General features: G+C 70.1%; 60 protein-coding genes, 1 tRNA gene and 1 riboswitch (1 of these 62 only partly in view). Of the genes, 35 read left to right on the top strand and 26 right to left on the bottom strand.

The window, feature by feature from the left end:
- Positions 1–169 precede the first annotated feature (169 nt).
- Both ABFX54_RS05945 and ABFX54_RS05950 read left to right on the top strand, forming a co-directional pair.
- Positions 170–766, top strand: a complete 597-nt coding sequence (locus ABFX54_RS05945) for a hypothetical protein (protein ID WP_346102067.1) — start codon at positions 170–172, stop codon at positions 764–766.
- Between the two features lie 56 nt (positions 767–822).
- On the top strand, positions 823–1,782 hold the full coding sequence (locus tag ABFX54_RS05950) for a TAXI family TRAP transporter solute-binding subunit (protein ID WP_346102069.1): 960 nt from the start codon (positions 823–825) through the stop codon (positions 1,780–1,782).
- Between the two features lie 81 nt (positions 1,783–1,863).
- Here the strand turns inward: ABFX54_RS05950 and ABFX54_RS05955 are convergent, their stop codons facing one another.
- Together ABFX54_RS05955 and ABFX54_RS05960 are read right to left on the bottom strand one after the other, a co-directional pair.
- Positions 1,864–3,285 (bottom strand): sensor histidine kinase, encoded by a 1,422-nt coding sequence (locus tag ABFX54_RS05955; RefSeq protein WP_346102071.1) that lies wholly within the window; start codon positions 3,283–3,285, stop codon positions 1,864–1,866.
- Between the two features lie 6 nt (positions 3,286–3,291).
- On the bottom strand, positions 3,292–3,975 hold the full coding sequence (locus tag ABFX54_RS05960) for a response regulator transcription factor (protein WP_346102073.1): 684 nt from the start codon (positions 3,973–3,975) through the stop codon (positions 3,292–3,294).
- 173 nt (positions 3,976–4,148) lie between these two features.
- On the opposite strand from ABFX54_RS05960, the gene ABFX54_RS05965 reads away from it, so the two are divergent.
- Genes ABFX54_RS05965 through ABFX54_RS05975 form a run of 3 tightly spaced genes read left to right on the top strand, consistent with a single transcriptional unit; the run spans position 4,149 to position 7,171 of the window.
- Positions 4,149–5,180, top strand: a complete 1,032-nt coding sequence (locus ABFX54_RS05965) for a tripartite tricarboxylate transporter substrate-binding protein (RefSeq protein WP_346102075.1) — start codon at positions 4,149–4,151, stop codon at positions 5,178–5,180.
- Entirely contained in the window at positions 5,181–5,642 is a 462-nt protein-coding gene (locus ABFX54_RS05970) for a tripartite tricarboxylate transporter TctB family protein (RefSeq protein WP_346102077.1), read from the top strand. It begins immediately after the preceding gene.
- Positions 5,643–5,662: 20 nt separating this feature from the next.
- Entirely contained in the window at positions 5,663–7,171 is a 1,509-nt protein-coding gene (locus ABFX54_RS05975; protein ID WP_346102079.1) for a tripartite tricarboxylate transporter permease, read from the top strand.
- 3 nt (positions 7,172–7,174) lie between these two features.
- Here ABFX54_RS05975 and ABFX54_RS05980 read toward each other — a convergent pair whose 3' ends face one another.
- Positions 7,175–7,960, bottom strand: a complete 786-nt coding sequence (locus tag ABFX54_RS05980) for a class I SAM-dependent methyltransferase (protein WP_346102081.1) — start codon at positions 7,958–7,960, stop codon at positions 7,175–7,177.
- 483 nt (positions 7,961–8,443) lie between these two features.
- Between ABFX54_RS05980 and ABFX54_RS05985 the strand changes: the two genes are divergently transcribed.
- From ABFX54_RS05985 to ABFX54_RS05995, 3 genes are all read left to right on the top strand, one after another.
- Entirely contained in the window at positions 8,444–9,319 is an 876-nt protein-coding gene (locus ABFX54_RS05985; RefSeq protein WP_346102083.1) for an alpha/beta hydrolase fold domain-containing protein, read from the top strand.
- 223 nt (positions 9,320–9,542) lie between these two features.
- A complete protein-coding gene (locus ABFX54_RS05990; protein ID WP_346102085.1) occupies positions 9,543–9,686 on the top strand; it encodes a hypothetical protein in 144 nt (47 codons plus the stop codon).
- A gap of 261 nt (positions 9,687–9,947) precedes the next feature.
- Positions 9,948–10,310 carry a protein-tyrosine phosphatase family protein gene (locus ABFX54_RS05995; RefSeq protein ID WP_346102368.1) on the top strand — a complete coding sequence of 121 codons (363 nt, stop codon included), beginning with the start codon at positions 9,948–9,950 and terminating at the stop codon, positions 10,308–10,310.
- A 15-nt stretch (positions 10,311–10,325) separates the two neighbouring features.
- On the opposite strand, the gene ABFX54_RS06000 is transcribed toward ABFX54_RS05995, so the two are convergent.
- The 3 genes from ABFX54_RS06000 to ABFX54_RS06010 form a co-directional block, all read right to left on the bottom strand.
- The gene (locus ABFX54_RS06000) at positions 10,326–10,592 is read right to left on the bottom strand and encodes a hypothetical protein (RefSeq protein ID WP_346102087.1); all 267 of its coding nucleotides are present in this window, start codon (positions 10,590–10,592) and stop codon (positions 10,326–10,328) included.
- A gap of 11 nt (positions 10,593–10,603) precedes the next feature.
- Positions 10,604–10,942: an ArsR/SmtB family transcription factor gene (locus ABFX54_RS06005; RefSeq protein ID WP_346102089.1), complete on the bottom strand. Its 339-nt coding sequence runs from the start codon at positions 10,940–10,942 to the stop codon at positions 10,604–10,606.
- A gap of 89 nt (positions 10,943–11,031) precedes the next feature.
- Entirely contained in the window at positions 11,032–12,378 is a 1,347-nt protein-coding gene (locus ABFX54_RS06010) for a hypothetical protein (RefSeq protein WP_346102091.1), read from the bottom strand.
- A gap of 271 nt (positions 12,379–12,649) precedes the next feature.
- On the opposite strand from ABFX54_RS06010, the gene ABFX54_RS06015 reads away from it, so the two are divergent.
- From ABFX54_RS06015 to ABFX54_RS06045, 7 genes are all read left to right on the top strand, one after another.
- On the top strand, positions 12,650–14,449 hold the full coding sequence (locus ABFX54_RS06015) for a flavin-containing monooxygenase (protein WP_346102092.1): 1,800 nt from the start codon (positions 12,650–12,652) through the stop codon (positions 14,447–14,449).
- 35 nt (positions 14,450–14,484) lie between these two features.
- Complete coding sequence (locus ABFX54_RS06020) at positions 14,485–14,937, top strand: hypothetical protein (RefSeq protein ID WP_346102094.1); 453 nt, start codon at positions 14,485–14,487, stop codon at positions 14,935–14,937.
- A gap of 137 nt (positions 14,938–15,074) precedes the next feature.
- Positions 15,075–16,241: a sensor histidine kinase gene (locus tag ABFX54_RS06025; RefSeq protein WP_346102096.1), complete on the top strand. Its 1,167-nt coding sequence runs from the start codon at positions 15,075–15,077 to the stop codon at positions 16,239–16,241.
- A gap of 77 nt (positions 16,242–16,318) precedes the next feature.
- Positions 16,319–16,954 (top strand): response regulator, encoded by a 636-nt coding sequence (locus ABFX54_RS06030; RefSeq protein WP_346102097.1) that lies wholly within the window; start codon positions 16,319–16,321, stop codon positions 16,952–16,954.
- A 59-nt stretch (positions 16,955–17,013) separates the two neighbouring features.
- The gene (locus ABFX54_RS06035) at positions 17,014–17,808 is read left to right on the top strand and encodes an MBL fold metallo-hydrolase (RefSeq protein WP_346102099.1); all 795 of its coding nucleotides are present in this window, start codon (positions 17,014–17,016) and stop codon (positions 17,806–17,808) included.
- A gap of 106 nt (positions 17,809–17,914) precedes the next feature.
- A complete protein-coding gene (locus ABFX54_RS06040; protein ID WP_346102101.1) occupies positions 17,915–18,292 on the top strand; it encodes an SgcJ/EcaC family oxidoreductase in 378 nt (125 codons plus the stop codon).
- A 61-nt stretch (positions 18,293–18,353) separates the two neighbouring features.
- Complete coding sequence (locus ABFX54_RS06045; protein WP_346102103.1) at positions 18,354–19,352, top strand: GNAT family N-acetyltransferase; 999 nt, start codon at positions 18,354–18,356, stop codon at positions 19,350–19,352.
- Here the strand turns inward: ABFX54_RS06045 and ABFX54_RS06050 are convergent.
- Positions 19,296–20,786, bottom strand: a complete 1,491-nt coding sequence (locus ABFX54_RS06050; protein ID WP_346102105.1) for a sensor histidine kinase — start codon at positions 20,784–20,786, stop codon at positions 19,296–19,298. The two genes, ABFX54_RS06045 and ABFX54_RS06050, sit on opposite strands and share 57 nt — an antisense overlap.
- Positions 20,787–20,845: 59 nt before the next feature.
- Positions 20,846–21,517 carry a response regulator transcription factor gene (locus ABFX54_RS06055; protein WP_346102107.1) on the bottom strand — a complete coding sequence of 224 codons (672 nt, stop codon included), beginning with the start codon at positions 21,515–21,517 and terminating at the stop codon, positions 20,846–20,848.
- 125 nt (positions 21,518–21,642) lie between these two features.
- On the opposite strand from ABFX54_RS06055, the gene ABFX54_RS06060 reads away from it, so the two are divergent.
- Entirely contained in the window at positions 21,643–22,104 is a 462-nt protein-coding gene (locus tag ABFX54_RS06060) for a hypothetical protein (protein WP_346102109.1), read from the top strand.
- A gap of 4 nt (positions 22,105–22,108) precedes the next feature.
- Here the strand turns inward: ABFX54_RS06060 and ABFX54_RS06065 are convergent, their stop codons facing one another.
- Both ABFX54_RS06065 and ABFX54_RS06070 read right to left on the bottom strand, forming a co-directional pair.
- Positions 22,109–23,188: an Rv3169 family protein gene (locus ABFX54_RS06065; protein WP_346102111.1), complete on the bottom strand. Its 1,080-nt coding sequence runs from the start codon at positions 23,186–23,188 to the stop codon at positions 22,109–22,111.
- A gap of 172 nt (positions 23,189–23,360) precedes the next feature.
- Positions 23,361–23,783, bottom strand: coding sequence for a hypothetical protein (locus ABFX54_RS06070; RefSeq protein WP_346102113.1), 423 nt, complete (start codon positions 23,781–23,783; stop codon positions 23,361–23,363).
- A 237-nt stretch (positions 23,784–24,020) separates the two neighbouring features.
- Here ABFX54_RS06070 and ABFX54_RS06075 point away from each other — a divergent pair, with 237 nt between their 5' ends.
- Both ABFX54_RS06075 and ABFX54_RS06080 read left to right on the top strand, forming a co-directional pair.
- Positions 24,021–24,557: a peptidylprolyl isomerase gene (locus ABFX54_RS06075; RefSeq protein ID WP_346102115.1), complete on the top strand. Its 537-nt coding sequence runs from the start codon at positions 24,021–24,023 to the stop codon at positions 24,555–24,557.
- Positions 24,558–24,657: 100 nt separating this feature from the next.
- Positions 24,658–25,524, top strand: a complete 867-nt coding sequence (locus ABFX54_RS06080; protein WP_346102116.1) for a rhomboid family intramembrane serine protease — start codon at positions 24,658–24,660, stop codon at positions 25,522–25,524.
- A 34-nt stretch (positions 25,525–25,558) separates the two neighbouring features.
- Here the strand turns inward: ABFX54_RS06080 and ABFX54_RS06085 are convergent, their stop codons facing one another.
- Positions 25,559–25,804 carry a cell division protein CrgA gene (locus ABFX54_RS06085; RefSeq protein WP_106247376.1) on the bottom strand — a complete coding sequence of 82 codons (246 nt, stop codon included), beginning with the start codon at positions 25,802–25,804 and terminating at the stop codon, positions 25,559–25,561.
- Between the two features lie 99 nt (positions 25,805–25,903).
- On the opposite strand from ABFX54_RS06085, the gene ABFX54_RS06090 reads away from it, so the two are divergent.
- From ABFX54_RS06090 to ABFX54_RS06100, 3 genes are read left to right on the top strand one after another with little or no spacing between them, the layout of a single operon-like run.
- Positions 25,904–26,569, top strand: a complete 666-nt coding sequence (locus ABFX54_RS06090) for a class E sortase (protein ID WP_346102118.1) — start codon at positions 25,904–25,906, stop codon at positions 26,567–26,569.
- A gap of 1 nt (position 26,570) precedes the next feature.
- Complete coding sequence (locus ABFX54_RS06095) at positions 26,571–26,729, top strand: hypothetical protein (protein ID WP_346102119.1); 159 nt, start codon at positions 26,571–26,573, stop codon at positions 26,727–26,729.
- The gene (locus ABFX54_RS06100; protein ID WP_346102121.1) at positions 26,726–27,298 is read left to right on the top strand and encodes an anthranilate synthase component II; all 573 of its coding nucleotides are present in this window, start codon (positions 26,726–26,728) and stop codon (positions 27,296–27,298) included. The genes ABFX54_RS06095 and ABFX54_RS06100 overlap by 4 nt, the downstream gene beginning before the upstream one ends.
- A 242-nt stretch (positions 27,299–27,540) precedes the next feature.
- Here the strand turns inward: ABFX54_RS06100 and pknB are convergent, their stop codons facing one another.
- The 7 genes from pknB to ABFX54_RS06135 all read right to left on the bottom strand — a co-directional run bounded on the left by pknB (position 27,541) and on the right by ABFX54_RS06135 (position 36,278).
- Positions 27,541–29,406: a Stk1 family PASTA domain-containing Ser/Thr kinase gene (gene pknB, locus ABFX54_RS06105; protein ID WP_346102123.1), complete on the bottom strand. Its 1,866-nt coding sequence runs from the start codon at positions 29,404–29,406 to the stop codon at positions 27,541–27,543.
- Positions 29,407–29,489: 83 nt separating this feature from the next.
- The gene (locus tag ABFX54_RS06110) at positions 29,490–30,854 is read right to left on the bottom strand and encodes a serine/threonine-protein kinase (protein ID WP_346102124.1); all 1,365 of its coding nucleotides are present in this window, start codon (positions 30,852–30,854) and stop codon (positions 29,490–29,492) included.
- A 21-nt stretch (positions 30,855–30,875) separates the two neighbouring features.
- Positions 30,876–32,336 carry a peptidoglycan D,D-transpeptidase FtsI family protein gene (locus ABFX54_RS06115; protein WP_346102126.1) on the bottom strand — a complete coding sequence of 487 codons (1,461 nt, stop codon included), beginning with the start codon at positions 32,334–32,336 and terminating at the stop codon, positions 30,876–30,878.
- A complete protein-coding gene (locus ABFX54_RS06120; RefSeq protein WP_346102128.1) occupies positions 32,333–33,751 on the bottom strand; it encodes an FtsW/RodA/SpoVE family cell cycle protein in 1,419 nt (472 codons plus the stop codon). Before ABFX54_RS06120 ends, ABFX54_RS06115 begins: the two co-directional genes overlap by 4 nt.
- Positions 33,752–35,053, bottom strand: coding sequence for a Stp1/IreP family PP2C-type Ser/Thr phosphatase (locus ABFX54_RS06125; protein ID WP_346102130.1), 1,302 nt, complete (start codon positions 35,051–35,053; stop codon positions 33,752–33,754).
- Complete coding sequence (locus ABFX54_RS06130; protein WP_346102131.1) at positions 35,050–35,520, bottom strand: FHA domain-containing protein FhaB/FipA; 471 nt, start codon at positions 35,518–35,520, stop codon at positions 35,050–35,052. The genes ABFX54_RS06125 and ABFX54_RS06130 overlap by 4 nt, the downstream gene beginning before the upstream one ends.
- A 17-nt stretch (positions 35,521–35,537) precedes the next feature.
- Positions 35,538–36,278 (bottom strand): FHA domain-containing protein, encoded by a 741-nt coding sequence (locus ABFX54_RS06135; RefSeq protein ID WP_106247387.1) that lies wholly within the window; start codon positions 36,276–36,278, stop codon positions 35,538–35,540.
- A 199-nt stretch (positions 36,279–36,477) separates the two neighbouring features.
- Between ABFX54_RS06135 and ABFX54_RS06140 the strand changes: the two genes are divergently transcribed.
- Positions 36,478–36,560 (top strand) — tRNA-Leu (locus ABFX54_RS06140).
- Between the two features lie 468 nt (positions 36,561–37,028).
- On the opposite strand, the gene ABFX54_RS06145 is transcribed toward ABFX54_RS06140, so the two are convergent.
- Positions 37,029–38,039, bottom strand: a complete 1,011-nt coding sequence (locus ABFX54_RS06145) for a hemolysin family protein (protein WP_346102133.1) — start codon at positions 38,037–38,039, stop codon at positions 37,029–37,031.
- Entirely contained in the window at positions 38,036–39,388 is a 1,353-nt protein-coding gene (locus ABFX54_RS06150; protein ID WP_346102135.1) for a hemolysin family protein, read from the bottom strand. The genes ABFX54_RS06145 and ABFX54_RS06150 overlap by 4 nt, the downstream gene beginning before the upstream one ends.
- Positions 39,389–40,025: 637 nt before the next feature.
- On the opposite strand from ABFX54_RS06150, the gene ABFX54_RS06155 reads away from it, so the two are divergent.
- Genes ABFX54_RS06155 through ABFX54_RS06165 form a run of 3 tightly spaced genes read left to right on the top strand, consistent with a single transcriptional unit; the run spans position 40,026 to position 42,513 of the window.
- Entirely contained in the window at positions 40,026–40,955 is a 930-nt protein-coding gene (locus ABFX54_RS06155) for an LCP family protein (RefSeq protein ID WP_346102137.1), read from the top strand.
- 42 nt (positions 40,956–40,997) lie between these two features.
- Positions 40,998–41,603, top strand: a complete 606-nt coding sequence (locus ABFX54_RS06160; protein WP_346102139.1) for a TenA family protein — start codon at positions 40,998–41,000, stop codon at positions 41,601–41,603.
- A 31-nt stretch (positions 41,604–41,634) separates the two neighbouring features.
- Positions 41,635–42,513 carry an Fpg/Nei family DNA glycosylase gene (locus ABFX54_RS06165; protein ID WP_346102140.1) on the top strand — a complete coding sequence of 293 codons (879 nt, stop codon included), beginning with the start codon at positions 41,635–41,637 and terminating at the stop codon, positions 42,511–42,513.
- 55 nt (positions 42,514–42,568) lie between these two features.
- On the opposite strand, the gene ABFX54_RS06170 is transcribed toward ABFX54_RS06165, so the two are convergent.
- On the bottom strand, positions 42,569–43,972 hold the full coding sequence (locus ABFX54_RS06170; RefSeq protein ID WP_346102142.1) for an MFS transporter: 1,404 nt from the start codon (positions 43,970–43,972) through the stop codon (positions 42,569–42,571).
- Between the two features lie 77 nt (positions 43,973–44,049).
- Between ABFX54_RS06170 and ABFX54_RS06175 the strand changes: the two genes are divergently transcribed.
- From ABFX54_RS06175 to ABFX54_RS06185, 3 genes are all read left to right on the top strand, one after another.
- On the top strand, positions 44,050–44,481 hold the full coding sequence (locus ABFX54_RS06175; RefSeq protein WP_346102144.1) for a winged helix-turn-helix transcriptional regulator: 432 nt from the start codon (positions 44,050–44,052) through the stop codon (positions 44,479–44,481).
- A complete protein-coding gene (locus ABFX54_RS06180; RefSeq protein WP_346102146.1) occupies positions 44,478–44,801 on the top strand; it encodes a rhodanese-like domain-containing protein in 324 nt (107 codons plus the stop codon). The genes ABFX54_RS06175 and ABFX54_RS06180 overlap by 4 nt, the downstream gene beginning before the upstream one ends.
- A gap of 64 nt (positions 44,802–44,865) precedes the next feature.
- Positions 44,866–44,979: riboswitch (TPP riboswitch) on the top strand.
- Positions 44,970–46,307 carry a purine-cytosine permease family protein gene (locus ABFX54_RS06185; RefSeq protein WP_346102148.1) on the top strand — a complete coding sequence of 446 codons (1,338 nt, stop codon included), beginning with the start codon at positions 44,970–44,972 and terminating at the stop codon, positions 46,305–46,307. Its footprint overlaps the riboswitch before it by 10 nt.
- Here the strand turns inward: ABFX54_RS06185 and ABFX54_RS06190 are convergent.
- On the bottom strand, positions 46,267–46,845 hold the full coding sequence (locus tag ABFX54_RS06190) for a methylated-DNA--[protein]-cysteine S-methyltransferase (RefSeq protein ID WP_346102150.1): 579 nt from the start codon (positions 46,843–46,845) through the stop codon (positions 46,267–46,269). The two genes, ABFX54_RS06185 and ABFX54_RS06190, sit on opposite strands and share 41 nt — an antisense overlap.
- Positions 46,846–46,937: 92 nt before the next feature.
- On the opposite strand from ABFX54_RS06190, the gene ABFX54_RS06195 reads away from it, so the two are divergent.
- Together ABFX54_RS06195 and ABFX54_RS06200 are read left to right on the top strand one after the other, a co-directional pair.
- Complete coding sequence (locus tag ABFX54_RS06195; RefSeq protein WP_346102151.1) at positions 46,938–48,806, top strand: sensor histidine kinase; 1,869 nt, start codon at positions 46,938–46,940, stop codon at positions 48,804–48,806.
- Positions 48,807–48,948: 142 nt separating this feature from the next.
- Positions 48,949–49,380 (top strand): ATP-binding protein, encoded by a 432-nt coding sequence (locus tag ABFX54_RS06200; protein ID WP_346102153.1) that lies wholly within the window; start codon positions 48,949–48,951, stop codon positions 49,378–49,380.
- On the opposite strand, the gene ABFX54_RS06205 is transcribed toward ABFX54_RS06200, so the two are convergent.
- From ABFX54_RS06205 to ABFX54_RS06215, 3 genes are all read right to left on the bottom strand, one after another.
- A complete protein-coding gene (locus ABFX54_RS06205; RefSeq protein ID WP_346102155.1) occupies positions 49,364–50,029 on the bottom strand; it encodes a YidC/Oxa1 family membrane protein insertase in 666 nt (221 codons plus the stop codon). The genes ABFX54_RS06200 and ABFX54_RS06205 overlap by 17 nt on opposite strands.
- 94 nt (positions 50,030–50,123) lie before the next feature.
- The gene (locus tag ABFX54_RS06210) at positions 50,124–50,321 is read right to left on the bottom strand and encodes a DUF6412 domain-containing protein (RefSeq protein ID WP_346102157.1); all 198 of its coding nucleotides are present in this window, start codon (positions 50,319–50,321) and stop codon (positions 50,124–50,126) included.
- The gene (locus tag ABFX54_RS06215; protein ID WP_181308202.1) at positions 50,321–50,494 is read right to left on the bottom strand and encodes a hypothetical protein; all 174 of its coding nucleotides are present in this window, start codon (positions 50,492–50,494) and stop codon (positions 50,321–50,323) included. Before ABFX54_RS06215 ends, ABFX54_RS06210 begins: the two co-directional genes overlap by 1 nt.
- 94 nt (positions 50,495–50,588) lie before the next feature.
- On the opposite strand from ABFX54_RS06215, the gene ABFX54_RS06220 reads away from it, so the two are divergent.
- On the top strand, positions 50,589–51,284 hold the full coding sequence (locus ABFX54_RS06220) for a response regulator transcription factor (protein WP_346102159.1): 696 nt from the start codon (positions 50,589–50,591) through the stop codon (positions 51,282–51,284).
- Positions 51,284–52,417, top strand: coding sequence for a sensor histidine kinase (locus ABFX54_RS06225; protein WP_346102160.1), 1,134 nt, complete (start codon positions 51,284–51,286; stop codon positions 52,415–52,417). The genes ABFX54_RS06220 and ABFX54_RS06225 overlap by 1 nt, the downstream gene beginning before the upstream one ends.
- A gap of 7 nt (positions 52,418–52,424) precedes the next feature.
- Here the strand turns inward: ABFX54_RS06225 and ABFX54_RS06230 are convergent, their stop codons facing one another.
- Entirely contained in the window at positions 52,425–52,820 is a 396-nt protein-coding gene (locus ABFX54_RS06230; RefSeq protein ID WP_346102162.1) for a hypothetical protein, read from the bottom strand.
- 187 nt (positions 52,821–53,007) lie between these two features.
- Here ABFX54_RS06230 and ABFX54_RS06235 point away from each other — a divergent pair, with 187 nt between their 5' ends.
- The 3 genes from ABFX54_RS06235 to ABFX54_RS06245 all read left to right on the top strand — a co-directional run.
- Positions 53,008–53,355: an STAS domain-containing protein gene (locus tag ABFX54_RS06235; protein ID WP_106247413.1), complete on the top strand. Its 348-nt coding sequence runs from the start codon at positions 53,008–53,010 to the stop codon at positions 53,353–53,355.
- Between the two features lie 160 nt (positions 53,356–53,515).
- Positions 53,516–54,247, top strand: coding sequence for a glycosyltransferase family 2 protein (locus tag ABFX54_RS06240; RefSeq protein WP_346102164.1), 732 nt, complete (start codon positions 53,516–53,518; stop codon positions 54,245–54,247).
- A 41-nt stretch (positions 54,248–54,288) separates the two neighbouring features.
- Positions 54,289–54,532, top strand: the 5' portion of a protein-coding gene (locus tag ABFX54_RS06245; protein ID WP_346102166.1) for a DinB family protein. Its footprint extends 299 nt past the window's final position; 244 of the gene's 543 nt are visible here — the first part of the coding sequence; the start codon lies at positions 54,289–54,291; its stop codon lies beyond the right edge, outside the window.

Genomic DNA, 54,532 nt, shown 5'->3' on the forward strand with positions numbered 1-54,532 from the left:
TCGCGCCCCGCTCCTGGCTGTGTTCGGCCGGCGCGTCGGCGAGTGGGCTGGTGGTGCCGTCCGGCTCGCTGCCCGGCCTGATGCGGGCCGCCTTGTCGCCGCTCGCCCCGGCACTCGACGCCGCCGCCCCGGCGAGTCCGGCCCCTGAACAGAGCGAAGGTGATCAGGAATGAACAGGATCGAGCCTCTGGCGCTCGCCGGGGTCCTTGTGCTGGTGGCGGCGGGGTGCGGCGGTCAGGAGCCTGTGAGCGTACGGGCGACGCCCGCCGCGACGACCCCCTCCGCGCCGGCCACCTCCGCACCGCCCGCCGATGTCGGGCTGCGCAAGAGCGACATTCGCTGGAACGGCGAAGGCGATCCGTACAACGCCATGGCCGAGTTGGACGACGGCCGGCGGGTGGCCATGCACTATCGGCGCGGCAAGGGCCTCTACGAGCAGCACTCCAGCGGCCCGACCGGCACGTGGACGCGGCCGCGCCTGATCTACGGCACGAGGACCGAGGCGTGCCAGGGCATCGAGCTCCGGGCCTTCGGAAAGACCGTCGCGGCCATCGCGGACTTCGGCGTCTACTGCTCGGACGGCGAGCCGCCGATGGAGTCGATCGCCGCCGTGGGCGTGGGGGACCTGCGCACGTGGGCGCACCATCTGACGCGGAGCTTCGACGGCTGGGAGCGGATCTCGGCGGGCGATGGCGGGAACCAGATCACCTTCAAGCGCGGATCGTCCGTGTTGCGGTGGAGCAGGTCCGGCGGGTTCACGAAGTGAGCGCGAAGATGTCCGTCCGTAGGACAGGCGGAGCGAGCGCGAAGGCGGCCGTCCGTATGGCGGGCGAAGGGTCGCGGCTCAGCCGGCGGGCGGTGCTGCTGGCCGCCGGAGGCGTGCTCGCGGGCTGCTCCTCCCCGCGCTCCACCGCCGGCGTGACCGACTTACGCCTCGCCACCGGACCGGCGGGCGCGGTGTACCGGCGCATCGGCGGGGCGCTGGCCGCGCACATCTCCGAGCAGGTGCCCGGCACCACGGTGGTCACCGTCCCGAGCGGGGCGTCCACCGACAACATCCAGATGTTACGGGCGGGCGAGGTGCACCTGGGCCTGACCAGCCTCGACGCCCTGATCACGGCCGACGGCAGCGCGCCGCGCGGGCTCTCGGCGATCTGCCGTCTGTACGACAGCCACCTGCACCTGGTGGTGATGGCCGGGTCGAAGATCGAGAAGTTTCGTGACCTTCAGGGCAAGCGCATTTCCCTCGGTGCCCGCGACTCGGGCACGGAGTTCACCTCGCTGCGGCTGCTGCGGCTCGGCCGGGTGGAGACGGACAGCCGCTACCTCAGCCAGGCCGAGTCGGCGGCGGCGCTGCGCGACGGCGCGATCGACGCGATGTTCTCCCTGACCGGCGTCCCGACGCCGGCCATCACGGAGCTGGCGCAGCGGCACGCGATCCGGCTGATCCCGATGGACGCGCAGGCGGACGGGCTGTTCACGGCGTTCCCCGGCCCGTACGCGCCCGCCATGATCCCGGCGACCGCCTACACGGGCGTGCCTGCCACCCGTACCGTGGCGGTGCCGAACGTGCTGCTCGCCCGCGACGATCTGCCCGCCGGCCTGGTGTACGCCATCACCGACACCATCTTCACGCACACCCGCACGATCACCTCGGCCAGCCGCGACGAGGCCGAGGCCGTTCCGGAGGCTTGGCAGATCAACGTGCGCACCGGGATCGCCACCGCCTCGGCCCCGCTGCACCCGGGCGCGGCCGCCTGGTTCAGAGAACGCAAACGCTGACCGTTCAGTGCTGAACGCAGACGCTGACCATCACCGTTGAACGCGAACGCTGAGGCCAGCGCGAGCCATGAGCCACCAGCCTCAGCCCGTTTCGGTCACGACCGGCAGCGCGACGACCGCCGCGAAGCCGTGCCCGTCCCCGCCGGGCCGAGGCAGGCCGTCCTCCAGCCGCAGCTCACCCCCGGCAGCCCCCACCAGATCGGCACAGATCGCCAGCCCCAGCCCGGTCCCCGGCACGTTCTGATGCCGCGGCGACCGCCAGAACCGCCGCACCGCCTGGGCCCGTTCTGACACGTCGATCCCCTGGCCGTCGTCCCGGACGGCGATCTCCACGCGCCCACCAGAGTCCGACCCGCCGGTGACGCGGGCGCTCACCGCAACCAGCCGCGCGTCCGACAACCGCAACGCGTTGCTGATCAGCTCGTCCAGGATGCTGCCCAGCCCCCCGGGCGGCTCCAGCAGCCGCAACCCGGCCGGCACCTCGACCGTCAAGGTCTGCCCCGCCGTCGCCGTCAACGCCCGCCACCGCTCCACCCGGGTCGCCAGCACCGCGTCCAAATCGACGGGTGACGCCGTCCTGATGCTCTCCATCCGGGCGCTGGCCTGCAGTGAGTTCAGCATCCGCTGCATCGCCTTGAGCTCGTCCACGGCGACGTCGTACACCTGACGCCCATCGCCGTTCCGCCGCAGGTGGGGCTCCAGGCTCTCGACGGCGAGCCGGAGGCTGGTCAGCGGGTTGCGCAACTGGTGCGAGGCGTCCGAGACGAACGCCCGCTGCCGCTGCACGGCGTTCTCGACCGCGTCCATCATGGTGTTGAACGACTCCGCCAGCCGCCGCAGCTCGACCGGGCCCGCCTCGGCGTCGGCCCTGGTGGTGAGGTCGCCCTGGGAGATGCGTGAGCTGGCCGCGTCCAGTTCGCGCACAGGCCGCAGCACCCACGCCGACACCGGCCAGGCCACGGCCGTCAGTGCGATCAGGGGGAGCAGGCCGAGCGCGGCGAGCTGGGCCCACTGGAGGAGGATGCCCTGCCGGGTCTTCGACAGGTCGGAGATGGTCACGACGGCGCCGACGACCTCGCTGTCGCGGCCCACGGGCTCGGCGACCACGAGCGCGGAGTCGTCCCACGGCGTCCAGTCGCCTGACGGCTCCGGCCGCGTCCCGGCCAGCGCCGCGGTCACGATGCGGGGCAGCGCGGGCTCGTTCCTGGCCGCCTTCTGGTACGCGCCGACCGGCCCGATCAGCACCGTGCCCGAGGTGTCGATGACCGCGACGGGGATGCCGTAAAGCTCGTGGTAGCGAGCCAGCTCCCGGTGCAGCGCCTCGGTGCGGCCGGTGGAAAGCGCGGTCTCTGCCAGGGAGGCGAACCTGCCGACGTCGTTGAGCCGGTCGACGTACGTCTCCTGGATCTCCCGCTCGGCCACGCTGACGCTGAGCGGCACCCCGAGCGCGGCGACGAGCAGCACCGCGAGGGGCACGAGGACGACCAGCAGGCGACGATGCACGGGAGGTCAGCCGATCAGCTCCGGATGGTCGGCCAGGAGCCGATATCCGACCCCGTGGATCGTCCGGATGATGACGGCGGGCCCGACCTTGTGGCGTAACGCGGCGATGTGGGTGTCGAGGGTGCGGCTGGAGGACTCCCAGGTCGCGCCCCAGATCTGGTCGAGGATGACGTCGCGGCTCACCACGTTGGGCGCCCGGCGGGCCAGCAGCAGGAGCAGCTCGAACTCCTTGCGGGTCAGCGTCACGGGCGTGTCCTCGACGGTGACCTCGCGCGTGCCGACGCCGATCCGCATGGGGCCGAGGACGAGCGGCTCGTCGGGATGGCTCAGGGCGCGGGCCACGCGGGTGCGCCGCAGGACGGCGTCGATCCTGGCCAGCAGCTCGGGGATGCCGAACGGCTTGACGATGTAGTCGTCGGCGCCGGCGCGCAGGCCGCGGACCCGCTCGTGCTCCTCCGAGCGGGCGGTCACGGCGATGACGGCGGTCTCGGGGCGGTCGCGCAGCTTGCGGATCACGTCGAGCCCGTCGCCGTCGGGCAGGCCCAGATCGACGAGGACCACGTCGGACGGTGCGGCGCGCACGGCCTCGGCCGCGGTGGCCAGGCGATGGACCTCGAAACCCGCCTGAGCCAGGACCGTGACCAGGCCCCGCGCCACGCGGTCGTCATCCTCGATGATGGTGATCCGCATACCGGATTGTACGACCCGCGTCGTCACCGGCGTTAGCCCCTGAGTTCTTGGGATTTCTCTGACATCTCGCACATTCCTTGGGATTCCTCTGACACCATCCGCGCCCCCGCCATTCGACACTGAGTCGGCGCACTCACCGACAAATGCGCATGCGCTGACGAGGAGGCCGCGACATGAGAACGTTCAGCAGGTACAGGACCGCCACGCGGATGATCACCGCGATCGGTGTGGTCACGCTCGTCGCGGCCTGCTCCGGCAACGGCGGCACGGGCGGGGGCACGACGGCCGCGACCGGCGCCGGCTACCCGGAGCAGAACATCACGATCGTGGTGCCGTTCAGCGCGGGCGGCCCGACCGACACCGTCACCCGCCTGATCGCCACCCCGATGGCGGCCAAGCTCGGCGGCAAGATCGTCGTGCAGAACGTCGAGGGCGCGGGCGGCACCGTCGGCGCCGGCGAGGTCTCGCGCGCGGACCCCGACGGCTACACCGTGCTGATGCACCACATCGGCATGTCCACGGCGCCCGCGCTCTACCAGAACCTCGGCTACAAGCCGGTCGAGAGCTTCGAGACGATCGGCCTCGTCACCGAGGTGCCGATGACGATCGTCGCCCGCAAGGACTTCGAGCCCAAGACCCTGCAGGAGCTGGTCACCTACGTGAAGGCGAACTCCGGCAAGGTCACGCTGGCCAACGCCGGCATCGGCGCCGCCTCCCACCTGTGCGGCCTGCTCTTCCAGAGCGCCTCCGGCGTCAAACTGCAGGAGGTCCCGTACGAGGGCACCGGGCCCGCGCTGACCGACCTCGTCGGCGGCCAGGTCGACTTCATGTGCGACCAGACCACCAACACCAGCGGCCAGATCACGGCGGGCGAGGTCAAGGCGTACGCGGTCACCACGCCTGAGCGGGTCAAGAGCCTGCCCGACCTGCCCACCACGACCGAGGGCGGGCTGCCCGATCTCAAGGTCAGCGTCTGGCACGGTCTCTACGCGCCGAAGGGCACGCCGAAGGAGGTCGTCCAGAAGCTGTCCGAGGCGCTGCAGGCGGCGCTGACCGACCAGAAGGTCATCGACCAGATGGCCAAGCTCGGCACCGCCCCGGTCCCGGCCGCGGACGCGACGCCGCAGGCGCACCTGACCAAGCTCCAGGAGCAGCTCGGCACCTGGGCGAAGGTCATCGCCGACGCCGGCGTGAAGGCCTCCTGAGTGGAGCGCCGCCGGTCTCTCCCCGACGTCCTCGCCGGGGGGATCTTCGTCCTGATCGGTGGCGCGTTCGTCGCGGGGTCGCTCGGCTACGAGCTGGGCACCCCGCTGCGGATGGGCCCCGGAGCCTTCCCGCTGCTGGTCGGTCTGATCGTGGCCGGGCTCGGCCTCGCCATCGTGGTCAAGGGCCTCGTCGCCGGAGAGGTGATCACGTTCGGGCCGGTCCCGTGGCGGGCGGTCGCCGCCATCACGGTCGCGGTCGTGTTCTTCGGCTTCACCGTACGCGGCCTCGGGTTCGTGCCGACGTCGGCGGTGACGGCCCTGCTCACCACGCTGGCCAGCACGCGCGTACGTCCGCTCATGGCCGTGGCCGTGGCGGCCGGGCTGACCGCGGCCAGCACGCTCATCTTCGTCGTCGGACTCCAGTTGCGGATCCCGCTCGTGGGCCCGTGGCTGGGATTCTGACGCGGCTTCCGGATTGAGGCATGGAACTCCTCGACAACCTCGCCCTGGGCTTCTCCACCGCCCTCCTGGTCCAGAACGTCCTCTACTGCTTCGTGGGAGTGCTGCTCGGCACGGCGGTCGGCGTACTGCCCGGCATCGGTCCGACGGCGACGGTGGCGATGCTGCTGCCGATCACGTTCAGCTTCGAGCCGGTCACCGCGCTGATCATGCTGGCCGGCATCTACTACGGCGCCCAGTACGGCGGCTCGACGACCGCCATCCTGATCAACCTGCCCGGCGAGTCGTCGGCGGCCGTCACCGCGCTCGACGGGCACGAGATGGCCAGGCAGGGCCGGGCCGGCGCGGCGCTGGCCGCCGCCGCGGTCGGGTCGTTCATCGCGGGCACGATCGCCACCGTCGCGCTCGCCGTCGCCGCCCCGCCGCTGGCCCGCGTCGCGCTGCAGTTCGGGCCGGCCGAGTATTTCGCGCTGGTGCTGCTCGGCCTGATCGTCTCGATCGCGCTGGCCCGCGGCACGGCGCTCAAGGCGCTGGCCATGATCGCGCTCGGCGTCCTGCTCGGCACCGTCGGCCAGGACATCTACACCGGCACCCCCCGCTTCGTGTTCGACCAGCGCGAACTGTACGGCGGCATCGACTTCGTCTCCGTCGCCGTCGGCATGTTCGGGCTGGCCGAGATCCTGCGCAACCTGGAGAACGAGCAGACCCGCACGGCGATCGTCGGCCGGGTGAAGAACCTCTGGCCCACCCGCGAGGACCGGCGCAGGATCATCGGCCCCATCCTGCGCGGCACCGGGCTCGGCGCCGCGCTCGGCGTCCTGCCCGGTGGCGGCCACGTGCTGGCCTCGTTCACCTCGTACGCCGTCGAGAAGCGGATCTCGAAGCGGCGGCACGAGTTCGGCAGCGGCGCGATCGAAGGCGTGGCAGGCCCCGAGTCGGCCAACAACGCCGCCGCGCAGACCTCGTTCATCCCGCTGCTCACCCTGGGCCTGCCCGCCCACCCGGTGATGGCGCTGATGGTCGGCGCGTTCATCGTGCACGGCATCACCCCGGGACCGAACGTCATCACGGACGAGCCCGCGCTGTTCTGGGGCCTGATCGCGTCGATGTGGATCGGGAACGTGCTGCTCGTGCTGCTGAACCTGCCGCTGATCGGCATCTGGGTGCGCATGCTGCACATCCCGTACCAGGTGCTGTTCCCGATGATCATCCTGTTCGCGTCGATCGGCACGTACTCGCTGAGCTTCAACGCCTACGACGTCTACGCGATCGTCTTCTTCGGGCTCCTCGGCTACGTCCTGATCAAGTGCGGCTGCGAGCCGGCGCCGCTGCTGCTCGGCTTCGTCCTCGGGCCGCTGCTGGAGGAGAACCTGCGCCGGGCGCTGATCATCTCCCGCGGCGACGCGTCGGTCTTCCTGACCCGGCCGATCTCCGCGGTGCTCCTGGCCCTGACCGTGGCGGCGCTCGTCGTCGCCGTGCTGCCCGCGATCCGCCGGCGCCGCGAGGTCGTCTTCACCGAGGAGGAGTCGTAGTGCTCAACGCCGCCAGACGAACTCCAGCCACGGCGGAGCCACCGCCATGAAATGGTGCCAGCTCCCCGGCTCCGCCTCGGCATCGCCGTCGTCGACCTCGGCCAGGAAGCGCAGGGTGAAGCCCTCGGCGACCAGGCTGTTGACGATGCGGCTCAGCGTCTGCCGGTATTCCCTGGGCCGCTGCACGGCCCGGCCGCCGGGCTCGCGCTCGTAGACCCAGTCCTGGTCGGGGTAGCTCGTCTCGGCCCCGTCGGTGTAGGGCTGGTCGAGCGTGTAGCCGGCGCCGTTCCAGGCGTGGTGGGTGATCCCGGAGTAGAACGGGTTGGCGCACATCAGGTAGTAGTGGCCGCCCTCGGCGACGACCCCGGCCACCTCGCGGAAGACGACCCGCGCGTCGGGGACGAAGGTCAGCGAGTACGGATGCCAGACGAGGTCGAACGCGGAGCCGCCGAGGGCCGACAGGTCCCGCATGTCTCCCTGGACGGTACGGACGACGATGCCGTAGTGGTCGGCGGCCTGGCGGTCGCGTTCGAGCTGGCCCGAGGAGATGTCGAAGACGGTCACGTCGGCGCCGAGCAGGGCGAAGGCCGCGGACTGCTGGCCGCCTCCGCTCGCCAGGCAGAGCACTTTCGCGCCCTCCATGTCGCCGGGCAGGCCCAGCCGTTCGAGGCCGAGATAGGCGCGGGCGCTGTGCTGGTCGAGGTCGAGCATGGGCCTGGTGAACAGGGCGTCCGCCGCGACCAGGGCCTGCCAGCGCTCTTCGTTGTAACGATAGACACCGTCCCGCATGGCCGACAGCGTAGCGATCTTCTCGGTACGCGGTCGAGCGAGTTGTTGACAGCCGGGGGCGGGCGCCGCTTCAATGGCCGGGCGTGTCGTGTGACGCCGATCGGGAGGACGTCGGCGGGTGGGCGGCACCGTTGACCAAGGGGATGATCATCGTGGACTCACACGTCACAGGTCGCGCCTGAGCACTCGGCGCCCGCGCGTCATCCCCCGGTTGACCGGCTCTTTTCCGATGCACTGATCAGGTGTTGTCGGCGTACCGGTCAGGTGTTGTCGGCGTACCGATCAGGTCGGTGCGTGCTGTCCGGGCGATGATGATGCGCCGTTTCCGGCTATAACCGCACTTTCCCGGTTACCGGCTCTTTCACCGCGTTTTCGCGGCTTCGGCCTTCCCACCGCGATTCTTCGCGGTCATCTCAGCGTGCCCGTGTGCCCGCGCGCCCTGTGTGCCCGCGTGCCTCGGGTGATCGAAAGGACCTCCTTCTCATGAACATCACCCACATCCCCGCCACCCCGCAGGAAGCGGACGGCGTCCGTGCCCAGATGAGCGGGCTGTTCTCCGCCCCGCCGTCGCTCGACGGCGACGCGAGCCTCGACCCCGTGCTGCCGTCCGTCGGCGGTGTGCCCGGCACCTGGGTCACGGCCGGCGACCGCACGTTGGAGGCCGGCGTCACCCTGTACGTGCACGGCGGCGGCTTCTCCATGAGCAACCCGCCGATGGAACGGATCATGGCTCACCGCCTGTCCAAGGCCACCGGCCGCCCTGTCTACGCCGTGGACTACCGCCTGGCGCCCGCCCATCCGTACCCGGCCGCGATCGAGGACGTGCTGGCCGCGTACCGGGGGCTGCTCGCCCAGGGGGTGCCGGCCGGGCGGATCCTGCTGGTCGGCGAGTCGGCCGGCGCCACGCTGATCCTGTCGGCCCTGCTGCTGCTCGCCGCCGCCGGGGCTCCCATGCCCGGCGGAGCCGTCCCCGTCTCGCCGATCACCGACTTCGCGACCTCGTTCCCCGCGCCGGGCGAGGGTGGCGGGCGCGACTCGATCGACCCGTCCATCATGGAGCCGATCGCCGTCCAGTACCTCGCCGGCGCCCGCCCCGACGAGGCGCCGCAGTCGCCCGCTTACGGCGATCTGCGCGGGCTCGCGCCGCTCCTGCTGTCGGTCGGGGGCGACGAGATCCTGTTGCCGGATGTACGCCGCTTCGCCGAGGCGGCGTCGGCGGCGGGCACGCCGGTGGACCTCGACGTGTACGAGGGGATGCCGCACGCCTTCCACGCGGCCGTGCTGGTCGCCGAGGACGAGCACCTGTCCACGACCAGGACCTTCCTGAGCCGGCTGGCCGCGTGGGCCGGGCGGCACTGACGTAGGGACTCCGCTGAGCAGGGCTGACTCCCGAGCGGGACTGGATCCCGGGCAGGACTGGTTTCCCGGCAGGGCGCTCGCCCCAGTCTTGGGACAAGTGGGCTGTCTACATATAGAGTCTTCCGCCCACCGGAAAGGGCATCCTGATGAGTGATGACCGGCATCCGTCGTCCCGGCCGTCCGGCTCATCGCCCTGCTCATCGCGGGGATCGTCGTCGGCAACGTGCTCGTCACGCTGCTGATGGACCGGAACCCCGCCCTCGGAGCGGACGAGCTGATCGCCTTCGGCGGCGGTGCCCTGCTGGGGCTCGTCGCCGAGTTCGGCATCTTCCGCCGCGACCGAGGACGGGCCGGCCGTACCCACTGATCGGCCTGCTCGCCGGCCCGGCTGAACCGGTCGAACCGCTGACCGGCCGGGGCGGCGCGGTGTCCGCCTCGGGATGAGCTGGGACGGTTCGGTTCCGCTCTGGGATGAACGGGACCGTCCGCTGTCCGCTCTGGGATGAACGGCCGGGGGCGGGCCGTGCGGGCGGGCTAGCCTCGGGTCATGACGTGGGAACCCGCTGCCGAGGGAGTGCTGAGGCTGCCCTCGGGGCGTCTCGTCCGGGGCAGGGGTCTGCGATAGGGGCTGACGGCGGGGCCGCTGCCGGCCTTCGCCCTCTACCTGCTGGGCAAGCCGCCGCCACCGGTCGAGTGGGAGCACCGGTGGTTACGCTGGCCCGACTTCTGGCTTCCCGCCGACCGGGCGGCCACCGTCGAGGCCCTGCGCGAGGCGTGGGAGCGGGCCGGGTCCGAGCGCGTCGAGATCGCCTGCGGCGGCGGGCGCGGCCGCACCGGCACCGCCCTGGCCTGCCTGGCCGTGCTCGACGGCGTGCCCTCTGACCAGGCGGTGGCCTACGTCCGCGAGCACTACGCGAGGCACGCCGTCGAGACCCCCTGGCAGCGCCGCTTCGTGGCCCGCTTCGACGCGGACCGGCCCGGCCGCCCCTGACCGTCGGCCTTCGGCTTACTCCACCGTCCGTAAGATCTGCTCGATCGTGGCGGTGCGTGCGCGTAGTTCCGCCAGGTCGGCGGCCACTCGCTGCTGGGCGTCCATGGTGTTCTCGGCCAGTTGCTCGAAGCGCTGCACGAGCCGGCGCAGGTCGTCCGTCTGAGCGGCTTGAAGCTTGGACTTGCGGGACTCGAACAGGCCCACGATGACCACGCTGATGAGAAACGTGACGAGGATCAGCACACCGAGAAAGAAGATCACCTCGGGCCAGGCCATGGGCATCGGGAGGGCTCCTAACGTCCGGGACCCTCGGCGGGGTCGGGGATGGTGAGTGACTTGGCCGCCTCGGCCAGTGTCGACGCGGTCAGGTGCAGGCTGAAGTCGGTGACCTGGTAATACTTCATGGCCTTGCCGTCGTCCGACAGCTCCAGGCTGCCGGCGATCAGACCGGCGGCCTCCAGCCGGCGCAGGTGCATGTGCAGGAGCGGGCGGCTGATGCCGATCACGCGGGCCAGGTGGCTCACGTAGTCGCGTCCGGCGGCCAGTTGCGCGACGATGCGCAGCCTCAGGGGGTTGGCCAGCGCCGCCAGCATCTCGACCAGGTCGTCACCTGTCGGCCCGGCCTCCGTCATAGGTTCCCATCACGTGTAAGTGCGCTGTGACAGGTGCAACGGTAACACCGGCTGCTGGAGGCATGCCAGCACGCCGTTTCGCGTTGTGGCTACGCGACCTCGGCCGGTTCGCGTTGCTCGGCCCCCGCCCGTCGGCCGATGAACGGGGTCCGGGCGCCGGCGAAGGTCAGCCCCACTGTCAGGCACACGAGCGGGATCGCCGGGATCACGTACCGGACGTCGAACGCGGCCAGGAACGGCGGCGAGACGACCAGGGCGAGCGCGGCGACCCCGGGCAGGAGCGCGTCCCAGCGCCGCCGGAGCGGCGCCGCCACCAGCGCGCCGACCAGGGCCAGCATGAGCAGCGGGAACGGCACGTACCCGAACCGCTGGTACGCCCGCAGCCACCCGGCGAACGGCTCCACCACCCGCGTCGCGGCCGGCCCGGCCTCGTACGACTCGGCCACGCCGCGTACGGACTCGCTGATGGGCCGCTCGGAGACGGGCAGCTTGTACGGCGTCTTCTCGTCCACGGCCGTCCGCTCCCAGCGCAGCAACTGGGTGAGATCCGTCGCGACGGCCCCGAGGTAGCCCCCGGGCTGGGCGAGGATGGCCTGCCTGGCGAACTCGCCGGCCAGCTGGTTGCGGTTGGCCGCCCCCGGCACCTTGAGCAGGGGCGAGAAGCTCTCCCACAGCCAGTGCGGCGGATAGGGCCGCTGCGCCACCGGCATATCGGGGCAGAGCACGGCCAGTCGTTCCGGCGGCTTGATCACCGCGCAGTCGGCGAAGCTCATGGTCCTCGACCACAGGAAGTTGCCGTCGGCCTCGGTCAGGCCGAACTTGCCCTTCTCCACCTTCATCCAGGTGGCGTACGCGCCCAGTGGAATCGCCCCGGCGATCAGCAGGGCGACGAGGGGGCGCCAGCCGTACCGCCTGATCAGCAGGTAGGCGGCGGTCAGGATGAGCAGCGGCAGGCCGACCGTCCTGGTGATCCCGGCCAGCCCGAGCAGCAGCCCGCCCACGGCCGCCGTGGTCGGCGAGACGCGCCACACGATGAGCGTGACGGCCGCCGTGACGAGCACGACGAAGACCGCGTCGGCCATGATCATGTGTTCGAGCAGCAGGAGGAACTCGTCGTACAGCAGCGGGGTGACCAGCAGCGCGGCGCCCCAGCCCGGCAGGCCGCGGCGGCGCAGCAGCGCGTACACCGCGACCGCGAGCGCCAGCCCGAGCAGGTGCTGCAGGACCGTGACCAGGGTGAGGCTGTGCGCGGGCCGCAGCACGGCGAGGAGCAGGGAGTATCCGGACGGCCGCGTCGTTCCGGGCGTCAGCTCCTCGCGCAGGAACGCGAAGGAGTCGCCGTAGAAGAGGATGGCGGGAGGGAAACCGAGCACGGTCAGCACGCGCAGCCCGATCGCCGGCAACATGGCGATCACCAGGGCGCGATGGGCCAGCATGATCCGCTTCCTCCGTGTGTCCGAGCCACCACAATAGTGGACATCTCGCTCAGGTGATCGGCCGTTTCGCTGTGCCCCTCCACGGCCGCTCATCCCATTCCTCCGCGACCGCTCACCGCACCTCGCCACGGCCGACGAACGGCCGACGAACGGCCGACGAACGGCCGACGAACGGCCGGCTGCGGCAATCGGGGCGCGGAGCTTGTCGGAGGCCATTTCCGAATGACATTCTGGAATTGTTGTCGCCCCGTCCCCGCCTCCGGAGGGATGCATGACAGAGCGCCCGGCCATCGACAGGGACGCCCTTCGCCGCAAATACCGCGAAGAGCGCGACAAGCGGCTCCGGCCGGACGGCAACGACCAGTACCTCCGCCTCACCGGCCGCTTCGCCCACTACCTCGACGACCCGTACACCCCGATGACCGAGCGCGACCCCAAGACCGACCACGTGACCGTCGCCTTCATCGGCGGCGGCTTCGCCGGGCTCGTCACCGGAGCCAGGCTGAAGGAGGCCGGTATCGACGACGTGCGCATCGTCGAGAAGGGCGGCGACTTCGGCGGCACCTGGTACTGGAACCGCTACCCCGGCGCCCAGTGCGACACGGCGTCGTTCGTCTACATGCCGCTGCTCGAAGAGACCGGCCACATGCCGACCGAGAAGTACGCGCACGCCCCCGAGATCCTCGAACACTGCCGCCGCATCGGCAAACACTTCGGCCTGTACGACAACGCCCTGTTCCACACCGAGGTCCTGGACCTGACCTGGGACGGGGCCCGCTCCCGCTGGACCATCAGAACCAACAGGGGCGACGCGTTCACCGCCCAGTTCGTCGCCATGGGCATCGGCCCGCTGCACGTGCCGAAACTGCCCGGGATCCGGGGGATCGAGGAGTTCGGCGGCCACTCGTTCCACACCAGCCGCTGGGACTACGACTACACCGGCGGCGACCCCTCGGGCGCGCCCATGGACCGGCTGGCGGACAAGCGGGTGGCCGTCATCGGCACCGGTGCCACGGCCGTGCAGTGCGTCCCGCACCTGGCGCGGGCCTGCGCCGAGCTGTACGTCTTCCAGCGCACGCCCTCCTCTGTGGACGTACGCGACAACCGGCCGACCGACCCCGGCTGGTTCGCCACGATCGCCACGCCCGGCTGGCAGCAGCGCTGGCTGGAGAACTTCACCGCGAACCAGACCGGCGGCGCGGCCGACGAGGACCTGGTGATGGACGGCTGGACCGACATCGCCCGCCGCTACCGCTCCAAGGTCAGCGCCATCCCGCGAAGTGAGCTCACCCAGGAGAGCATGCTGGCCGCGTTCGAGGACTCCGACTTCGAGAAGATGGAGGAGATCCGCGCCCGCGTCGACAGCATCGTGCGTGACCCGGAGACCGCGCGGCGGCTGAAGGCGTGGTACCGCCAGCTCTGCAAGCGGCCCTGCTTCCACGACGAATATCTGCAGGCGTTCAACGTGCCCGGCACCCACCTCGTGGACACCGACGGCAAGGGCGTGACGCGGATCACCGGGAAAGGCGTGCTGGCGGCGGGGAGGGAGTACGAGGTCGACTGCGTGATCTACGCCTCCGGCTTCGAGGTCGGCACCGACTACACCCGCCGCGCCGGCTACGACCTGACCGGGCGCGACGGGGTCCGGCTGTCGCAGCACTGGGAGCGGGGCATGCGCACGCTGCACGGCATCCACGTGCACGGTTTCCCGAACGCCTTCCTCGTGCAGCCGACGCAGGGCGCCAACCTCATCTCCAACATCCCGCACAACCTGACAGAGGCGGGCAGGACCATCGCCGCGACCGTCAAACACGCGGTCGAGCACGGGTACGCCCAGGTCGAGGCGTCGGCGGAGGCCGAGCAGGGCTGGGTCGAGCTGCTGCTGTCCGGCGCCGGCCGCATGCTCGGCTCCCCCGACTGCACCCCGGGCTACTACAACAACGAAGGCCGGGACCTCGGCATGAAGGACCGGCTCAACGTCGGCCATCCACACGGGGCGGTGGCGTACTTCGCCTACATCGACCGATGGCGGACGTCGGGTGCGTTCGAGGGCCTGACGTTCCGCACGTAACCACCAAGATCCGGCACCTAGTACCTTCGTCCCCCATGAGCTACGACCTTTACTTCACCCGCCGCGCCCCCGGCCAGTCTTGGGACGAGGCGCTGGAGGCCGACGACGCGCGGGCGGAGCCGCTGCGGCCCGACCTTGCGGCGTGGGAGAACATCGTCGGCCGCACCCGCGAGCTGCTGGGCGAGGTGCGCATCGTCGAGTACCCGCCGAACTGGGAGCTCGATCACGAGGACACCGGCATCTCGGTCAATCACTGGGAGGGCGGCTGGGAGATGAGCGTGCCCTACCGGACCCATGGCGAGGAGGCCCGCCGGGTGGTCGGGCTGCTGTACGAGGTGGCGGCCGTGGTGGCGGGCGAGTCGGGGTTCGAGTGCTTCGACCCGCAGCTCGGGCAGCCGGCGGCGGAGGTCGGGGATCTGGGGCGCGCGGTGGAGCTGTTCGACGCCGTGGCGGACCGGTACGGACGCCGGGGCACCGTGACCGCCTGACGACACGCGGCCCGGCTCCGGTGATCGGACCCGACGATCGGGCGTGCCGGCGGGGGTGCCGGAAGCGGGCTCGGGTGGGCGAAAATGCTCTACCCAGCACTACTGTCCGCCCTCCCACCAGCGGATACGGTCACAAGGTGCTCAACAGGACCGCGCTCGAAGCCCTCACACGGCGCCCCCTCCCGTTCCTGGCCTCCGCCTGGCCGTGGCGCGGCGCGGCGTACCTGGTGGCCGGAGCCGTCCCAGGGGCGCCCGCCGGGCTCGTCGCCGCGGCGGCCTACGGCGGCACGCTGGTCACCCCGGCCCTGGGGGTCGTGACGGGCCTGGCCGCCCTGGTCGCGTCGGTCCCGATCGTCGCCCCCTTCGAACGCGCCCGGCTGCGCCTGGTGGACGCCGTCCCCCTGCCGGTGATCCAGGGCCGACACGGGCGGGAGGCCGGGCTGGTCGTCATGACCCTGCTCACGCTGTGGTGGATCGACCTGGTCATGCTGGCGGTCACGGTCGGCGGTCCGCTGGTCGTGGCGCTCACCTGGTTCGTCCAGCCGGAGGCGACGCCGGTCGCCGGGGTGCTGGCGTTCGTCGCGGGTGTCCTGCTGCTGCCTGTGGCCGCGTACACGATCACCGCCTGGGCCGGGGCGAGAGGCGCCATGGTGCGTGCGGTGCTGGCGCCGCAGGGCTCCGAGCTGAACGAGGTGCTGCGGTCGCGGGCGCGGCTGGTGGACGCGTACGAGACGGAACGCCGCAGGATCGAGCGGGACCTGCACGACGGCGCGCAGCAACGGCTGGTCGCCCTGGCCATGACGCTCGGGATGGCCGGGCTGGACCTGCCCGAGGACTCAGAGGCGGCCCGGCGGATCGGGGTGGCCCAGGCCGAGGCCAAGCAGGCGCTGGCCGAGCTGCGCGAGCTGATCAGGGGCGTGCACTCCCGGGTGCTCACCGACCGGGGGCTGGCGGCGGCGGTGCACGATGTGGCGGGGCGCTCGCCGGTGCCCGTGGACGTGGACGTCTCCCTGCCGGGCCGGCTGCCCGCGCCGGTCGAGGTGACCGCGTACTACGTCGTCAGCGAGGCCCTGACGAACCTGGCCAGGCACGGCCGAGCCACCAGAGGCCACGTCACCGGAGGGATCGAGGCGGGCACGCTGGTCGTCGAGGTACGCGACGACGGCGTCGGCGGCGCCGATCAGGCGAAGGGGACGGGGCTGACCGGGCTGGCGGACCGGCTGGCGGTGGTGGGCGGGAGACTGTCCCTGTCGAGCCCGCCCGGCGGCCCGACCCTGGTCCGCGCGGAGATCCCCTGCCCATGAGCGCGCGAGCCCGTGCCACGAGCCCGAACCCATGTCCGTGAGCGCGAACCCGCAGACCGCGATGGAAGGAAGAGCACGTGCGCGTGGTGATCGCCGAGGACGCCGTCCTGCTCCGCGAGGGCCTGGCCGGGCTGCTCGAACGCTTCGGCCACACCGTCGCCGCCGCCGTCGGCGACGCCCCCGACCTGATCGAGGCCGTCGCCGCACACCGCCCCGACGTGGTGGTGACCGACGTGCGGATGCCGCCCGGCTTCGCCGACGAAGGGCTGCGGGCCGCGCTGGAGCTGCGCCGGCGGGATCCGGGGCTGGCGGTGCTGGTGCTCAGCCAGTACGTCGAGCAGACGTACGCCGGCGAACTGCTCGAAACGGGAGCGGGCATCGGTTACCTGCTGAAAGACCGCATCGGCGACGTACGCGAGTTCGTCGAGGCCCTCGACCGGGTGGCCGCGGGCGGCACGGTGGTGGACCCCGAGGTGGTGCGCCAGCTCCTGCGGCGGCGGCGCGACCCGCTGGCCCGGCTGACCCCGCGCGAGCACGAGGTGCTCGGCCTGATCGCCGAGGGCCGGTCCAACGCCTCGATCGCCAAGGAGCTCTACGTCACCGAGGCGGCCGTGGCCAAGCACATCGCCGGCATCTTCGCCAAGCTCGACCTCCCGCCCGCCGCCGACGGGCACCGGCGAGTGCTGGCCGTGCTGGCGTACCTGCGCGGCTGACGCGGGTAGGTCCCCAAGGCATATGCCATTCACCGCGGCTAAAAGTAGGGTTCCTTGGCATGAACGAGCAATGGCATGAGGTCGGCGACCGGGTATACGTCCGGCGTCATCGGTCGTTCGACCTGAACACGGGGCTGATCGTGGGCGACGGGCACTGCCTGGTGCTCGACACGCGCAGCTCCCACCAGGAGGCGGCGGATCTGGTCGAGGCGGTCAGGCGGATCACCGCCGCCCCGTGGACGGTCGTCAACAGCCACTCCCACTTCGACCACTACTTCGGCAACGCGCTCTTCCGTCCCGCCGAGATCTGGGGCCACGCCAGGTGCGCCGAGGAGATCGAGCGGTACGGCGAGGAGAGCCGGGCCGGCGTGATCAAGCATCACCCCGAGCGGCGCGAGGAGATGGAGGAGGTCACGATCGTTCCGCCCGACCACACGTTCACGGCCGCGGCCAGCCTCGACATCGGCGGGCGCATCGTGCATCTGCGGCACTTCGGGCTCGGGCACAGCAGCAACGACATCGTGGCGCAGGTGCCGGACGCGGGCGTGGTGTTCGCCGGGGACCTGGTGGAGGAGGGGGCGCCGCCGGCGTTCAGCGACTCGTACCCGCTGGACTGGCCCGCGACGACGGCCGCGATGCTGGCGGAGATGCCCGAGCCGGTGATCGTGCCGGGGCACGGCGCGGTGGTGGACCGGGCGTTCGCGCAGGCGCAGCACGACGAGCTGGTGCAGGTGGCCGAGCTGGCCAAGCGGGCCCACGTGGAGGGGCTGCGCGACCTGATCAAGCTCTTCCCCTATCCGGAGGACGTCACCAGGCAGGTCATCGAGCGCGCCTTCATGCAACTGGACGCGTGACACCCTCAATAGTGCATCTTGCAATATAGATTGTAGCGCTATAGCGTCATGCCCTGACGACCTGGCGCGGTCTCACAGGCTGCGCCGCGGCAGAAGGAGCCATGACATGTCCGCCGAGATCATCCGACTGACCGAGCGCATGACCGAGACCTGGAACGCCGGGGACGCCGCGGGCTACGCCGGCCTGTTCACCGGGGACGCCGACTACATCACCTACTTCGGGCTGCGCCTGAAGGGCCGCGAGGCCATCGAGGAAGTGCACAGGAAACTGTTCGAGACCCCGATCAAGCTCGCGGACAGCGGCCAGGAGCCGCAGGTCAGGCAACTCACCGACGACGTCGCCGTGCTCGTCATCGGCGGCGCCTCCACCGTGAACGGCGAGCCGGACCCCAGCCGAGCCTCCGTCATCACGCTGACCGCCCTGCGCACCCCCGAGGGCTGGCGCTTCGCCTCCTTCCAGAACACGCGGGTGAGCCGGCCATGAGCGCTCGTCCGCATCGATGATCGGTTGGGATGTTCCGCCCGGCTCGCCTAGGCTGCCCGGCATGAGGTGGGGATCGCTGGAACCAGGGGACGCCGGGAGGCTGGCCGAGCTCTACGCCGCGGTGGAGGCCGCGGACAGGACCGGCGAGCCGCACGGCGTGGACGAGGCCGCAGAGCGACTCGCCCACCCGCTGATCGACCTGGCCGAGGGCACGATCGCGGCCAGGGACGGCGACCGGATCGTGGCGTTCGGCTACCTGCCGGTCCGGCAGTCCGCCGAGGGCGGAAAGCACTATCTGCGCTTCTCCGGCGGGGTGCACCCCGCCTACCGCGGGCGAGGGCTCGGCCGCCGGATCGTGGACTGGGCCGTCCGTACGGCGCCGGGGCTGAGCGCCAGGGCGTTCCCCGGCGCGGACGCGGAGCTCCATCTCCTCGCCCACAGCGACAACGACGGCCTGCGGGCGCTGGCCGAGCGGACCGGGTTCGCCGCCGCCCGCACCTTCGCCGACATGGAACGCCGCCTGCCGGGCGAGCTGCCCGCGCTCAGGACCCCGGAGGGCGTGCGCCTCGCCACCTGGACGCCCGAGCTGGACGACGGGGCCCGCCGCGTGCGCGACGAGTCGTTCCGCGACCACTGGGGCTACGTGGCGCACACGCCGGAGAGCTGGAGGAGCCAGATCACCGGCTCCGTGAACTTCCGGCCGAAGTCGTCGTTCCTGGCGCTGGCCGGTGACCGGGCCGTGGGCGTGCTGATCACGCACGTCTTCGAGGCCCAGAACGCCCGCCGCGAGGAGCGCCAGGCGTGGATCCAGATCGTCGGCACGCTCAAGGAGTGGCGCGGCAAGGGCGTGGCGGGCGCGCTGATGGCGCACGCCCTGGCCGTCCTCTCCCGTCAGGGCTACCACAGCGCCGGGCTGGGCGTCGACGTCGACAACCCCACGGGGGCCGTCGGCGTCTACGCGCGCGCCGGGTTCGCGATCACCAGGCGGCACATCACCTACGCGCTACCCGTCGTACAGGGGGAAGCGCGCGACGAAGCCGGAGCCGGCGTACACGAGTGAGCCCTCGTGCAGGAGCGCGATGTCCCGCGCGATCGGCAGCCCGAGCCCCGCGCCGCCCGCGTCCCTGGCCCGCGCCTCGTCCAGCCGGGTGAAGCGGTCGAACACCGCCTCCCGGTGCTCCGGCGGGATCCCCGGGCCGTCGTCGCACACCTCCAGCACCGCCTGGCCCGCCTCGGCGGCCACGCGCACCCGTACGGTCGAGGCCGCGTGCCGTACGGCGTTGTCGGCCAGGTTCGTCACCAGGCGGTCGAGATGCGCGCTCGACCCCCGCATCACCACGTCGGGCTCGACGTCCAGCTCGACCCGCACCTCCGGCCGCCGCCTGGCCCGCAGCGACGCCTCCGCCGCCACCTGGCCCAGGTCCAGCTCGGCGGCCCGCAGCGGCTCTCCCGCGTCCAGCTTGGCCAGCATGAGGAGGTCGGCGGCCAGCGACTGCAGGCGTTCGACGTCGGCCAGGGCCTCCACGGTCAGCTCGCTCGACTCGGCCAGCTCCAGCCGGGCCCGCAGGGTCGCGATGGGGCTGCGCAGCTCGTGCGCGGCGTCGGCGACGAAGCGCTTGTGCCGCTCCACGGCCGTCTCCAGCCGGTCGAGGGTGCCGTTCACGGTGGTCGCCAGCGCCGCGATCTCGTCCTTCGAGCTCGGTACGGGCACCCGCTGGTGCAGGTCGCGGGCCGTGATGTCGGCCACCTTGGCCCTGATCGCGGCCACGGGGTCGAGTGCGCGGCCCACCGAGAACCAGGTCATGCCGGCCACCACCAGCAGCAGCGCGGGCACGCCGGGCAGCAGCGCACCGTACAGCGTGTTCAGCGCCTCCTCCGCGCCCTCCAGCGAGGCCCGGCCGAGCACCACGGCGGGGCCTGCGGCGGTGGCCACCTGGGCCCTGGCGACGGCGTACTGGCCGGGCTTCGCCCAGCCCTTCGCCGCGTCGGCCTGCTTGGTCAGCAGGACGTCTGGGTCGGCGATCCGCGCCACCGTGCCGTCCTTCGGATACGCCTGGTAGACCCTGATCGGAGCGGTCATCCCCGCCTCCGCGGGCTGTGTCCTGGCGGGCGGGCTCAAGGGCTCCTCGGTCCGCTCCTCGGTCCGCTCCTCGGTCCGCTCCTCGGTCCGCTCCTCGGTCCGCTCGTCGGCCGGCCCGTCGGTCGGTTCGGTGGTCCGCTCGAAGATCCCGCCGGGCGGTGCCTCCGCGGAGTAGAGCTGGATCGTGTCCGCGTACGGCAGCACCGCCGAGACCTTCCTGGCCGCCGCGGCGTCGGCGCTGCTCTCCAGCGTGCCGCGCAGCGCCGTGATCAGCACCAGGGCCGCCACTCCCAGGGCGAGCGCCACGACCAGCGTGGCCGCGACGGTCGCCCGCAATCGCACCGACGAGAACCCACCCGCCGGCCCGCCCGCCGATCCACTCGCCGGCCCGCCCGCCGGCCGCTCCCGTCGCATCCAGGCAGGCCAGGTGACCAACCGGAGCGGTGAGCGCCAGGTGAACCGCCGAGCCGCGCTCATGCCGCCTCCAGCCGGTAGCCGGCCCCGCGGACCGTCATGAGAGTCGCCCTGCCGAACGGCACGTCGATCTTCCGCCGCAGAGCGCTGATGTAGACCTCGACGATGTTCGGATCTCCGTCGTAGGAGAAGTCCCACGCCTGGGAGAGCAGTTCGCTCTTGGAGACCACCTCACCGGGCCGGCGCGCGAGCGCGTGCAGCACCGCGAACTCCTTCGGCGTCAGCCCGATCTGCACCTCGCCCCTGCGGCAGCGCAGCCCGGCCGGATCGATCACGAGGTCGCCGACGCTGATCGACACCGGCCGCTCGCGCCCGCCCCGCCGGACCAGCGCGCGCAGCCTGGCCAGCAGCACCACGTACGAGAACGGCTTGGCCAGGTAGTCGTCGGCCCCGTTGTCGAGCGCCTCTGCCTCGTCGTAGATGCCGTCCTTGGCCGTGAGCATCATGATCGGCGTCCAGTCGCCCGCCTCGCGCAGCTTGGAGCAGACGGCGTAGCCGTTCATCCGGGGCAGCATCACGTCCAGGACGATCACGTCGTAGGTGTTCTCGGTGGCCATCCACAGCCCGTCGCGCCCGTCGTGGGCCACGTCGACCGCGAAGCCCTCGCCCGCCAGCCCGCCCTTGACCAGGTCGGCCAGCCGCTCCTCGTCCTCCACCAGTAACACTCGCACGTCGTCCAGAGTGCCGCACAGGACCTAAAGCCAAGCTGAAGATCATTTGAGCGCTCTTCAGGATCACTTCAGGTACGGCGGGTCAGTCTCGGAGGCGTTCGATCGATTCCCAGTGAGGAGCCCTCATGTTCAAGAGACGTCTCGCGGTGCTCGGTGCGGTTGCCGTGCTCGCCATCACCGGTGTGGCCGGATCCGCGATGGCCGACCAGACCCCCGCGCCCACGGCCGGCTCGAAGGTGGTCTGCACGACGAGCGACGGCAAGACCATCGAGCTCACGCCGGCGCTGCCGGCCAAGGGCGTCCTGGCCGTACCCGATGGCAAGGCGGTGGCCGCCGGAGCCGATGGGGTGGCCTTGCGGGTGTCGGAGCTGAGCGACGCGGCCGAGGGCGAGCCGCGGATGGTCGTCGAGGCCAGGAAGCTCGCGCCGGGTGAGGTCCCGGAGAAGGGCGCCGTGCTCCCGGTCGAGGCGAAGGCGGGCCACGCCGTGGCGGCCGAGCCGGCCGAGCCGAGCCGCACCGAGGCGGGTCAGCCGCCGAAGGACGGTGTGGCCAAGACCGTCTCGATCCACTGCAAGAAGGCCGAATAACGGCTCAGTCCGTGAACGACGGGTGTGGCCCCAGGGCCCAGTACTCGTAGAGTCCGTGACCGACCAGGCCGTCGTACTCGAAGCGCCCGACGGCGTCGACCAGGCCCCACATCCTGGCCGCGTCGTCGGGCAGCCGATGCGTCACGCCCTGCACGACGGACTCGGGCCCCTGGTACATCCCGTGGCGCCACTCCTGCTCAAGCCCGTAGCCGGTGCCGACCATGAGGTGGACGGGGAGCAGCGGCGTGCAGCGCACGTCGAACGGCTTGCCGCCGGGCGGCGCGAACGTGATCGTGGCCTCGACGACGTCGCGGGTGCCGGGGGCGTAGACCGGACGGTACTCCGGCCTGCCGAGGTATTCCTCCTCGCGTCCGTCGGACCAGACGCGTACGGCCTCCTCCAGCAGCCGGCGCCCCCGCTCGTCCTCCTGGATGATGCAGAGGATGGCGTGGTCGTCGAAGCGCATCGGCGTGTAGAGCCAGTAGAACGTGCCGGAGTTCTTGGCCTGGATGCCGGGCGGCTCGGGTTCGCCGACGGGCCTGATGCCCCAGCTCCGGTCCCTGGTGCCCATCCAGCGGTCGGAGGTGACCGGGATCTCCTCGTCCTCGCCGATCCTGATGTGTCCGGACCAGCGGCCGGTCTGCGCCATGCGTACGGAGTCGAAGACGACCCGCTCCTGCCAGCGCAGGAAGTGCCGGGGCTCCAGCACGGCCGGGATCGTCCCTTCCCAGGTGAGGTCGAAGGACAGGCCGTGCTCGTTCGGCTCCAGGATCACCCTGAGCCGCTTGAGCCCTTCGATCACCTCGACGCGGAAGGGGCCGACGCTCGTGTCCATCCGGTCGGCGCCCAGCTCACGCGAGGCCCGGACGACGCGGTGCAGGTCGCGGGTGCGCAGGCAGGCGAAGGCGTCGGTGACGCCCAGGTTGGGGTACTGGCCGAGTCCCACGATCAGCATCAGCTCGTCGGAGGCGGCGTGGCAGTTGAAGTAGTAGCGGTCGTAGAAGTTGCGGTCGCCGGTGGTCACGTGCCGCATGACCTGGGCCGCCTGGTGCACCGGGAAGTCGTCGAGGGGTGACAGCGCCATAGCGGGGTTGTAGCAAGCGCTTGGTCGTACGTCAACGCTCCCGTACGCGACCGGAAGCGCCGCCGCGAGCGGCGGAAGGGCCCCGGCCGGCAGCGAGACCGACGACGGAGACGTCCCCTGCAACGACGGAAGCGCGCCCCCGCTCGCATTCGGGGGCGCGCTTCCAGCGAGATCAGGACATCTTGCGAGACGTCTCGTCCGCCTTGTTCGACACGTCGGTCGCCATCCGGTCCGTGGACTCGGAAGTCTGCTCCGCCTTCTCATTGACCCATCGTGAGGCATCGGAGGCGGAGTCCTTCATGTGCTCGGTCCACTGCTGTGCGTTGCGGCGGTAGAACGTGTAACCGATCGCCCCCACCGCGAGACCGGTGAGCAACACGAGCATCGGCCAGCGCCGCGACCGCGACGGCGTGGGGTCGATCTTCCTGGCCGCGGTGGTCAGCATCTCGCTGACCCTGGGCGCGACCTGGTCCTCGAATCCGTGCGCCGCGGACTCCAGCCGCGGCGCCGCCCAGTATCGGGCGTCTTCGATGCGCTGGGCGGCGACCACCTTGGCCTGGTCCGCCATGGGCTGCATCCGGTGGCCGGTTCGCACGGCCTGAGCCTTCATTCGGCCCATCCACGTGGCGGGAACCTCTATGACCACGCGGCGTCTTCTCATTGTCAGGGACACGACAACCTCCCCTGTCTATCGGGGCCCCGAGCCTGACCTTCCCTGGACAAGGCGGCTCAATCATGGCCGTCCATGGGAGGATGGCTCAGAAGGCCAGACGGCCATAAATGTCAAAACACCACAAAACCAACCCTGTACATAGAGGGGGGCAGCTGTCTCGTGGCTGAGAAGCTGATCGCAAATCTGAAGACCAATCGCGGCAATATCAAGGTAGAACTCTTCCCCACCAAGGCCCCGAAAACGGTGCGAAACTTCGTGGAACTGGCCGAAGGCCAGCGCGAGTGGACCCACCCGGGCACCGGTGAGAAGAGCACCGGCCGCTACTACGACGGCACGATCTTCCACCGGGTCATCTCCGGTTTCATGATCCAGGGCGGAGACCCGCTCGGCCAGGGCATCGGCGGCCCGGGCTACGAGTTCGACGACGAGATCCACCCGGATCTCTACTTCAACCGCCCTTACCTGCTGGCCATGGCCAACGCAGGAGTCCGCGGCGGCAAGGGCACCAACGGCTCGCAGTTCTTCATCACGGTCGTGCCGACGCCGCATCTCAACGGCAAGCACTCGATCTTCGGTGAGGTCATCGAGGGTCAGGACGTGGTCGACGCCATCGCCAAGACCCGCACCGACCACCGCGACCGCCCGGCCGAGGACGTCGTCGTCGAGTCGGTCACCATCGAGCAGGTTCCTGCCTGACCTGTCCCGATCGCGGACCCCCGGCTCGCCTGAGCCGGGGGAGTCCGCGCTGCCCTTCCGGGCCCGCGCGGCACGCTTCGGCAAGCCTTAGGCTTCGGTCATGACCAGCCAGCCGCCCAGCCCGCCCCCGCAGCCCGAGCAGCCCGAGCAGGCGGTGCCCACGTGCTACCGACACCCCGACAAGGAGACGTGGGTACGCTGCCAGCGATGTGAGCGTCCGATCTGTCCCGACTGCATGCGCGACGCCGCGGTCGGCTTCCAGTGCCCCGAGTGCGTGGCCGAGGGCAACAAGGGTCTGCGCCAGGCCAGGTCCACCTTCGGCGGCAACGTCGTGCGCACGCCGATCGTCACGTACGCCATCCTCGCGCTGAATGTCCTGGTCTTCGGCGCCCAATACCTGACCGGCGACCAGGTCACGGCCGAGCTGGCCATGTGGCCCGCCGGCGTGGCCGTCTACGACCAGTACTACCGGCTGATCACCGCGGCCTTCGTGCACGGCGGCGTCTTCCACATCCTGTTCAACTGCTGGGCCCTCTACGTCGTCGGCCCCTACCTGGAGCGCGCCTTCGGCCACGTCCGCTACACGGCGCTCTACCTGATCAGCGCGCTCGGCGGCTCGGTGCTCGGCCTCTGGCTCGACCCGCTCACCCAGCCGACGGTCGGCGCGTCCGGCGCGATCTTCGGCCTCTTCGCCGCCGTCTTCGTGGTGGGCCGCAAGCTCAACCTCGACGTGCGCGGCATCGCCGTGCTCATCGTGATCAACCTGGCCATCACGTTCCTGGTCGCCGGCATCAGCTGGACCGGCCACATCGGCGGCCTGATCACCGGAGCGCTGCTGTCGGGAGCACTGGCCTACGCCCCCAAGAACAACAGGACCCTCTGGCAGGTGCTGGCGATCGCGGGAGCGCTGGCTGTGCTGGCCGTGCTCGTGGTGGTCAGGACCTCGGCCATCCTGGGCGCGGTCTGACTTCCCCAGCCTGTGGAAAAGACTGTGGAAAGAACTAACGCCAGCGGGTGGAAAGCACCACACCGAAGATGATGAAAACGAACCCGATCAGCAGGTTCCAGTTCTGGAGGTCGCTGAAGAAGGGCGCCTGCGGTGCGACGTAATAGATCGAGATCCACAGGATGCCGACGATCCATGCGACGACCATCGTGGGCGCCAGCCAGCGCGGGCTGACCTTGACCTGCTGTGATCTCTGCGGCGGGGTGTAGACCGCCTTCTTGCGAGCCTTGGACTTGGGCACTGGATAACTCCTGCTGAGGGCCTGGGCTTCCGGATCGTCCACAGGCTCTTCGATAAGCGTAGTTGAAGCGTGCCCCAGGATAGTCGCCACGCGCATGACATGGCGATCCCCCTGGGCCGCTTCGCCGCCGAATACGCTGACCGGATGCGGGCCATGCTGCGGGCCGTGGGGGAGATGTGCATCACCGCGGGCCTGATCCTCATGCTGTTCTGCGCCTACCTGCTCTGGGGCACCGGCGCCTACACCGAGAGCCAGCAGCTGCTGCTCCAGCGCCAGCTCGCGGAGAAGAAGGCCGGGCAGCCGAGGCCCGAGCGGCCGGTCGAGCCGGGCCAGGCCGTCGCGCTGCTGCGCATCCCCAAGCTGGGCCGCGACTACCAGTACGCCGTGGTCGAGGGCGTCGGCGCCGACCAGCTCAGGAAAGGTCCTGGTCACTACCCCGACACCGCCATGCCGGGCCAGGTCGGCAACTTCGTGCTGTCGGGCCACCGCACCACGTACGCGGCGCCGTTCAACGAGATCGACGAGCTCGAACGCGACGACGAGATCATCGTGGAGACCCGCGAGGCCCGCCACATCTACCGCGTGACCTCTCAGGACATCGTGCGGCCCGACGAGGTCGACGTGCTGGCCCCCGTGCCCGGCAAGCCCGACATCCGGCCCATCCGCGCCTTCATCACGCTGTCCACCTGCCACCCCGAATACTCGGCCGCCGAGCGGCTCATCGTCTACGGCGTCCTCAAGGACAGCGAACCACGCGAGGAGTGACATGTACGCCTGGCTCTGGCGCAAGCTGCCCGGCCGCCCGCGCACCCGGGCCCTGACGGCCCTCGTCCTGGCCGGTCTGGCGGTGGCCGTACTCTGGTATGTCGTGTTCCCGCTCCTGGAGCCCGTGGTGACGCTGGACGAGGTGACCGTAGAGAAATGAGCCGCGTGCTGGTCGTGGACAACCACGACAGCTTCGTGCACACCATCGTCCAGTACCTGCGCGAGCTGGGCGCCGACTGCGACGTGCGCCCACGCGACGACGTACGCGTCCACGACGCCGACGGCTTCGACGGCGTGCTGATCAGCCCCGGCCCCGGCACCCCCGAGGCGGCCGGCGTGAGCGTCCCCCTCGTCCACCACGCGGCCGGCAGACGCCTGCCGCTGCTCGGCGTCTGCCTCGGCCACCAGGCCATCGCCATCGCGTACGGCGCCACCGTGACCCGCGCCCCCGAGCTCTTCCACGGCCGGACCAGCGCCATCGCCCACGACGGGCAGGGCGTGTTCGAGACGCTGCCCTCACCCGTGCGGATGACCCGCTACCACTCGCTGGCCGTGCTGCCCGACACGGTGCCGGCCGCGCTCGACGTGACCGCGCGCACGGAGGACGGCGTCATCATGGGCCTGCGGCACCGTGAGGCCCCGATAGAGGGCATCCAGTTCCACCCCGAGTCCGTGCTGTCGGAGCACGGTCACCGCCTGCTCCGGAATTGGCTGTGCGGAATCGTGTAACGAACCTCTCGCCCGGAGCGAGGTACAAGTGAGCGTCCCCGCCGTTGCCCCCGAGCGGCGGGGGCGCTCTTTTTCGTGCGCCCTGGGCTTCGGCGCCACCCAGCCTTCGCGCCGCACCCAGCCTCCATCTCGCGCACGGCTTTCATGCCAGGCACAGCCTTCATGCCACGCACAGCCGCACGGCCGAAGGGCCGCCCTCCCCCTCGTCGGGGAAGAGCGGCCCTTGGCGCGTACGCGGGACCTCAGCCGTTCAGGCCGCCGCCGAGGCCGTCGTCGCCGGTGTCACCGTCGCTCGGAGGCTCGTCCTGGTCCGGGAAACCGTCGCTCGGCTGCTCGTCCGTCGGGACCTCGTCCGTCGGCACCTCGTCGGTGGGCGGCGGCGCGCTCTCCTCGGGACCGGTGGACACCACGATCGTGACCGTCGTGTTCGCCGGATACTTGGCGCCCTCACCCGGGTTCTGCTGCACGACCGTGCCCTCGGGCACGTCGTTGCTGGGCTGCGGGTTGACCTTGACCTTGAAGCCCGAGGACTTGAGCTGCGCGGTGGCGTCGGCCTGGGTGAGGCCGATCACGCTGGGCACCTCGCCGAGCTCCTTCGGGATGAAGAGCGTGACCGTGCCGTTGAGCTCGACCGAGGCTCCGGCCTTCGGGTCGGTCGCGATGACCGTGTTCTGTGGCCTGGTCGAGTTTCTCGTCTTGATGACGGCGCGCAGCTTGGCCTCGGTGAGGATCGCCTCGGCGTCCTCCTTGGACTTGCCGATGAGACCGTCGGGGACCTTCACCTTCTCCGTGCCCTTGGACACGATGAGCTTGACGCCCGACTCCTTCTCGACCTTGGTGCCCTCGGCCGGCTCCGTGGCGATGACGGCGCCCTTCTCGACCTCCGAGCTGAACTTCTGCTCCACCGTGACGGTCAGCCCGAGTTTCTCCAGCTCGCCCTTGGCGTAGGAGCCCTCTTGGGAGGCGAGCGACGGAATCGTGACCGTCGTGTCGGACGGGGAGTCCTTGCCGGCGAACACCACGTAGCCGACCGTGATGAAGCCGCCGATGATGAGCAGCGGAATGATGATCCACAACGCGGTCTTGAGCACGGTGTTGCCGCCGCCGCTATTCGCCCGGCGCCGGCCGCCGCCACGACCGCCCTCGTCGTACTGGTAGTCGGGGATCGCGCCCGTGCGCTGCGTGGCCGGGCCGCCGGCCGTCTGGGTCGCGGTCATCATCCGCGTGCCCTGGTAGTTGCTCATCGCCATCGTCTGGGCGTCGACCGGCATGCCGGACATCGCGCGCTGGATGTCGGCCCGCATCTCGCCGGCGTTCTGGTAGCGGTGCGCCGGGTCCTTGGCCATGGCCTTGAGCACGATCGCGTCGGCCCACGCCGGGATCTCGGGGTCGATCTGCGACGGCGGGATGGGCTCCTCGCGCACGTGCTGGTAGGCGATGGCCACCGGGGAGTCGCCGGTGAACGGCGGCTGGCCGGTGAGCAGCTCGTACAGCAGGCAGCCGGTGGAGTAGATGTCGCTGCGCGCGTCGACCCGCTCGCCGCGCGCCTGCTCGGGCGACAGGTATTGGGCGGTGCCGATCACCTGGGCCGTCTGCGTCATCGTGGCCGCGGAGTCGGCCATGGCGCGCGCGATGCCGAAGTCCATCACCTTGACGTCGCCGGCGCGCGTGATCATGACGTTGGCCGGCTTGATGTCGCGGTGCACGATGCCGCCGCGGTGGCTGTAGTCGAGGGCACGCAGGATGCCGTCGACCAGCTCGACCGCGCGCTCGGGCAGCAGCCGCCGGTCCTGGCGCAGCAGGTCGCGCAGCGTCCGGCCGTCGACGTACTCCATCACGATGTACGGCACGGGGGTGCCGTCGGTGGAGTCTTCGCCGGTGTCGTAGACCGCGACGACGGCCGGGTGGTTGAGTGAGGCCGCCGACTGCGCCTCACGGCGGAAGCGGGCCTGGAAGGTGTGGTCGCGCGCCAGGTCGGAGCGGAGGGTTTTGATCGCGACTATGCGGTCCAGCCGGATGTCTCGGGCGCGATACACCTCGGCCATGCCGCCGCGCCCGACGACACCGTCGAGCTCGTAGCGACCTCCGAGTAGCCGAGGCTGAGTCATTTCCTGCACTGTCCCTTACCGTTCATCTTGGGTACCGGCCGGCTCGGGGGGCCGCCGGTGTCCATCATCGACCCCGTAGCGCATCACGTCTCCTCTTTGGGCGGGTTTGTTTCACCCGGGTCCGGCGAGGCGGTGGGTGTCGGACTTGTCGGTGTATCTGTGGGCGTTGGGGTCGGGGTGGGCTTAGGGGTAGGGGTGGTCCGGGTCGGTTTCGGCGTCGGCTTCTTGGTACTAGGAGCCGTCTTGCTTACCGTAGCCGAAGGTGAGGCTATAGGCCTCTGCGTCTTCGTCGGAACCACCGTGGGCCGGTGTGTGCGCGGTTTCGTCTTCGACGGTTTGACCCGCGGGGGCGAGGGCGCCTTCGTCGTCACGTGTGCCGTCGCCGACGGCTCGGCCACCTCGGGCGGCGCCGGCGGCTGCCGGTTGGCGAAGGAGATCGCCGTCAGCCCCACCGCCGCCGCGCAACCCGCCGCGGCGACCAGTGCCAGCGTCCTGGCGCCCCTCCTGCGGCCGCCAGGACGCTCCTGCATCGTCGCGGCCGGTTCGAGGTTGTCGGTCGCCCGCTCGTCCTCGGGGGCCGGCTCGCGTACGCGGAAGCCCCCCGGGTCGGTCAGCATGCTGAGCTCGGCGCCCTGCGCCACGCTGGCCAGCGACTCGCGCAGCACGTAGGCGCGGTCGGCCAGCTCCAGAGCGGTCGCGGGACGCTGCGCCGGCTCCTTGGCCAGCAGCGACATGACCAGCTCACGCACCGGCGCCGGCACGTCGACCCCGAGCGGCGGCGGCTGCTCGTTGAGGTGCAGCAGCGCGATCGCCACCTGGCTGTCGGCCCGGAACGGCGTGCGCCCCGCCAGGCACTCGTAGGCCACCACGCCCAGCGAGTAGAGGTCGGTCGACGGCGTGAGCGCGAAGCCCTGCGCCTGCTCGGGGCTGACGTACTGGGCCGTGCCGAGCACGGTGCCCGTCTGCGTCACCGGCGCCGCCTCCAGTGCGCGCGCGATGCCGAAGTCGGTCACCTTGATCGTGCCCTCGGGCGTGACCAGCAGGTTGCCAGGCTTGATGTCGCGGTGGATGATCCCGGCCGAGTGCGCCGCGTGCAGCGCCTTGGCCGTCTGGTGCACGACGTCGAGGGTCACCTCGGGCCCGATGGCGCCGTTGCGCGCCAGGATGGCCGACAGCGGCTCCCCGTGCACCAGCTCCATCACGAGGTAGGCCAGGTCGTCCTGCTCGCCGTAGTCGAAGATCTGCGCCACACCCGGGTCGGCCAGCGCCGCGGTGATGCGCGCCTCGTTGCGGAAGCGCTCGCGGAAGGTGAGGTCGGCGTAGATGTGGCTGCGCAGGATCTTCACCGCCACCTCGCGGCCCAGCAGCTCGTCGCGGGCACGCCAGACCTCTCCCATACCGCCGGTGGCGATGCGGGAGAGCAGCAGATAGCGGTTACGGAGCCGCATGATGCAGCAGGTTACCGTCACTCACTTGTTCAGCACCGCCTCCAGCACAGCCTTTGCGATCGGCGCGGCGGTGTGACCGCCGGTCGCCTCCGCGCCGACCGAGGCGGCTCCGGACTCGACGATGACGGCCAGAGCCACCTTCGGGTCCTCCGCGGGCGCGAAGGAGATGAACCAGGCGTGCGGAGGCTTTCCGTCACTGGTCTCCGCGGTGCCCGTCTTGCCCGCTACTTGGACGCCCGGCACCTGCGCCAGGTTGGCCGTGCCGTTGGAGACGACGCTCACCATCATGTCGCGCAGCTTGCCCGCCGTCTCGGAGCTGACGGCGGTGGTCAGCTCCTTGGGGTCGGCCGCGTCGAGCTCGTCGCCCTTGGAATCGGTGATCTTGTTGACGAGGTACGGCTTCATCACGGTGCCGTCGTTGGCGATGCCCGCGGCGATCATGGCCATCTGCAGCGGCGTCATCCGGTTGCTGCGCTGCCCGATGGAGGCCATGGCCACGGCCGCCTGGTCTTCCTTCGGCCCGAAGTCGCTCTTGGCCACCGGCATCGGCACGGCGATCGGCTCGCCCATGCCGAACTTCTCGGTCTGCTCCTTCATCTTGTCGTAGCCCAGCTCCATACCGATCGAGCCGAACGGCGTGTTGCAGGACTTCTCCAGCGCGTAGACCAGGGTGACCTGGCCGCTGCCGCAGGCCGCGCCGCCGTAGTTGGGCAGGCTGATGTTCGTGTTGGGCAGCGGCAGCCGCTGCGGGGCCTCCACGGTCGTGTCGGGGCCGCGCGAGGAGTCGTCCTCCAGGTACGCCGCCGTCGTCACCACCTTGAACGTCGAGCCCGGCGCGTACGTCTGGCCGATGGTCCGGTTGAGCAGCGGCTGGTCCTTGGCCTTGGCCAGCTCGTCGTAGCGGGAGAACACCTTGCCCTTGTCGGTGCCCGACAGCTCGGTGGGGTCGTAGGTGGGCAGGGAGACCATCGCCAGGATGCCGCCGGTCTTCGGGTCGAGCGCGACCAGCGCGCCGCGCTTGCCGCTCTGCCGCAGCGCGTCGTAGGCCGCCTTCTGCGCCTTCGGGTTGATCGTCAGATCGACGTTGGCGCCTCTGGTGGGCTCGCCCGTGAACAGGTCGATGCTCCGCCGCAGCAGCAGGTCGGCGCTGGAGCCGTCGAGCAGCTTGTTCTCGGTCGACTCGATCGCGTCGGCGCTCTCGGGGGAGAAGAAGCCGGTGACGTGGGCGTAGAGCTTCGCGTCAGGATATTTCCTGACGAAGCGGAACTCCTTGTTGCCGGTGTCGACCGACTGGGCGATCACCTTGCCGCCGGCCGTGATGCGGCCCCGCTCGATCGCGTACCGCTCGAAGAAGTTGCGCCGGTTACGGGCGTCGCTCTGCAGGTTCTCCGCACGCACGGCCTGGATGATGTTCACGTTGACCATCAGGAGCGCGAACATGGCCAGACAGGCCACGGCCGCGCGCTTCAATGTCCGGTTCATCGCTGGAACACCTGCGTCAGTCCTTCGTTCTGGATCGCCTGGGGCGGGGGCCTGCGCGCCGCGTCTGACATGCGTACCAGGAGCGCGATAAGGATCCAGTTAGCCAGCAGCGCCGAGCCGCCCTGCGACATGAACGGCGTCACCAGGCCGGTCAGGGGGATCAGGTTCGTCACGCCGCCGACGATGATGAAGACCTGCCAGGCCAGGATGAACGACAGGCCGCCCGCCAGCAGCTTCGAGAACGGGTCGCGGGCCGCGAGCGACGTGCGCAGGCCCCGCTGCACCAGCAGCGCGTAGAGCATGAGCAGGGCCATCAGGCCGGTCAGACCCAGCTCCTCGCCGGTCGCGGCGAAGATGAAGTCGGAGAAGCTCAGCGGGATCAGGTAGGGGTGCCCCTGGCCGAGCCCCGTGCCGAGGATGCCGCCCGCGCCGAAGCCGTAGAGCCCCTGCATGATCTGGAAGCTCTTGCCGCACATCGAGTCGCCGGGCGGGCTGGTCTGGCAGATGTCGGCGTTGCCGTAGTAGACGTCGTTCGCCGGGTCGAGCCAGGAGTCGAAGCGGGCCCCCACGTGGTCGAAGACCTGCCCCGCGAGGAACGCGCCGCCGACGAACAGCAGGATGCCGATCAGCACCCACGAGGTGCGCTGGGTGGCGATGTAGAGCATCGCGATGAACGTGCCGAACAGCAGCAGCGAGGTGCCCAGGTCCTTCTCGAACACCAGGACCAGCAGGCTCAGCACCCACGTCGCGAGCACCGGACCGAGGTCTCTGGCCCGCGGCAGGTCGATGAAGAGCAGCCGCCGCCCGGCCAGCGCCAGCACGTCGCGCTTGGCCACCAGGTAACCGGCGAAGAAGACCACCAGCGCCAGCTTGGCGAACTCGCCCGGCTGGATGGAGAAGCCGCCGATCCTGATCCAGATCTTCGCGCCCTGCACCTCGCTCAGGCTGGCCGGCAGCAGCGCGGGAATCGCCAGCAGCACCAGGCCCACCGCGCCCGCCGTGTACGTCAGGCGCTGCAGCATGCGATGGTCACGCAGCACGACCAGCGTGATCGAGAACATGACGACACCGAGCGCGGTCCACATGATCTGGCTGTTGGTGGAGGCGCCGCCCATCTTGGCCGCCTCCAACCGGTAGATCATCACCAGGCCGAGCCCGTTGATCAGCGTCACCAGCGGCAGGATCAGCGGATCGGCCCACGGCGCGAACTTGGCCAGGACCAGGTAGGCGGCCAGCATCAGGGCGCCGAGCCCGAGCCCGTAGGCGAGCATGCCGGCGGGGATCTGGCCGTCGACGGCCAGGCCCACGTTGGCATAGGCGCCCATGATGATCACAACCGCCAGGGCGAGCATGGCCAACTGGGCCACGCGCCGCTTGGCGGGCATCGCTACGGGGGTGACGGCGACTTCGCTCATCTATCGCTGTTTCGTCTTGGTGGCGGAGGCGGTGGGAGTCGGGCTCTCACTCGCCTCAGGTGGGGGTTCCTCGTTGTCCTTCTGCTCTTCGGTGAACTTCAAACCGTTGATCTTCGTGATGCCTTCGGCCTCGGTGGTGACGGGGATGCCACCCTTGATCAGTGCCTGGTCAGCCTCGGACAGCTGGGAGATCTTCCTGCCAGTGGCCTTGGAGACGTGAAAGAGCGGGAAGGGGCCCAGCTCCTTCTGTATCCCCTGGAACACGACCACCTCGTCGCCCCTAGCGCCGACGAAGAACTGGTCCTGAGTCCACTGATATCCAAAGTAACCGCCGACGCTCACCGCGACGACGCCTACACCGAGCACGGTGACCAGCACGGGCCACACCCGACGACGTTTTCGGGTGCGCCGGGGCGCCGCCTCGGCGACCGGCTCCTCGAACGCGTCATCGGTGAGCACCGGCTGGGGTGCGGTCACCGCGCCGGGTCGCCCCGGCGAAGTGTCCTGCGGACTTCCGTGCAGCCTGGTCATGCCCGCGGCGCCGACCACTGCGGCCTCCACGGGCACCTGCTGCCCGTCGGTGATCTCCAGCACGTCGGCCAGAACGCAGGTGATGTTGTCAGGCCCGCCACCCCGGTTCGCCAGATCGATGAGCTGGCGGACGACCTCTTCAGGATCGTCGATGTTGGTGAGCGTGGCGTGCATCGTCTCCGCGCTCACCACCCCGGAAAGGCCGTCGGAGCACAGCAGGTAACGATCGCCTATCTGCGCCTCGCGCAGCGTGAGGTCCGGATCGACCTCGCCACTGCCGTCGAGAGCGCGCAGCAGGATCGAACGCTGCGGATGAGTGGCCGCCTCTTCCGGCGTGATGCGCCCGTCGTCCACGAGCTGCTGCACCAGCGTGTGGTCATGGGTGATCTGGTACAGCTCACCACGTCTCAGCAGATAGGCGCGCGAGTCGCCCACATGGACCAGAGCGACCTGGGTGCCGTGCCAGAGCATGGCCGTGAGAGTCGTGCCCATGCCTTTGAGGCTGGGATCCCGCCCTACCATCTCGTGCAGCTTGCGATTGGCGTCGCGTACCGCGGCCTCGATGGCGTTGAGCAGGTCACCCCCCTGTTGGGCCTCGTCAAGAGAGGCCATGGCGGCGATGGCGACTGAGCTCGCCACCTCGCCGTGTGCGTGCCCGCCCATGCCGTCGGCGACGGCGAGCAGGCGGCCGCTAGCGTACGCCGAGTCCTCGTTTCCTTCGCGGAGGAGGCCGACGTCCGAGCGGGCGGCGTAGCGGAGTGCGATGGTCATTTGCGCAATTCAATGACTGTCTTGCCGACGCGGATCGGAACACCGAGCGGCACCGGGGTCGGGCGGGTGACTTTCGAGCGGTCGAGATACGTGCCGTTGGTGGACCCAAGATCTTCCACGATCCATTGACCGTCCTGAGGGAAGAGCCGGGCATGCCGGCTGGAAGCGTAGTCGTCGGTGACTACCAGCGTGGCGTCATTCGCCCGGCCAATGGTGATGGGCGTCTCCGTGAGAGTGATGGTGGTGCCTTGGAGGGGGCCACCGGTGACGATGAGCTGGCGTGGCTCGCCCTTCTTGCTCTTGGGCTTCGCCACGGGTTTGGCGGGTTTCGCGGCTTTGAGTGCACCTGCGGTGGCCGTGCGTGAACCGAACAAGTCAGTCCGGATCACGCCGACTGCGGCAATGACGAAGAACCACAGCACCGCCAGGAATGCGAGCCGGATCAGCAGCAGCGTGAGCTCGGACATGGACCGTCTGTCTACCCCTAATCGCGCCGGAACACCAGAGTCGTACGCCCCAGAGTCACTCGCGTGCCGTTCTGAAGCTCGATCCTGCGTACCGGCTGGCCATTGACGAAAGTGCCGTTCGTCGATCCGAGATCCACGAGGGCCACCAGCTGGCCCTCGACACGTAGCTCCGCATGATGCCGAGAGACGCCCGGATCGACTAGACGAAGATCGCAGTCCGTGCCCCTGCCGAGCAAGGTCACCGGAGTGGTGAGCTCGTAAGAGCGGTCACCCTGCGGATCGTCCTGGGTGGACACGAGCAGCCGAGGCCGCCCGTTGAACGCGTGCGGCCTCGACGGAGGCAGGTCGCTCGCCGGCTGGCGAATCTCGTCCTGCTCCACCGTCGCACCGCGGATGACCCCAGACCGGATGCGGAACAAGCCCACAGCCAGATCGCCTGCGGTTTCGAAACGGACCCGGACCGGTCCCACGAAAGAGTAGCCCTGTTCTTTGGCGTACTCCCTGGCGAGGTTGGCCAGCTCGTGGCTGATGCTGTCGGCGTAGACCTCAAGCCGTTCGCTGTCGGTCGTGGACAACTCAACCACGAAGTCGTTGGGCACGAGCGTGCGACCTTGGGCGACGATCGCCGCACGCTCATCCATCTCCCGCTGAACCGCGCTGGCGACCTCGACCGGCTGAAGGTCAGATTTGAACGCCCGCGCAAAGGCTCCCTCAACCAAGCCTTCGAGCCTTCGCTCGAAGCGCTGAAGGACTCCCACCGGGTACCTCCCTTCCTCCGTGCATATGATCGCGGCCCCCAGACGCTCCGGCGCCCGGTTTCCGCTCGTTCCCACGTCACGGCCTTCCAGACGCTCATCGGCTGTCGCGCCCAGCTCCTCCGCTCCCGTGTCTTATGCGATCGTATCCGGGTTCAGTACCAGTGGCTGTTCCGTGCTACTGTTCTTTCCGCACCCACAAGGGCGGGTGGCGGAACGGCAGACGCGCACGGTTCAGGTCCGTGTGTCCGAAAGGACGTGAGGGTTCAAATCCCTCCTCGCCCACTCGGTGACTGGGGATCCTTGGTCGCCGACCTCGCGGTCGGCTTTCCTCGGGTCCCCTCGTCATGTCTGACCGGAGGGTAACCCCCGGACCCCCAGCGTTTCCGCTTTGCTCCTGGGGCCGGAGGCCCCAGACCCCCGGCACAACCCTGTTGGGGTTTCCGATTGGGTGATTCTCTTCCCTTGTCGGGTTCTGCTGGTCGTTCCTGGGTTCTTGCTTCGGTTTCTGGCCTTATGGGTGCTTTGGCGTTGATGCCGTGGCCCCCCTCTTGGCGTCTTCGTCTATGTGCCGGTTGCCGGCTGGCTTCACCACCTTGGCGAAGGTTGGGGAGGGTGGCAAGAGGGTGCGTCTTTCTTTTCTGGCACCTGTTGGTAACGGCTGTGGGCGCCTTCGGAGCTTGAGCCCGGGTGGTTGCAAGGTGGTTTCTGGTTGCTTGCTGCCACCCGGGCACTTTGTGGGTTAGGTCACAATTAAGCGGCTCTGGTGTCCAGGAGTTCGCCCACCAGGTCGGTGAGGCTGACCATTCCTATGACGGTTCCCTCTTGGTTCGTTACCAAGGCCAGGTGGGATCGGCGCTCCTGGAGGATGGTCACCGCCTCCGGGACCTGGGTGGTGCAGGGGAGTTTGGGCAGGGGTCTGGCCAGGTCGCTCGCTGTGCTCGACGGCGCCAGGAGAGCGTCTCTTACGTGGAGTGCGTGGTCTATGCCTGTGGGGCTCTCCACCAGGAGGCGGAGGTGGGCGCTGCCTGCTGCCGTTTTTCTGATTTCGGCTGCTGTCGCCGTGGCCTTGACCTTGATGGCCCTGTCTATGGGGACCATGAGGCGTTCTATGCCCTCGTCGTCCAGGCGTAGGGCTCTGGTGAGGAGGTCGTGTTCCGCTCGGTCCAGGAGGCCCATCCGGCCCGATTCGCCGACCAGCATGGCCAGTTGGCGAGGGGTTCTGGTCGTTGCCAGCTCGTTTCTTGGCTGGACGCCGAAGAGGTGCAGGATGAGGTTGGTCACCGCGTTCAGTGTTGAGAGCAGGGGGCGCATGGCGGTGGTGAAGGCTCTGAACGGGAAGGTGAGGATCAGGGCCGCGCGCTCCGGGTGGGTGAGGGCCCAGCTCTTCGGGGCCATCTCGCCCACCACCATGTGGAGGAAGGTGACCAGCGCCAGGGCCAGGGTGAGCGCGATGGGCAGCCTCATCGCCTCGGGAATGCCGACCGCCGCGAAGACCGGCTCCAGGTAGTGCTCGATCGCCGGCTCCGTCACCTGGCCGAGGCCCAGGGTGCAGAGGGTGATGCCCAGCTGGGCGCCGGCGAGCATGAGGGACAGCTGGCGGCTGCCGCCCGCCGCCGACTTGGCCGCCAGCCTGACCAGGCGGTTGCCGCCCGTCGCCATCTCCTCAAGGCGGTGGCGTCTTGAGGAGACGAAGGCGAACTCCGCGGCCACGAACAGGGCGTTGAGGGCCAGCAGCGCGAGGCTGAGAATGATCATGGTCATCGGCGGGTCGCCTCCGCGTGCTGGATGGGAGTCAGGCGCACCCATTCGGGCACCCGGCGGTTCAGCGACATGACCGTGAGCTCGGCCTGGTGCTCCTGGTCCTCTTCCGCGAACGGATCCGCGTTGTCGGGCGTGATCGGCACCGTGACCGTGTCGCCCGGGTTCGGCATCCGGCCCAGCCGGGCCAGCACCAGGCCGGCGAGGGTGTCGTAGTCGTCGCTCTCGGGCAGCGAGAGGCCCGTCGCGCGTTCGACCTCGTCGAGCCGGAGGGTGCCCGGCACCTCCCAGACGCCGCCCGGCTGCTCCACCACTCCGGCGGGCTCCGGGTCGTTCTCGTCGACCAGCTCGCCCACCAGCTCCTCCGCCAGGTCCTCGACCGTGATGACGCCGGCCAGGCCGCCGTACTCGTCGATGACGAGGGCGATGTCGTCCTTCGCCACCCGCATCCGGTCGAGGACGGCGGGCAGCGGAACGGAGTCGGGCACCATGAGGGCGGGCCGGGTGATGCGGGCGATGTCGCCGGTCTCCAGGCCGGAGGCCAGCAGTTCGCGTACGCCCGTCACGCCCGCGACGTCGCCGTCCTCGCCCAGCACCGGATAGCGGGAGTGGCCACAGGTGCGCATGGCGTCGAGCAGGTCGGAGATGGGCTGTGAGCTGCGCAGGGCCACCACCCTGGGGCGGGGGACCATGATCTCCTCGGCGGTGCGGTCACCGAACTCCAGGGCCCGCTCCAGCAGGTCCGACAGCCGCGGCGGCAGCTCGCCCGCCTGCGTCGACTCCGCGATGATGCGGGAGAGCTCCTCGGGGGTGGCGCCGTGTTCCACCTCCTCCACCGGCTCGATGCCGACCCGCTTGAGCAGGCCCGTGGCGGCGGAGTCGAACAGCTTGACCACCGGGCCCACGACGGCGAGATACGCCAGCGTCGATCCGGCCAGGAACTTGGCCACCGGCTCCGGCCTGGCGATGCCCAGGTTCTTCGGGGCCAGCTCGCCGAAGACCATCTGCACGACCGTCGCCACGAAGACGCCCGCGGCCACGGAGAGGCCCGTGATCATGGCCTCGGGCAGGCCCGCGTCGGTCAGCCACGGCCGTACGATGACGGCGATCGCGGGCTCGGCCAGGAAGCCGACCAGCAGCGCCGTCACCGTGATGCCCAGCTGGGCGCCGGAGAGCATGAAGGACAAGCGGGAGGTCACTTGCAGCGCCTTCTCGGCGGCGGCGTCGCCGGCGGCGGCCTGCTCACGCAGCAGGGAGCGGTCGGCGGCGACGAAGGCGAACTCCTGGGCGACGAAATAGCCGGTCGCGGCGGTGAGGAGCATGAGGGCCAGTAGCCCGAGATAGGCGCTCACCGGAGTGAGCCCTCAGGGGAACCCGTGCCTGAGCACGGGCGAAGATCCCACGGGTCCGGATCGGACACGATCATCCCTTCGATAGACATCGTCCATAACCGTAACGACGCTGTCGGCGTCTATGTTTCCGCAGTGACTCTCAGCTAGTTCCGCGTACTTTTCCGTGGGAAAACCTTGCCGGAACGTCTTCACTGCTGAGGGGTTCGACGTAGCGTTTATGACAAAGCGAAGGGAAGTAGGCGAAGTGACTGAGGACGACCGTACGCGGGCGATGCGCTCACCAGGCGACGGCCGCCCGCTGCCACCACGGCCCGGTGACGTGCCGCGTTCCGGTGGCGCGCCCGCGCATCGCATGCCCGGGGCGGGCCCAGGAGGGCCCGCTGGAGGAGCCGCGGCGCCCACGCACAAGCTTCCCGTCGCCGGCTCCTCCGGGCCTCAGCCGGGGCCCCAGCCGGCCTCTCAGCCCGCATCCCAGGAGCCCCCTTCGCCGGGGTCGCGGTCGCGGGTCTACGGGCGTGAGCGGTCCGGCCGGAGCCCGGTCAAACCGTTCGGGTCGCGGAGCGAGTCCGGCGAGTCCGGCGAGCAGGCGCCGAGAAGGCCGCGCAGGAAGATCTCCTGGAAGCTCATCGCAGGGGGCGTGGCCGGGTTACTGGTTCTGCTGCTGGTGGCCGCGATCGGCATGTTCTTCTACATCGACTCCCGGCTGGCCGGCATCGACGGCGTGCTCGACGACTACGAGGGGCGCCCGGCCGACACCCCCGGCACCAACTGGCTGCTGGTGGGCTCCGACAGCCGCAAGGGGCTGAGCGCGGCCCAGCGCAAGAAGCTCGCCACCGGGCGGGCCGCCGGGCAGCGCACCGACTCGATGATGCTGCTGCACATCCCCGAGGGCAGCGACAAGCCGACGCTGGTCAGCCTGCCGCGCGACTCCGCCGTCACCATCCCGGGCAAGGGCCGCGACAAGCTCAACTCGGCGTACGCGCTGGGCGGGCCCAAGCTGCTGGTCCGCACCGTGGAGACGGTGACGGGGGTGCACGTCGACAACTACATGGAGATCGGATTCGCGGGCTTCGTGGACATCGTGGACGCCGTCGGCGGCGTCGAGATCAACGTACGCGCGGCCGTCAACGACCCCAAGGCGGGGCTCAAGCTGAAGAAGGGCCCTCAGGTGCTCACCGGCTCCCAGGCCCTCGGCTACGTACGCACCCGCAAGGGCGGCGCGCTGCCCGACTTCGAGCGCACCAAGCGGCAGCGGCAGTTCCTCGGCGCGGTCGTGAAGAAGGCCGCCAGCCCCGGCGTGCTGCTCAACCCGTTCACCGCCATCCCGCTGGCGTTGAGCGCCACCGACGCGGTCGAGGTCGATTCCGGCACGGGGGCCTTCAACCTGCTCTCCCTGGGGCTGGCCATGGGCGACAGCCCGGTGACCACGGTGGTGCCGTTCGGCGGCAACGAGGCGGTCCCGAGCGGCGGCACGGCCGTCAAGTGGGATCGCACCAAGGCGCTGGCGCTGTTCAACGCGCTGAAGGAGGACAAGCCGGTGCCGAAGGAGATCGTGGACGCCGGATGAGCCCCCGTCAGGGGCCCGCGTTTCGCGACTAACCTCCTGACCATGAGCATTTCCGACAAGCTTCATGCCATCGGGCGACCCCTGCTCCAGGACCAGCTCGCGCATCCGACCGTGGCCGGGATCGGGCGTGGCGACCTGCCGGAGCAGGTGTTCCGGTCGTGGCTGGAGCAGGACTACCTGTTCCTGCTGGACTATGTACGGGTCTTCGCCCGGCTGGCCTGGCAGGCGCCCGACGGGCATCTCGGCGACCTGGTGGATCTGGCGCACGCCACCTACCACGACGAGCTGAGCCTGCACCGGTCGATGTCGGCGGGATTCGGGGCCGATCTGGAGGGGGCGGTGAAGGGCCCCGCGTGCGCGGCGTACACGGCGTTCCTGCTGGAGTCGGCGGCGTCGTACGGTGAGGGGCTGGTGGCCCTTTATCCGTGCATGTGGGGATATTCGAGTCTCGGGCGGATATTGGCGGAGAATCCGCCTGCTGAGCCGAGATATCGGGCCTGGGTGGACACGTACGCGGACCCGGGGTTCGTGACGCTGACCGAGCGCGTCGCGAGCATGATCGACGAAGTGGATCCGGAGCCTGCGCGGGCGGAGGCCCTGTTCAGGGCGGGGATGGCGCACGAACTGGCCTTCTGGGACGTGCCGTAGAACAGTCGGTGGCGCGTCGTAGTCTGGGGGCATGCCCGAACTTCCCGAGGTGGAGTCCCTCACCCACTTCCTGCGCGAGCGGGCGGTGGGCCGCACGGTCCTGGGGGTCGACGTGGTCGCCTTCCAGGCGCTCAAGACGTTCGATCCGCCGGTCGGCGCGCTCGGCGGGCTGACCGTCACCGGCGTGACCAGGCACGGCAAGTTCCTCGACCTCGACTGCGACGGTCTCCATCTGGTCATCCATCTCGCCCGCGCGGGGTGGCTGCGCTGGCGCGACGACCTGTCGGGGGCCAAGCCGGTGCGGCCGGGCAAGGGGCCGCTGGCCGTGCGGGTGCGGCTGGCGCCCGACGACGAGGGCCTGGCGCCGGGGTTCGAGCTGACCGAGGCGGGGACGCAGAAGCGTCTCGCCGTCTATGTCACGAAAAATCCGGACCAAGTGCCCGGCGTCGCCGCCCTCGGCCCCGACCCCCTCGCCGACTCCTTCACGGTCGAGGCGCTCAAGCGTATCGTGAGCGGCAACCGCACCCAGATCAAGGGGCTGCTGCGCGACCAGAAGGTCATCGCCGGCATCGGCAACGCCTACTCCGACGAGGTGCTGCACGCCGCCAGGATGTCCCCGTTCAAGATCGCCGCGAGTCTGACGGACGCGCAGATCGCCGACCTGCACGAGGCCATCGTCACCACGCTGGCCGACGCGGTCGAGCGGGCCCACGGGCTGGCGGCCAAGGATCTGAAGGCGGAGAAGAAGTCGGGGCTGCGCGTGCACAACCGGGCGGGGCAGCCGTGCGACGTGTGCGGCGACACGATCAGGGAGGTCTCGTTCGCCGACTCCTCGCTCCAGTACTGCCCCACGTGCCAGACGGGCGGCAAGCCGCTGGCCGACCGCCGCCTGTCCAAACTTCTCAAATAGCCGCTCGGGCCGCCGGTTCGGACCGGCCCCGTCCTGGCCGTGTGCTTCAATGGCTTCACGCGGCGCTGAGTGCGCAGTCTCTCGTTCGCGTGCGCAGGCCGCTCACGGCGACGAGCGCGCCCAGCAGCGTGGCCGTGACGGGCACCAGCAGCGCCGTACGCATCGCGGCCAGCCCGGCCTCGGGATCCGTGGCTCCGCCCAGGGCGGCCACGTTGACCGCGGTCACCATCGACAGGCCCAGCGCCGCCCCGAACTGGAACGAGGAGTTGATCAGCCCGCCCGCCAGCCCCTGCTCGTGCTCGGCGACGCCGTCCGTGGCCACGATGGTCACCGGGCCGTAGACGAAGGCGAACATCAGGCCGATGAGCAGCATGGAGGGCAGCATGGCCGCGTACGTCCAGTCGAGCCCCACCCCGAGGAACAGCGCGTAGGCCAGCAGGCCCGACAGCAGGCCGCCGAGCACGACCCTGGCGCTGCCGTACCGGTTGACCAGCCAGGGCGTGAGCACCGGAGCGAGCACCACGTCGATGGCCGCCGCCAGCAGGGCCAGGCCGGTCTGCACGGTCGACCACCCGCGCAGCTCCTGAAGGTAGAGCGTGACCAGGAACTGGAAGCCGAAGAACGAGGCCGTGAGCAGGGCGGCCATCAGGTTGGCCCGGATCAGCGGAGCCGAGCGCAGCAGACCGAGGCGGACGAGCGGACTGGCCGACCGGCGCTCGACGGCGGTGAACGCCGCCACCAGCGCGAGACCGCCGGCGAAGGCCGCCACCGTGAGGGGCCAGCCGTCGGCCGGGTGCTCAAGCCGTACGACGCCGTACGCCAGCAGCATCATCGCGCCCGTGATCGTCACCGCGCCCAGCACGTCGAACCCGCCGGCCGCCGGCCGGTGCTCCCTGGCCGGCTCCCTGATCAGGGGGACGGCGGCGATCAGGATGAGCAGCGACATCAGCACGGGCGCGAAGAACACCCAGCGCCAGCCGATCGCGGTCAGCAGCCCGCCGGCCACGAGCCCGAGGGCGAAGCCGCCCGCCGCCGTGCCCGCGTAGATGAGCAGCGCCTTGTTGCGCAGCCGGCCTTCGGGAAAGGTCGTGGTGATCAGCGAGAGCCCGGCCGGCGTCAGGAACGCGGCGGCCACCCCCGTGACGAACCTGGCCAGCAGCAGCACCCACCCCTCGTTCGCGAAACCGCCGAGCCCCGAGAAGACCAGGAACACCACCAGCCAGAGCAGGAACATCCGCCGCCGTCCCAGCAGGTCGGCCGCCCGGCCGCCGAGCAGCATGAAACCGCCGTAGCCGAGCACGTACGCGCTCACGACCCCGCTCAGCATGCCCGTGGACAGCCCCAGATCGGCCCTGATGGCCGGCAGGGCGATGTTCAGCATGGCCACGTCGATGCCCTCAAGGAAGATGGCGCCGCACAGAACGATCAGCGCGCCCCACGATCGGGCGGGAACAGACATCGCAAGACCCCCGGTTACTTCTTTGCATATCGGTTATCTCTTGTAACCGTTCACATCATGGGTCAGCATGAAAGACGATGGAAGACGGCACTTTCGAATCACTCGGTTACCGCGAAGGCACCATGGACGACTACGACGTTTGGCAGTGGGACACCCGGGAGGACTGCGAGGTCAGGCAGATCCTCGACCGCATCGCGGACAAGTGGTCGCTGCTGGTCATCGCCCTGCTCGACTGCCAGAGCCTGCGCTTCACCCAGTTGCGCCGCGAGATCGACGGCGTCAGCCAGCGCATGCTCAGCGTCACTCTGCGCCAGCTCGAACGCGACGGCCTGGTCAGCCGCACGGTCCACCCCGTGGTGCCGCCCCGGGTGGACTACGCGCTGACGCCGCTCGGCCGTACGCTGCACGAGACCATCAAGTCCCTGGTCACGTGGACCGAGGCGCACCAGCAGGAGATCGCTGCGGCGCGTGCCGCCTACGACGCGCGGCGCGAGATGATGGAGTCATGACCGTTCCCGAGATCGAGGCGGGCGCCGTTCCCGCCGATGCCTACCTGCTCGACGTCCGCGAGCAGGACGAATGGGTGGCGGGCCACGCGCCGCAGGCCGTCCACATCCCCATGACCCAGATTCAGGGCCGGGTCGACGAGGTCCCCGCCGACACGACCGTCTACGTCGTCTGCCGCGTGGGCGGCCGGTCGATGCAGGTCGCGGCCTGGCTCAACCAGCTCGGGCGCGACGCGATCAACGTCGGCGGCGGCATGCAGTCGTGGGAGTTCTCCCGTCGGCCGATGGTGAGCGAGACGGGACAACAGCCGTTCGTCGCCTGAATCGGTAGCAAGGCCCCCACTATGGCGGTTCTGCCGCCATTAAGGCATGATGAGGGCGCAAATTACATATCGTCGCGGGAGCTCGGGGTGCCGGGCTGAGAGGGCAGCCACTGATCCGCTGCCGACCGCCGGAACCTGTCCGGATAATGCCGGCGTAGGGAGTGTGCGATGTCGCACGGCGTCGAAGAAGTCCCCCTGACCCTCGAAGGCGAAGCGCCGAAGACTCTGGGCGTGCTCGATCAGGGTGCGCTCTGGGCGAATCTCGGAGTGAGCCTCCTCGGCTTCTCCGGCGCCCTGTTCCTGATCAACCCGCTCGGCGACGCCCCGCTCACCCTGGGCGCCGCGCTCGTGGCCACGGTGGTGGGCAGCCTGATCGGCACCGCCATGGTGGGCCTGTCGGCCATTCCCGGCACCCGCACTGGGCAGCCGGCCATGGTGCTGCTGCGCGGCCTGTTCGGTGCCAGGATCTCCTACGTGCCGACGGTGCTGAACATCGTCCAGATGCTCGGCTGGGGCGCCTTCGAGCTCTGGGTGATCGCCAAAGGCGCCACGGCGATCTTCGGTTCGGTGCCGTACCAGGTGTGGGTGATCGTGGCCGGGGTGCTGACCACCGCGCTGACCATCTGGCCGCTCGGCTCGATCCGGCTGCTGCGCCGGTACGTCACCGTCGGCGTGATCATCGCGATGGTCTGGTTCACGGTGTTCTTCCTGCGCGAGGCGCCCCCGCAGACCGGCGGGACGTGGACGGCCTTCCCCGCTGCGGTCGACTACGTGATCGCGCTGTCGGTGTCCTGGGTGCCCATGGCCGCGGACTTCGCCCGCCACTCGCGCTCCAGCAGGGCCGCCTTCACCGGCGTGGTCGGCGGCTACACCCTGGCCCAGGTCGCCTGCCTCGGGCTCGGCGTCTACGCGGTGGCGCTCGCGGGCGTCGCCGCGGTGCAGACCGACGGGACCGCGGTGTTCGGCTCGTTCGTGGCGATGCCGCTGGGCGCGCTGTTCTTCGGCATCCTGGTCCTGCGCGAGACCGACCAGTCCTTCGCCAATGTCTACTCGACCACGATGTCGCTGCAGAACCTGCTGCCGCGGATGGACCGGCGCGTCTTCTCCGTGCTCATCGGCGTGCTCACCGTGGTGATCGCGCTGCTGGTGGACGTCACGTCGTACGGCGCGTTCCTGGGCGTGATCGGGGCCGTGTTCGTGCCGATGTTCGCCGTGCTGGCCGTCGACTACTTCGTGCTGCGCCGCGGCGCCGGCTGGAACACCGCGGAGGACGCGCCCTCACGCTGGTCGATGGTGGTGCCGTGGGCGCTCGGCTTCGTGGCCTACTGGCTGACCACCTCGACGCCGACGGTTGAGGCGTGGGACGGGATCTGGGCGAGCCTGCGCGAGGCCATCGGCTTCACCCGGCAGACGTGGATGAACGGCGCGCTCGGCGGGGCCTTGGTGGCCGCGCTCGTCACACTGCTCATCGGCCTGGCGCTGCGCCGGCCCGCTGTTCGACGTTGAGCAGGTGCTGCTTGGCAACGGCCCCACCCGCGTAGTCGCCGAGCGCGCCGTCCTCGCGCACCACCCGGTGGCAGGGCACGATCACGCAGACGGGGTTGGAGGACAGCGCGTTGCCGATCGCGCGCAGCGCGCGCGGCCGGCCGATGCTCTGGCCGATCTCCTCCAGCGTCGTGGTCGTGCCGTAGGGGACGGCCATCGTCTTCTGCAGCACCGTGCGAGCGAACGGCGTCGCCAGCGCCAGATCCACCGGCAGCGTGAACGCCCGCAGCCGCCCGGAGAAGTAGGCGTCCAGCTCTCTGCGCACCGGGTCCAGCCGCCTCGCGTCGGGCCCGATGAAGCTGCCCACATGCCTGCTGACCAGCTCGAAGACGTTGTTTTCCGCCTCGAAGCTGCACGCCGCGACACCCTTGCCCGTCACGGCCAGCACCAACCGGCCCACGGCGCCGTCATAGGTGCCGAAAGCGATGTCAGGCGGCGTATCACCTCGATAGGTGCTAGAGGTCACACGCAGCAGGGCATCGAGATCGTTGCTCGACATACCCTCAACCTCCACCCGCCGGAATCACCGTGACCGCAGCGTATCGGACGGATCGCCCGACGCACCCACCGCGCCACGTGCACTATGGAGTAGTGGGGGACGAATGGGCCGGTAGTGACGATGAGATCGCTCGCGCGGCGCTTGACAGCTCGCCCAACGCCGTCGTGGCGCTCGACCGGGACCAGAGCGTCCTGGTGTGGAACGCCGCCGCCGAGCGCGTGTTCGGCTGGGCGGCCGAGGAGGTGCTGGGGCGCAGGGCGCCGATCGTGCCCGACGAGCTGACCGCGGAGCACAACGCCGTGCTGGAGCGCGTACGCACCGGGGAGCCGGTCTCGCTGCGCACCAAGCGGCTGCACAGCGACGGCGCCCTGCTCGACCTGCGCGTCGACATCAGCGCGCTGCGGTTGGGCAGCGCCGTGGGCGGCTACGTGTGCGTGTATCACCCGGCGCAGGCCGACGAGCTGGCCAGGAACCGGATGGCCCGCCGGGCCAGGCTCGTGCGCCGGCTCACCGACGTGGTCGGCGACATCAACTCCGAGCTGGAGCTGTCGGCCGTGCTCGACCGGATCTCGGCCAACCTCACCGAGCTGACCGGGGCGGACGCCGGCGGGTTCGTGCTCATCGAGGGTGACCGGCTGCGGCTGGTGAGCACGTACCAGCTGCCCGACTCGATCAGAGGCACCACCACCGACCTGCGCACGAGCCTGGTGGACCGGCTCTTACGCACCGGCAAGACCGTCATGCTGGAGTCCGACGGGCTCGACGACCTGGTGTGGGCTCGGCTGCGCGGCCTGCACACGGTCGCGCTGGGCCTGGCCGCCGTGGGCGGGCGGCCGTACGGCGCGCTGTACGCGCTGTTCGCCCGGCGCAACCCCGGCCACCTGGAGCTGGAGCTGCTGGAACTGCTGGCCGGGCACGCGGGCATCGCCGTCGGCAACGCGGTGGCCTACCAGGAGGCGGTACGCCAGCGGGCGCACGAGCGGGCCGTGTTCGACGCCAGCGCCGACGGCATCGCCGTGCTCGACCAGGACGGCCTGGTGGTGCGCTGGAACCCGGCCGCGGCCGGACTGACCGCGCTGGCCCCCGAGTCCGTCATCGGCGCCCCGCCCCCGTTCCCGCTGCCCAAGCCCGGCGAGAAGGTCACCTTCCAGATGGAGAACGGCAGGTGGCTGGACGTGGTGAGCGCGCAGATCGAGGAGACGGGCGAGGTGGTCGTGGACTTCCGCGACGTCACCTCGGCCAAGGAACTGGAGGAGGCCAAGGACCTCTTCCTGGCCACGACCAGCCACGAGCTGCGGACGCCGATCACGATCGTGCGGGGCTTCGCCAGCACGCTGGACGCGCGCTGGGACAAGATGGCCGACGCCGAGCGCCGCGCCGCCGTGCACACGATCGCCGAGCGCTCCAGGTCGCTGGGCGAGCTCATGGACCACCTGCTGCTGGGGGCCAGGGCGGGGGCCGACGAGCTCAAGGTGCGGATCGAGGAGGTCGATCTGGCCGAGCGGATCGACGCGGCCACGCTGGGCCTGCCGGCGCTGTCGGACAAACACCGCGTGGAGGTGGACATCGCCCGGGGGTTGCCGCTCGTGCTCGGTGATCCCTTGGCCACGGACATCATTCTCGGTCAGCTCTTGGAGAACGCCTTCAAGTACTCGCCGAAGGGCGGGCTCATCAGCGTCGCCGCCTGGCCGGACGGTGAGAACGTGGTCGTCGTCGTGGACGACGAGGGCGTCGGTATCGCCCCTGGTGACCGGGAGCGGATCTTTGAGCGCTTCGTCCAGGTGGACAGCGGCGACCGGAGACGGTTTGGTGGAGTGGGGCTCGGTCTCTACATCGTCCGCAGTCTCGCCAGAGCACAGGGGGGAGATGTGAGCGCTCATCCGCGACGGGAAGGGGGCACCAGGATGCGACTCGTGCTGCGATGCGCTTCCCCTATCGGATCCGACACACCGATGCGGTAACGAGGTGGTCACGGTTGAGCTGATCTATCGTCCAATGAGTACAAGCTGTGATCGCAATGCGGTTTCTGGGATCGAGTAACGGGGCATTTCGGTCGTACCGGGGAGTGTTCCCGCGGGGGGCACAGGTAACGGGGAGGTGGGTGTGTCAAGCGTGGTGCTGCTGCCGTACGCGCCGTCCAGCGTCGCCGTCGCCCGCCAGCGTCTGAGCACAGATCTGCAGGACAGTGGGGTCTTCACCGCCGCGATCGACGACGCGGTGCTCGTGGTGAGCGAGTTGCTGAGCAACGCGCTGCGTCACGCGCATCCGCTGCCGTCCGGCATGGTGAGAGTGGCGTGGCTGCGAAGCGACGAACACGTAGAGGTGGCGGTGAGCGACGGAGGGGCGGCGACCGAGCCGCGCGCGGGCCGCCCGACCCTGTCATCGCTCGGAGGCCGGGGGCTCGGCATCGTGGAATACGTGGCGGAGAGCTGGGGGGTCAGGCACGACGGTGACACGACGACGGTCTGGGCCATCCTGCCCGCCCCAAGCCAGACGGTGAACGGGCAGGTGGTGGTACTCAGAGAGGCCGGCTAGCGAGCACTCCGCGCTCGCCTGTGGCCCACGCCGTCGAGACGAGCAGATAGAGCCCGGCGGCCAGGGGGAGCACCAGCGCGGCCAGCACGGAGCCGTACGGCATCAACCGCATGATCTTGCGCATCGCCTCGGGCTGCCCGCCCGCGATCTCGCTTTGTCTGGCGGCGTTCGCCGCGATCTGCCGTGAAGACCACCATGCAACCACCGCGACCAGCACGATGACCAGTGCGAAGACCGAAAACGGCAGGCTGACCAGACCGTAATTGGCCACAATGCCCGCCACCTGCTGACCCAGCGGAGCCCCCAGCAGCGAATGACCGGCCAGCGCGGTCGGATGCGTGGCCACCCGGAACATCAGCCACATGAACGGCAACTGCGCCAGCATCGGCAGAATCCCGGCGAACGGCGAGCTGCCTTCCTTCGCGTAGAGGGCGTTGAGCTCCTTGGCCAGGCGCTCGGGATTGCGGCTCCAGCGCTTGCGCAACTCCTGCTGCTTGGGCGCGAGCCGTTCGCGGATCTTCGTCGTGCGGGCCTGGCGCACGTTCAGCGGGAGCAGGAGCAGCCGTACGGCCAGAGTGAACAGCACGATGCCGAGGGCGGCACTGCCGCCGGACATGCCGATGACGAACGTGACAAGAGAATCGATCATGAGCCCTTTTTTCTCGTAGGTGTCTCGTGGACTCGTGCAGAGTCGAGGGCTCACCCGTACGAGGGAGCCCCGCTTGACGGGAAGCGGGGTACGCCTAAGGAGCTCGTGGACGCGAGCGACCGGCCGCGTCGGGATCGCGCTGCCGCTGGAAGGCCGTGCGGCGCGCGTAGGACAGCGGGAAGCCCGGTGGCTCTCCGCCGAGGACGGGCAGCAGCGTGGCCGCCCACGTGGCCAGCAGCAGGATCGCCATCATGGTGATCCCGACCAGCCACGGATCGAACAGGAACTGCATCAGTGTGAGCGGGAGGACTTGCTCACGACGGTGACCGCGATGAAGGCGACGAGGGCGATCACGCCGACGATCAGGGCCAGCTTGACCAGGCCCACCAGCATCGGCAGGAGGAAGTTGAAGAGGACGAAGAGACCCAGCAGGGTCCCGACGACGAGCATGACGACTTTACCCATGAGGCAACCGTACGTCCTCGGCAGATGATCTGCGAGGCTTACGAACCAATGACGTGAACGCCGTTTCCTTGGACCGTGGCCGTACGGTGAAGTGGTGAACACGCGCATCCTGGTGGTGGACGACGATCCCACGGTCTCCGAGGTCGTGGCGCGCTATCTGGAGCGCGACGGGCACGAGGTCGAGTGCGTCGGAGACGGCGCCGAGGCGCTGCGCAGGGCGCTGGCGCACCCGCCGGACCTCATGGTGCTCGACCTGATGCTGCCCAAGATCGACGGACTGCAGGTGTGCAGGAAGCTCAGGGAACGCTGGCCGGTGCCGGTGATCATGCTGACCGCGCTGGGCGAGGAGATCGACCGGGTGGTCGGGCTGGAGACCGGGGCCGACGACTACGTGACCAAGCCGTTCAGCCCGCGCGAGCTGGCGCTGCGGGTGCAGTCGGTGCTGCGACGGGCGCGCGGGGCCTCCGTCACCGGCGGCACCGGGGTGCTGCGTGACGGGGACCTGGTCGTGGACGTGGGCGCCCACGAGGCCCGGCTGCGGGGCGGCGAGGTGATGCTGACGGCCAGGGAGTTCGATCTGCTGGCCTACCTCATGCGCAACCCCAGGCAGGCGTTCAGCCGGTCGGCGCTGCTCAACCAGGTGTGGGGCTGGTCGTTCGGCGACTCCTCGACCGTGACCGTCCATGTGCGGCGGCTGCGGGAGAAGATCGAGCCCGATCCGACCGAGCCGCGCAGGATCGTCACGGTGTGGGGGGTCGGATACCGGTACGAGCCGTTGGAGGGCTCCTGATGCCCGGCCTGCGTGCGGCGGTCGCCCCGGCCGTGGCGGCCGGGGAACTGCCGATGGTCGTGGCGGTCACCGCCGGGTTCGGGCTGCTGATCGCGCTGGCCGGCGTCTGGGTGATGTGGCGGCTGCGCACCAGGTCGATCGGGGTGATGCTGGCCGTGGTCGTGGTGGTCGCGGTGGCGGCCACGCTGGCCGGCGTCGTGGCGATCATCCAGAAGATGATCATCGAGGGGGAGATCAAGGACTTCGTGCTCAGCGTCGTCGCCGTGGGCGGGCTCGTGGGATTGGGGGTGGCGTTCGTGCTGGCCAAGCGGGTGGTCGGGGAGAGCAAGAGGCTGATGGACGCCGTACGCGACCTGCCGTTCGTGGCGCCCCAGGGGCTTCCGGCCGAGCTCCAGACGATCGCCAACACCCTTGAGGAGGCGTACGCGCGGGAGCGGGCCCTGGAGGAGGCCAGGCGGGAGCTGGTTGCGTGGGTGAGCCACGACCTGCGTACGCCGCTGGCCGGGATGCGGGCCATGGCCGAGGCGCTGGAGGACGGCGTGGTGTCCGACCCCGAGACGGTCGCCCGCTACCACGGGCAGATCAAGCTGGAGGTCGAGCGGCTGTCGGGCATGGTGGACGACCTGTTCGAGCTGTCCAGGATCCACGCCGGGGCGCTGCGGCTCTCGCGGGCCAGGATCGGGCTCGCCGACCTCGTCGCCGACACCCTGGCCGGCGCCGAGCCGCTCGCCAGGGCCAAGGGCGTGCTCCTCACCGCCGAGGCGTCGGCGGCCGTGCCCGTGGAGGCCGACGCGGGGGCCCTGGGGCGGGCCCTGGGAAACCTGGTGGTCAACGCCATCAGGCACACGCCGTCCGACCGCGGCGTGGTGCTCAGGGCCGGGGTGGACGACGAGGGCATGGCCTGCCTGTCGGTCACCGACTGCTGCGGCGGCATTCCCGAGGAGGACCTGCCCCGGGTGTTCGAGGTGGCTTTCCGGGGGGAGGCCGCGCGTACCCCTACCGCCGATGGCGGGGCCGGGCTGGGGCTCGCCATCGCGCAAGGGATCGTGGAGGCGCACGACGGGATGATCGGCGTGGTCAACGACGGGCCGGGGTGCCGGTTCGAGATCCGGCTGCCCCAGATCGGCGGCTGACCACCGGTCAGGCGTTCTCCTGGAGGTCGCGGGTCGCACCGAACGACTCCGACATGGCGCGAAATGTCGGGCACGGCCAGCGCCACATGCAACTCCGGCAGCGCAGGATCGGATGCGCGGTGTCACTCGTGATGCCGCCCGCGTCGCGCGGCTGGTGCAGGTCGAGCAGCCTGAGCCCGAGCTCGGAGAACCTGAGCAGCTCGGTGCGGGCCCCGCCGAGGAAGTCGAGGTCCTCGATCCCGAGCCGGGTGCTGATCGGCACGTAGCCCTCGTGGTTCACCAGGCCGCGCAGGCGGTCGGCTTCGTCATGCCATGGCGTCGCCTTCTCTGTGTTGATGAGGATGGCCTCCAGACGTTCTCGGAGCCCCTGACGCTGAGGATCTTCGGGTTTCTCTGCGTTCATCGATGCGGGGCCCGTCGGTCGCGCCCCAGCCCCTCCCTCGCCGCGAAGATGTGCCGCTTCCGGTGTCACGCTGTCAAGCTTCGCGTACTCTCCGTTTTCATGGAGCCCAAACGGAGGACAAAAACCTGTGGTTCCCCTATCGGCGTGACAACGTGACCGGAAGCCATCGCCCCGCTAGCCTGCCCATGTGGAGCTCAAGGTCTCGACTCGATCACATGCCGGGTGCGCGCTCGTCGCCATCACCGGAGAAATCGACCTCTATACGGCGCCTCACCTGCAGTCCGAGTTCACTCGGCTGCTGCAGGACGGGCCCAGCCGGGTGGTCATCGACATGTCCGCCGTGGATTTCTGCGACTCCACGGGGATGAACGTGCTGCTTTCGGCACTCAAACGCATGAAAGAACAGGGCGGGTCGCTCGAAGTCGCCGCGCCGCGTCCTGCCGTACGCAAGATTCTGCAGGTCACCGGGCTCGACTCGGTGTTCACCGTGCATGATGAGGTGCCGCAGGAATTCCTCATCGCCGAGGGATCATGACCGGACCGGCGGGCGCGGGTCGCGGCCGTTCCGGGGTCCCGGGGTCGGCGGGCGGTCGTCCCGGGCTCCCGGGGCTGGCGGGCGGCCGTTCCGGGGTTCCTCGATCGGCGGGTGCGGATCGCGTCCGTTCCGAGATCTCGTGCAAGGGAGGTGAGGGCACGTGAGCGGCGACACCGCCGTCGTCATCCCGGCCGCCAACGAGGCCGACCGCATCGCCTCGACGGTCAAGGCCGCCGCGGCCCTGCCCGGCGTCGATCTCGTCGTGGTCGTCGACGACGGCTCGTCCGACCAGACCGGACGGGTGGCGCGCGCGGCCGGAGCCCGGGTGGTGCGGCACAGCCGCAACCGGGGCAAGGCCGCGGCGATGGAGACGGGAGCCGAGGCCGTACGCCTCCTCGACGAGGACGCCGAGCCGCGCCATCTCCTCTTCCTCGACGCCGACCTGGGCGAGACCGCCCAGGCCGCGGCCCCGCTCATCGAGCCCGTACGCGCGGGCACCGCCGACATGACGATCGCGGTGTTCAGCACGCGGGTGAAGCTCGGGGGCCACGGCTTAGTCGTACGCCTGTCGAAAGAGGGCATCCGCCGGGCCACCGGCTTCGACGCCGCCCAGCCGCTCAACGGGCAGCGCTGCCTCACCAGGGCCGCCTTCGAGGCGGCCAGGCCGCTGGCCCACGGGTTCGGCGTCGAGACGGCGCTGACGATCGACCTGCTGCGCAGGGGATACCGGATCACCGAGGTCGAGGTGGAGATGGCCCATCGGGCGACGGGCACCGACTGGCGGGCCCAGCTCCACCGGGCCAAGCAGCTGCGGGACGTGGCGCGGGCGCTGGCCGCGCGCGAGCCGCTGGTCGCCCACAACCTCGACAAGCTGCTGCGTCCCAAACGCTGACCCTGTCGCGCCACGGGTCCTGTGATCTAGACTCACCGGCCATGACAGACCTGGACGAGCAGGGCCGTCCCGAACCTCCCATCGCCGCCGACGAGACCGGGACCCTGCTGGGTTTCCTGGAATACCAGCGCGCGACCTTCGCGTGGAAGTGCGGCGGGCTGGATTCGGCCGCCCTGAAGGCGACCGTCGGGGCGTCGACGATGACGCTGGGCGGCATGCTCAAGCATCTGGCGTACGTGGAGGACTACTGGTTCTCCCGGACGCTGCACGATCGCGAGGGGCAGC

It is taken from the genome of Nonomuraea maheshkhaliensis, assembly GCF_039529435.1.
Lineage (GTDB): Bacteria > Actinomycetota > Actinomycetes > Streptosporangiales > Streptosporangiaceae > Nonomuraea > Nonomuraea maheshkhaliensis.

Coding starts and splice junctions, on each gene's coding strand:
- ABFX54_RS05945 (WP_346102067.1), top strand. CDS start 170: ATGAACAGGATCGAGCCTCTGGCGCTCGCCGGGGTCCTTGTGCTGGTG.
- ABFX54_RS05950 (WP_346102069.1), top strand. CDS start 823: ATGGCGGGCGAAGGGTCGCGGCTCAGCCGGCGGGCGGTGCTGCTGGCC.
- ABFX54_RS05960 (WP_346102073.1), bottom strand. CDS start 3,975: ATGCGGATCACCATCATCGAGGATGACGACCGCGTGGCGCGGGGCCTG.
- ABFX54_RS05965 (WP_346102075.1), top strand. CDS start 4,149: ATGAGAACGTTCAGCAGGTACAGGACCGCCACGCGGATGATCACCGCG.
- ABFX54_RS05975 (WP_346102079.1), top strand. CDS start 5,663: ATGGAACTCCTCGACAACCTCGCCCTGGGCTTCTCCACCGCCCTCCTG.
- ABFX54_RS05980 (WP_346102081.1), bottom strand. CDS start 7,960: ATGCGGGACGGTGTCTATCGTTACAACGAAGAGCGCTGGCAGGCCCTG.
- ABFX54_RS05985 (WP_346102083.1), top strand. CDS start 8,444: ATGAACATCACCCACATCCCCGCCACCCCGCAGGAAGCGGACGGCGTC.
- ABFX54_RS06000 (WP_346102087.1), bottom strand. CDS start 10,592: ATGCCCATGGCCTGGCCCGAGGTGATCTTCTTTCTCGGTGTGCTGATC.
- ABFX54_RS06005 (WP_346102089.1), bottom strand. CDS start 10,942: ATGACGGAGGCCGGGCCGACAGGTGACGACCTGGTCGAGATGCTGGCG.
- ABFX54_RS06010 (WP_346102091.1), bottom strand. CDS start 12,378: ATGCTGGCCCATCGCGCCCTGGTGATCGCCATGTTGCCGGCGATCGGG.
- ABFX54_RS06015 (WP_346102092.1), top strand. CDS start 12,650: ATGACAGAGCGCCCGGCCATCGACAGGGACGCCCTTCGCCGCAAATAC.
- ABFX54_RS06020 (WP_346102094.1), top strand. CDS start 14,485: ATGAGCTACGACCTTTACTTCACCCGCCGCGCCCCCGGCCAGTCTTGG.
- ABFX54_RS06035 (WP_346102099.1), top strand. CDS start 17,014: ATGAACGAGCAATGGCATGAGGTCGGCGACCGGGTATACGTCCGGCGT.
- ABFX54_RS06040 (WP_346102101.1), top strand. CDS start 17,915: ATGTCCGCCGAGATCATCCGACTGACCGAGCGCATGACCGAGACCTGG.
- ABFX54_RS06045 (WP_346102103.1), top strand. CDS start 18,354: ATGAGGTGGGGATCGCTGGAACCAGGGGACGCCGGGAGGCTGGCCGAG.
- ABFX54_RS06050 (WP_346102105.1), bottom strand. CDS start 20,786: ATGCGACGGGAGCGGCCGGCGGGCGGGCCGGCGAGTGGATCGGCGGGC.
- ABFX54_RS06060 (WP_346102109.1), top strand. CDS start 21,643: ATGTTCAAGAGACGTCTCGCGGTGCTCGGTGCGGTTGCCGTGCTCGCC.
- ABFX54_RS06065 (WP_346102111.1), bottom strand. CDS start 23,188: ATGGCGCTGTCACCCCTCGACGACTTCCCGGTGCACCAGGCGGCCCAG.
- ABFX54_RS06080 (WP_346102116.1), top strand. CDS start 24,658: ATGACCAGCCAGCCGCCCAGCCCGCCCCCGCAGCCCGAGCAGCCCGAG.
- ABFX54_RS06090 (WP_346102118.1), top strand. CDS start 25,904: ATGGCGATCCCCCTGGGCCGCTTCGCCGCCGAATACGCTGACCGGATG.
- ABFX54_RS06095 (WP_346102119.1), top strand. CDS start 26,571: ATGTACGCCTGGCTCTGGCGCAAGCTGCCCGGCCGCCCGCGCACCCGG.
- ABFX54_RS06100 (WP_346102121.1), top strand. CDS start 26,726: ATGAGCCGCGTGCTGGTCGTGGACAACCACGACAGCTTCGTGCACACC.
- pknB (WP_346102123.1), bottom strand. CDS start 29,406: ATGACTCAGCCTCGGCTACTCGGAGGTCGCTACGAGCTCGACGGTGTC.
- ABFX54_RS06110 (WP_346102124.1), bottom strand. CDS start 30,854: ATGCGGCTCCGTAACCGCTATCTGCTGCTCTCCCGCATCGCCACCGGC.
- ABFX54_RS06115 (WP_346102126.1), bottom strand. CDS start 32,336: ATGAACCGGACATTGAAGCGCGCGGCCGTGGCCTGTCTGGCCATGTTC.
- ABFX54_RS06120 (WP_346102128.1), bottom strand. CDS start 33,751: ATGAGCGAAGTCGCCGTCACCCCCGTAGCGATGCCCGCCAAGCGGCGC.
- ABFX54_RS06125 (WP_346102130.1), bottom strand. CDS start 35,053: ATGACCATCGCACTCCGCTACGCCGCCCGCTCGGACGTCGGCCTCCTC.
- ABFX54_RS06130 (WP_346102131.1), bottom strand. CDS start 35,520: ATGTCCGAGCTCACGCTGCTGCTGATCCGGCTCGCATTCCTGGCGGTG.
- ABFX54_RS06145 (WP_346102133.1), bottom strand. CDS start 38,039: ATGACCATGATCATTCTCAGCCTCGCGCTGCTGGCCCTCAACGCCCTG.
- ABFX54_RS06160 (WP_346102139.1), top strand. CDS start 40,998: ATGAGCATTTCCGACAAGCTTCATGCCATCGGGCGACCCCTGCTCCAG.
- ABFX54_RS06165 (WP_346102140.1), top strand. CDS start 41,635: ATGCCCGAACTTCCCGAGGTGGAGTCCCTCACCCACTTCCTGCGCGAG.
- ABFX54_RS06170 (WP_346102142.1), bottom strand. CDS start 43,972: ATGTCTGTTCCCGCCCGATCGTGGGGCGCGCTGATCGTTCTGTGCGGC.
- ABFX54_RS06175 (WP_346102144.1), top strand. CDS start 44,050: ATGGAAGACGGCACTTTCGAATCACTCGGTTACCGCGAAGGCACCATG.
- ABFX54_RS06180 (WP_346102146.1), top strand. CDS start 44,478: ATGACCGTTCCCGAGATCGAGGCGGGCGCCGTTCCCGCCGATGCCTAC.
- ABFX54_RS06185 (WP_346102148.1), top strand. CDS start 44,970: ATGTCGCACGGCGTCGAAGAAGTCCCCCTGACCCTCGAAGGCGAAGCG.
- ABFX54_RS06190 (WP_346102150.1), bottom strand. CDS start 46,845: ATGTCGAGCAACGATCTCGATGCCCTGCTGCGTGTGACCTCTAGCACC.
- ABFX54_RS06205 (WP_346102155.1), bottom strand. CDS start 50,029: ATGATCGATTCTCTTGTCACGTTCGTCATCGGCATGTCCGGCGGCAGT.
- ABFX54_RS06210 (WP_346102157.1), bottom strand. CDS start 50,321: ATGCAGTTCCTGTTCGATCCGTGGCTGGTCGGGATCACCATGATGGCG.
- ABFX54_RS06215 (WP_181308202.1), bottom strand. CDS start 50,494: ATGGGTAAAGTCGTCATGCTCGTCGTCGGGACCCTGCTGGGTCTCTTC.
- ABFX54_RS06225 (WP_346102160.1), top strand. CDS start 51,284: ATGCCCGGCCTGCGTGCGGCGGTCGCCCCGGCCGTGGCGGCCGGGGAA.
- ABFX54_RS06230 (WP_346102162.1), bottom strand. CDS start 52,820: ATGAACGCAGAGAAACCCGAAGATCCTCAGCGTCAGGGGCTCCGAGAA.